This is a genomic window from Caulobacter sp. 1776 (assembly GCF_040545685.1).
Taxonomy (GTDB): domain Bacteria; phylum Pseudomonadota; class Alphaproteobacteria; order Caulobacterales; family Caulobacteraceae; genus Caulobacter.
The window spans coordinates 284383-339318 of record NZ_JBEPMI010000008.1; the positions used below are offsets into that span (position 1 = coordinate 284383).

The window sequence follows — 54936 nt, forward strand, 5'->3', positions numbered from 1 at the left end:
GCGCGGGTGTCGTCGTTGAAGCCGACGGTGTTGTAGAAGCCAGCGGTCTCGGTGACCTGCTCGCGGAAGCGCATCATGCCTTCCGGGCTGTCGTGGAACCACCAGGACGGACCCAGCTTCAGCACCGGATAGTGGCCGGCCAGCGGGGCCAGTTCGCGGCTGTAGGTAGTCTCGTCCAGGGTGAACAGGATCACCGACAGGCGCGGGTCATTGCCCAGGCGGCCCAACAGCGGCTTCAGCGCCGAGACGTACTCGGTGCGCATCGGGATGTCGGCGCCCTTGTCGCGACCGTGCGTGGCCAACAGGCCGGCGTTATGGTTGCGGTGCGAGCCTGGATGGATCTGCATGACCAGCCCGTCGTCCAGGCTCATCTTGGCCATTTCGGTCAGCATTTGGGCGCGGAACAGCTCGGCCTTCTCGGGCGTGACGTCACCCTTCACCAAGCTGTCGAACAGCGCCTCGGCCTCGACGTCCGAGAGGTCGGCGGTGGCCGCCGTCGGGTGACCGTGGTCAGACGACGTGGCGCCAGCGTCGATGAAGGCGGCCCGGCGCAGGCGGTGCGCTTCGAGGTAGCTCTTCCAGTTGTAGACGTCTTGACCCGAGGTCTCGGCGAAGCGTTCGAAAGCGCGCGGCGAGCGCTCATCCTCGAAGTCGATGACCGCGTCGGGACGATAGGCGGTGATCACATGGCCGCCCCACCCGCTTTCGCGGATGGCGTGGTGATGCTTCAGCGTCTCGTGCGGCCCCTCGGTGGTGGCCAGGGTCTCGATGTTGAAGCGGTCGAACAGAGCGCGCGGCCGGAAGGCGTCGGTGGCCAAGGCTTCGTTGATGCGGTCGAAATAGTCGTCGGCGTTCGAGGCGTCGAGGAACTCGGTGAAGCCGAACACCTTGGAGAACACGTGGTTCAGCCAGATCCACGACGGCGTGCCGCGGAAGAGGTGGAAGTTGCTGGCGAACAGCTTCCACGCCGCGCGTGGATCGGTCGCTGGAACGCCGGCCTTGGACCGCACCTTCAGCGCATCCAGGCTGATCCCCTGGCTGTACAGCATCCGGTACAGATAGTGGTCCGGCGCCAGCAGCAGGTCGGTGGCGTCCTGGAAGGGCTCATTGGTCGCGAACCAGCTGGGATCGGTATGCCCGTGCGGGCTGATGATCGGCAGGTCCTTGACCAACGCGTAGAGGCCACGTGCGTAGGATCGCGTGCTCGGATCGGCCGGGAACAGGCGATCGTCGTGGAAATTCAGAGGCCTGGCCATGGCGTTGCGTCTGCTCCCTGTTTAGCCGGCGGTCTTGCGGATGGCCGTTTCGGCTCGCTTGGTAACCGGTGTCAGAATCCGATGCAACCCGCAGAGGGCTACAAACAATCAGGCGGGAACCGGGCCGGAGGACTCGCGGACCACCAGGCTCGGCTCGGTCTTGGTCGTGTCGCGCGGCTCGCGGCGCTCGACACCTATCAGCTTCTCGGCGGCCATGCGGCCGATCTCGCGGGTCGGCGTATGGACCGTGGTCAGCGGCGGCCAGACGGCCTGGGCGATCTGGAAATCGTCGAAGCCGACCACCGTTAGGTCCTGCGGCACCGACAGGCCCGCCTTGCGCGCCGACTGCAGAACGCCGGCGGCCATCTCGTCGTTGCCGCAGAAGATCGCTGTCGGACGTGGGGTTCGCGCCAGCAGCGCGTCGCCGCAGGCCACGCCGGACTCGAAGGTGTAGGCGCCCTGGACGATGTCCTTCTCCGCCAACTTCAGCCCCGCCTCGGCCAAACCGTCCTCGAACCCGCCTTTCCGCTCGTGCGACGAACGGAAGGAGTCGGGACCGGATATGAAGGCGATGTTCTTGTGGCCCAGCGCGAGGATGTGGCGCGCCGCCTGCCCAGCGCCCATCCGGTCGTGGCCAACGATCATGTGTTCGGGCTTGTCCAGCTCGACCGAAGCGATGCGGATGTACGAGCAACCGATCTCGTTCAGCAGCTTGGCGACCCGCTCGTCCTCGGACACGGAAGGCGGCAAGACGACGCCGTACAGCTTCTGGCGCTCCACGAACGATCTAATATCGGCCAGGAAGGTGGGGCTGGCGCGGTCGCAGGGATGGACCACCAGTTCGAAGCCCGAGCCGCGCAGGCCATCCAACAAACCCAACTGCATATTCACGACATATTGCGGATTGGGATTGTCGTAGATCATGCCGATCAGGAACGAGCGGCGAAACGCCAGGCCTCGGGCCTGTGGATCGGGGGCATAGCCCCATTCGGCGATCACCGCCTCGATCCGCTCACGCGTCTCGTCGCGCACGAAAGGGGATTGGTTGATGACGCGAGAGACAGTCTTCTTGGAGACCCCCGCCAAGCGGGCGATATCGTTGATGGTGGCCCTGCGACGACCACCCTCGACGCCGCTTTCCCCTTCTTCCTGGGTCGAGGTTTCCGGGATCGAGGAAGGCGTCTTCGAAGAGCTCACGGCGTTTCCAGCAGCTTAAGGCGTTTTCTTTTGTCATACTCTAGCCGCGCGAGCATCTCCAACCTAGGACGAAACGTTGGCGTACGGTATGACTGACACCGGTTACCATGGCGCCTAGCGTCCAAATTAGCGACACCTCTTCCGGCGACGACGATAACGATGACTGAAACCACCCTGGCCCAACGCGAATCGATCCACCCCGTCGACTCTCGGGACCATGTGGCCACGGCCCTGCGCGATCTGGTCGCCGGTGAAGTTCTCGACCTGCATGGCCAGGCCATCACGGTCCGCGTCGATGTGCCCAAGGGCCACAAGATCGCCATCCGCGCCGCCCGGCTCGGCGACGATATCCTCAAGTACGGCTGGCCGATCGGCCGGGCGGTCGTCGATATCGCCGTCGGCGATCACGTCCACGTCCACAACGTCGCCACTCGTCTCGAAGGGGTCGAGAATTACGCCTTCACGCCGTCCGCCCCGGAACCGCGCGCAGAGGTCCCTGCCCGCACCTTCGACGGCTATCGCCGCAAGAACGGCCGGGCCGGCACCCGCAATGAGATCTGGGTGCTGTGCACGGTCGGCTGCGTCGCCAACACCGCGCGGCGCATCGCCGAGAAGGCGAACGCCCGCTTCGCCGGCCGCGTCGACGGGATCTACGCCTTCCCCCATCCGTTCGGCTGCTCGCAGCTGGGCGACGACCTCACCCATACCCGCAGCCTGATCGCCGGCCTGGCCGCCCATCCCAACGCCGGCGGCGTACTGATCCTGGGTCTCGGTTGCGAGAACAATCAGCTGAAAGCTCTGCTGGAGTCGGCTCCTGACATCGACCGCGACCGCTTGAGGAGCTTCACGACCCAGATGGTCGAGGACGAGTTCGAGGACGGCCTGGCCGCCATAGAGGCCCTGGTCGCGATCGCCGAGCAGGATCGCCGTGAGCCGATCCCGGTCTCGGAATTGGTCGTCGGTCTCAAGTGTGGCGGCTCGGACGGCTTCTCGGGCGTCACGGCCAATCCGCTGGTCGGTCGCATCGCTGACAAGGTCGCCGACGCCGGCGGCACACCCGTGCTGACCGAGATCCCCGAGGTGTTCGGGGCCGAGAACGTGCTGTTGCAGCGCGCCGCAAGCCGCGAGGTGTTCGACCAGGCCGTTGGCGTGATCGACGACTTCAAGCGCTACTTCATCGACAACAACCAACCGATCTACGAGAACCCCTCGCCCGGCAACATCGCCGGCGGGATCACCACTCTTGAGGAGAAGTCCCTGGGCGCGGTGCAGAAGGGCGGACGCGCCCAGCTGGTCGAGGTGATCCGCTACGGCGAACGGGTCGGTCTCCATGGCCTGACCTTGCTGGAAGCGCCTGGCAATGACGCGGTGTCGTCCACCGCGCTCACCGCCGCCGGGGCCACGGTGATCCTGTTCACCACCGGCCGCGGCACCCCGCTGGGTTTCCCCGCCCCGACCCTGAAGATCGCCTCGAACTCGGGCTTGGCCCAGCGCAAGCCTGGGTGGATCGACTTCGACGCCGGCCAGGTGCTGGCGGGCGTGTCCATGGACACCGCCGCCGACGCCCTGATGGATCTCGTGGTCGACACCGCCTCGGGCAAGGCCACCAAGGCCGAGCTGAACGGCGAGCGCGAGATCGCCATCTGGAAGTCCGGGGTTACGCTCTAGGCGTTTGGTCAGGCCAATTCGGATTGCCACTGGCGCCGGCCTAGCTCATGTAGGGTTCCGCAAGGAGAGTCTCCCGGTGGAAACTCTCCTTCCCGAACCGACACCGAACCCAGGCGAGCTCCCTTGACGGTTTCTTCCGCGTCCTCCCCCGCCCTGCGTCTGAGCGCGACCAGCTATCCGGGGGCCATCCCTGGCGTCGTCCTGCCGAGCTACGACCGTGACAAGATCCAGGTCGGCGTCGTCCACTTCGGGCCCGGCGCCTTCCATCGCGCCCACCAGGCCTTCTATTTCGACCAACTGCTGGCCAAGGACCCGCGCTGGGGGATCTGCGCCGTTTCGCTGAAGAGCCCTGGCGTTCGCGACGCCCTGGAACCACAGGACGGGCTCTACACCTTGGCCCAGCTGGACGCCGAGACCACCTTCCGCGTCGTGGGGTCGATCGTCGAGGTGCTGGTCGCGCCCGAGGATCCGCCGTCGGTGTTCGCGCGTCTCGCCGCCCCGACCACCCGCATCGTCACCCTGACCGTGACCGAGAAGGGCTACACCCTCTCCAGCGCCGGCGGCCTCGACGAGAGCCATCCGGACATCGTCCATGACCTGGCCCATCCGCGCGAACCGGTCAGCGCGGTCGGCTATATCGTCGAAGGCCTGCGCCGCCGCTTCGCGGCGGGTCTTTCGCCCTACGCCGTCGTGGCTTGCGACAACCTCGCCGACAATGGCTGGCGCCTGAAGGCGGCCGTCGTCGCCTTCGCCGCCAAGGTCGACGCCGATCTCGCCGCCTGGATCGAGCGCGAGGCCAGCTTCCCGCGCACCATGGTCGACAGCATCACCCCGGCCACCGACGACGCCCTGCGGGCCCGCGTCCTGACGGCGACGGGGCTGGAGGACGCCTGGCCGATCCAGCGCGAAGCCTTCACCCAATGGGTCGTCGAGGACGTGCTGCCGGATGACGCGCCGGACCTGGCCAGCGTCGGCGTCATCCTGACCGACGACGTGCGCGGCTTCGAGCGCGCCAAGCTGCGCCTGCTGAACGGCGTCCACTCCACGCTCGCCTATGCCGGCATCCTGCGCGGACACGAGACGGTGTTCGAGGCGGTCAGCGACCCAGCCCTGGAAGCCCTGGCTCGCGACCTGATGGTCAAGGATATCATCCCGACTCTGACCGCGCCGCGCGGCCTGGACCTGGCCGAATACGCCGAGGCGATCCTGGCCCGCTTCCGCAATCCCGAGATCCGTCACTTCTTGGCGCAGATCGCCTGGGACGGCACTCAGAAGCTGCCGTTCCGGATCCTTGGCACGCTGACCGAAACCCTGGAGGCCGGCCGTTCGATCGAGCGCCTGGCGATCCCGTTGGCGGCGTGGATGCGGTTCGTGGCCCTGCGCGCCAAGACGGGCGAGGCGATCACCGACCCGCTGGCCGACACGCTGTCGGAAATCGGCGTCGGCGCCACCGGCGACGCCAAGACCGACGTCTCGGCCTTCCTGGCTTTGAACAGCGTGTTCCCGGCCAACCTGACCGGCAATCCCACCTTCATCGACGCGGTCGAGAAGGCCTATGCCGACCTCGCCTAGCGCGCGCCAGGGTTAAGTGTGCACGGTTAACCCGCCCGGGCGCGCTCTAATGCTTGAAGATAGAGCCTGTTCATCCGGTTTAGATGGCTCCATCTAAACCGGACAGGCTCTAGCGGGTGACGCCCCTGGCGGTCAGCACTGGAACGACGGTGCTGACCATGATCCTCAGGTCGAACAGGAACGACCGGCGACGCAGATATTCGGCGTCCAGCGCCACCTTGTCCGGGATCGCCAGTTCGTCGCGACCATTGATCTGGGCCCAGCCGGTGACACCGGGGCGCAGGACGTCTACGCCGGCGGCCTGGCGCGCCGCGATCAAGTCGTCCTGATTGAACAGCGCCGGGCGCGGACCGACCAGGCTCATATGGCCGACCAGCACGCTCCACAGCTGCGGCAGTTCATCGAGACTGAGCTTGCGCATGAGCGGACCGACGGGCGTCAGCCAGCGGTCCGGGTCCTCCAGCAGATGGGTGGCGACCTCGGGCGTGTCGATCCGCATGGTGCGGAACTTGGGCATCGGAAACAGCGCCGAGCCCTTCCCGACACGCCGCGACCAGTAGAGCCCGGGTCCCGGCGAGGTCAGGCGCACCAGCAGCCACAGCGTCGCCAGCGGGACGGCCAAGACGATCAGGCCAACCGCCGCCGCCAGGAAGTCGAAGGCGCGCTTCACTTAAGGCCTCGAGATTCAGCGCAGGTCGCCGCTGGCCGCATCGAGCAGCAGATAGGCCCGGCCAGCGTCCGATGACAGCAAGGCCGCCAGCAGGAAGCCTTCGCGGTCCTGGCCGGCCGCTTCCTCGATCATGCCGGCGTAGCGTTTCAGGAAGCGCTCGGTGTTGCCCTTCAGCGTGGAGTCCGAGAACAGCCGGCGAACCAGGCGGCGGATGGCGGCTGGCGCCAGGCGCTTGACCACCTCGCGGGCGCCTTCGGCGTCACGGGTCTGCAAGGCCGCGGCGATCTCGTCGATGCGGCCGCGCGGCAGCAGGGCGTGCGGATCGATGCCCATGGCGGTGATCTCGGCGGCCAGCTTCTCGCCCAGGCCAGCATCGCCCGGCGAACTGTTCTCGATGCCCGACAGCAGGTTGCGCCAGCTCCAGCCCCCCTCGCCGTCCGGCTCCGGCGGCGGCGAAGCGGACTGCTTGCGCGACGAGGCTTGCTCGAACACCGAGCGGAACTCCTCGTCGGTCGCGGTCGGCGTCAGGCGCAGACGGCGGCGATCGGCCGGCGGTTCGTCCTCGTCGTCGAACTCGACCATCGGTAAGGGCTCGGGCGGCGGAGCCGGCGGCGGTGCGGCGGCGCGCGTTCTCGGTGGCGGCGCGGTCGGTATCGCGGCGCGGGCGGCCACGGTCGAGGCGCTGGAGGCGGTGACGGCGCCAGCCGCCTCGCTGAGCATCTCGTAGTTTCGGCGCACGCGCTCCTGGAAGGCCTGGTCGATCGCCGCTGTCTCCTCGGCGGTGCGGCGGACGGCGTTCATCAGTTGCTCGACGCCCTGCTCGATAGCGATGCGAACCTCGCCAGCCTTCTGCAGAGCCTCGGCCGGCAGGTCGGCGGTGCGCTTGCCGATCTCGGCCAGCATGCTTTCCAGCTCGTCCAGCGTGCCGCGCGCGGCCTGGACGGAGTCGGCCAGCTTCTGCGAGGTGCGCGCCCCGGCCTGTTCGACCATCTGGGCCGAGTGCTCGATGATGTCGCGCGCCTCTTCCATGCGGGATTCGAACACGGCGTCGGCCTTCTGGCCGGCGGCGAAGGCGATCTCGTTCAGCTGGTCGACACGGCTGCGGGCGGCCTCGACGCGGGCTTCGACGCCCTCGGCCGCCTTCAACGCGGCCTCGGCCATGGCTTCCATGGCCGCTTTCAGCTCCTCTTCCAGCAGGGTGCGCTGGTTCTCGGCGACGTCGCCGATGGTCTCGAGCGTCTTCTTGGCGTTGTCGGCCAGGGCTTCGCGCTGGGCGGTCGCGCCATCGGCCAGCTCGCGGAACTGATCGGCCGCCGCGCTGATCAGGCCGCGTAGGATCTCCGCCCCCATGGACGCGGTGTCCGACAGTTCGGTGGCGCCGACCCGCGTATAGGCGACGAACTCGGTGAGCTGGGCGGTGCGGGTCTCGGCCTCGGAGGCGAAGTCCTCCTGGTCCGACCGCAGGGCCTGGCTGATCTCGACCAGGGCGGCGCGCTGGGCGGCCAGGCTCTTCTCGACCGACGAGATCTGATCGCCGACCCCCATGCCGGCGGTTTCGAGACGCGCGATCTGACGCGACAGGTCCTCGGCCCCGACACGGGCGGCGTCCGACGCCTCGGCGGCGGCGGCGGCCAGGTCGGCGGCGCGGGCGGCCAGGGCGGCTTCGGCCTCGCGCAGTTGGGTCTCGGCCAGGTCGGAGGCCTCGGCGACCATGCGGGCCTGGCTGCCGATCGCGTCGACCACCGCCGTGGAGCGGGCGTCCAGCGACTGCGATAGGGTCTCCATCGCTGTCCGTTCGTGGCTCAGACCCTGGGCCAGCTGGTTGGCCATCTTGGCGGATTCGGCGGCGGCTTCCGCCAGGCGCGCGGTCTCCTCGGCCAGGGCTTGTCGCAGCGAGACGATGTGCTCGCGCGCCCGCTGAGCGGCGTTGGCGGCGTCCTCGACGCCTTGACGCATCGAGTCGACGGCGCTGGACGCCCCGGCGGCGGCCAACACGGCGGGCGTGACCAGGCGGTCGGTCAGGGTGCGGGTGCGGCGCAGCTCGTCCGAGATGCCGGTCGCCTGGCGCAGCAGGTAGGCGCCCAGCAGGGTCAGCAGCGCCGGACCCAGGGCCAGACCCGCGAAGACCATCAGGGCGAAGCCCTCGACCTTGAAGGCCGGCACGCCGCGGGCGTAGCCCAGCGCGAAGGCGATCGGGGCCAGGGCCCAAAGGGCGGCGATGGCGGTGGCCAGGGTCCAGAACAGGACACTCGACATGCGGCGGGGCACGTCCGCGGTGGTCAGGGCGACCGGCGAGTCGGACACCGGGCCGCGCAGGTCCAGCGAGGCCTCGCGCTTGTCGGCCTTGGTCGGCGCATTGCGCTCGGACTCGACGATCGGGGCCGGCGGTTGGGCGCTGGCGGCCAGCGAGGTCGCTGGCTTCAACTCCGGCTCGGCGAAGCTGGTGATCGGCTCGGGTTCGGGCTCGCGGCGGCGGCGCGAGCGCACGGCCGTCGGCGGCGGAACGGCGAGATCGTCGTTCAGCGTTTCTTGCAGGCTCAGGGGTTCGGCGGTCGGGATCTCCGCCTCGGGCTCGGAAAACGATGTCGTTTCTGGGAGCTCAGGCGTGGTTCTGGTGTCCTCGGGCCCCTCGGGAGGACGGTCCGTTGGCGTCGCGGAAAAATCGAGCGGTTGGCGCTTCTTAGGCTTCATACACAGCCAGGGTCCCAGGACGTCGGCAAATGGGGCGTCGGCGAGGGGCGCAGGAGACAACCTTCGCGCGCCGGACCCCTCCTTCGCGTGTCACATGAACCTAACGGCGAAAAGCCTTGGCGAAAAGCGGCTTTGCTTGTGTTTGCAAGGGCTACGACGTCACAAGGCGCGTTCAGGCGTCGCGCGGCGGGCTCGCGGGGGCGTTGGCGGCGATCGGGGCGGGCTTGGCGGCGGGCGATCGGGCGACGGTCTTGGCGCGGACGCTCTTGGCGTGCGGGCACGAATTGTGATCGACCGCGACGCCGAATTGGCAAAGCGCGAACGACGACAGCCAGACGACCGCCACGGCCAGCATTTCGGTCAGGAAGCCCATAGCCCACCTCGGAAACCGATAGCGCCGTTATGTGAGCGTTCCAGGTGAAGGGCGAGTGAACTTTTGGTCATGAACGCCGAAGTTTCGAGGTGTGGCGCCACGCCAACTGACAGCGCCCCCAGAATTCCGACGGTTGTTCCTAAGCCCGCCCGGGCATAGGTCCCAGCCTGCACGCGGCGCGTCCCCTTTCGACGGGACGGGCCCGGACATTTTTCCTTTGCGGACCCTCGCCTTGGCCCTTACCCAATTCGCACCCGCCGCGTACTCGCCGGACCCGATGACCCCAGATCCGACACTAAGTCCCACGGGGGCCGTGATCTCGCCGGCGCGCCTGACGCACCTCCAGCGCCTGGAGGCCGAGAGCATCCACATCCTGCGCGAGGTGGCGGGCGAGTGTGAGCGGCCGGTCATGCTGTATTCGATCGGCAAGGACAGCGCGGTGATGCTGCACCTGGCCGCCAAGGCCTTCTATCCCAGCAAGCCGCCCTTCCCGCTGCTGCACGTCGACACGACCTGGAAGTTCCGGGACATGTACGCCCTGCGCGACAAGGTGGCGTCCGAGTTGGGCTTCGACCTGATCGTCCACAAGAACCCCGACGCCGAGGCGCGCGGGATCAATCCGTTCGACCATGGCAGCGCCTTGCACACCGACCTCTGGAAGACCGAGGGCCTCAAGCAGGCGCTGACCCAGTACGGCTTCGACGCGGCGTTCGGCGGCGCGCGGCGCGACGAGGAGAAGAGCCGCGCCAAGGAACGGGTGTTCTCGTTCCGCTCGTCCGAGCATCGCTGGGATCCGAAGAACCAGCGTCCCGAGCTGTGGAACCTCTACAATACCCGCAAGCATCCCGGCGAAAGCCTGCGGGTCTTCCCGATCTCCAATTGGACTGAGCTGGACATCTGGCAGTACATCCAACTCGAGAACATTCCGATCGTGCCGCTGTACTTCGCGGCCGAGCGGCCGGTGGTCGAGCGCGATGGCGCGCTGATCATGGTCGACGACGACCGCTTCCGCCTGCGCGACGGCGAGGTCCCGCAGATGAAGAGCGTCCGCTTTCGAACCCTGGGCTGCTACCCGCTGACCGGCGCGGTCGAGAGCCAAGCCACCACCCTGTCCCAGGTCATCCAGGAGATGCTGCTGACCACGACGTCGGAACGTCAGGGCCGGGTCATCGACCATGACCAGTCCGCTTCGATGGAGAAGAAGAAGCAGGAAGGGTACTTCTGAGATGGCCCATCAATCCGCCCTGATCGCCCAGGACATCGACGCCTATCTGCGCCAGCATCAGCACAAGTCGCTGCTGCGCTTCATCACCTGCGGCAGCGTCGACGACGGCAAGTCCACCCTGATCGGCCGCCTGCTGTACGACAGCAAGATGATCTTCGAGGACCAGATGGCAGCCCTCGAAGCGGATTCGAAGAAGGTCGGCACCCAGGGCGGCGCGATCGACTTCGCCCTGCTGGTCGACGGCCTGGCCGCCGAGCGCGAGCAAAGCATTACGATCGACGTCGCCTACCGGTTCTTCTCGACCGAGAAGCGCAAGTTCATCGTCGCCGACACCCCCGGCCACGAGCAGTACACGCGCAACATGGTGACTGGCGCCTCGACCGCCGACGCGGCCGTGATCCTGATCGACGCCCGCAAGGGCGTGCTGACCCAGACCCGCCGCCACAGCTATCTCGTGTCCCTGCTCGGCATCCGCCACGTGGCGCTGGCCGTGAACAAGATGGACCTGGTTGGCTGGGATCAGGCGGTGTTCGACGAAATCGTCGCCGACTATCGCGCCTTCGCCGAGCAGATCGGCCTGGCGGTCTTCACGCCAATCCCAATCTCGGGCCTCGGCGGCGACAACATGGCCGCGCGCGGCGAGCACACGCCGTGGTTCGACGGCCCGATCCTGATGGACTGGCTGGAGAGCATCGAGGTCGAGGACGACCTGCGGGCCAACCCGTTCCGCATGCCGGTGCAGTGGGTCAATCGCCCCAATCTCGACTTCCGCGGCTTCTCGGGCCTGATCGCCTCGGGCTCGATCAAGCCGGGCGACCGCATCCGCGCCCTGCCCTCGGGTCGCGAGAGCCGGGTGGCGCGCATCGTCACCCTGCCGCGGGACCTCGACCAAGCCGTCGCCGGCCAGTCGGTGACCCTGACCCTGGAAGACGAAATCGACATCTCGCGCGGCGACGTCATCGCCGCCGCCGACGCCCCAGCCCCTGTCGCCAACCAGTTCGAGGCCACGCTCGTCTGGATGGACGACGAGCCCCTGCCCCCGGGTCGCACCTATCTGCTGAAGCTGGGGACGAGAACGGTCAGCGCCAGCGTCACCGAGATCAAGCACCGGGTGAACGTCAACACGCTTGAGAAGACGGCGGCCAAGCGGCTCGAGCTGAACGAGATCGGGGTCTGCAACCTGTCGCTCGACCAGGCCATCCCGTTCGAGGCCTATGCCGACAACCGCCAGATGGGCGGCTTTATCCTGGTCGATCGCCTCAGCAACCGCACCGTCGGCGCGGGCATGATCAACTTCGCCCTGCGCCGGGCCGACAATATTCACTGGCAGCACACCGACGTCACCAAGGCCTCGCGGTCGGCGCTGAAGGCCCAGCGCGGCCAGGTCGTCTGGCTGACCGGCCTGTCGGGCGCGGGCAAGTCGACCATCGCCAACCTGGTCGAGAAGCGCCTGCACGCCTTGGGACGCCACACCTATCTGCTGGACGGCGACAATGTCCGCCACGGCCTGAACAAGGACCTCGGCTTCACCGAGGAGGACCGCGTCGAGAACATCCGCCGAGTGGCCGAGGTCGCCAAGCTGATGGTCGACGCCGGCCTGATCGTGCTGACCGCGTTCATCTCGCCGTTCCGGGCCGAGCGCCAGCTGGCCCGCGACATCCTCGAGCCGGGCGAGTTCATCGAGGTCTTCGTCGACACGCCCCTGGCCGTGGCCGAGGCCCGCGACGTGAAGGGGCTCTATAAGAAGGCCCGTTCGGGTCAGTTGAAGAACTTCACCGGCGTCGACAGCCCCTATGAAGCGCCGGAAAAGCCGGAGCTGCGGATCGACACCACCGCGATCGACCCGGTGGAGGCCGCCGAGCGGATCGTGGCGTGGCTGGAAGGCCAGGAGATCGACTACACGATCTGACGTCTGGCTCTCCGGCTCAGCAGGATGGCGCCGCCCAGGCCCAGCAGGGCCATGAACGCCACGGCCAGGTAGCCTCGCGCGCCCAGGGCGTCGAACAGCGGCCCGGAGGCCAGGGTCGCCACGCCCAGGGTGAAGCCGGACGACAGGGCCGAGTTGATCGCCTGAGCCGCCGAGGCGTTGGAGGGCGGCGTCAGCTTCTCGATCAGCCGCAGCGAGGCCAGGAAACTGGCGGCGAAGGTCAGGGCGTGCAGGCCCTGCAGCGGGAACAGCGCCCACAGCGGCGGCTCGAACGCGTAAGCCGTCCAGCGCAGCACGGCGGCGGCCGCGCCCAGGATCAGGAACCGTTCGGGACCCCAGCGACGGCGCAGCGGTTCGAGAAACCACATGAACCCGACCTCGACCGCCACGCCGACGCCCCACAGGACGCCGATCATTGGCTCGGAGATCCCTTGCTTGCGCCAGAGGATGGCCGAAAAGCTGTAATAGAAGGCGTGCGCCCCCTGGATCAGGCCGGCCGTGACCACCGCCAGCACGAAGGTGCGGTCCCGAACGAGGTCGCCCAGCCCCTTCCAGCGTTCGGACCGGGCAGGCTTGGCGCCTTCGGCGTGGACCCGTTCGGGCGGCACGGCCAGGGCCGCGGCCACCGCGGCGACCAGGCAGGCCACGGCGATCCAGATCGCGATGATGGTCGGGGCCGCGAAGGTGAGGATCGCGCCCATGGCCAGGTTGGCGGCGATGAAGGCGGAAGAGCCGGTGCCGCGTGGGATCCCGTAGTTGAAGCGCTCGGTCCGCGCTCGGCGCAGGGTGATCACGTCGATCAGCGGGGAGACGGTCGACAGCAGGGTCTGGCCGATGAACCAGGCCAGGATCAGCCACCAAAGGTTCCTGGTCGCCAAGAGGCCCGCATAGCCCAGCCCCGCCCCGACCAGCAGCAGCACCATCGGCGTGCGCCGCAGGGTGAAGCCGTCGGCCCAGACCGCCAACACCGGGCCGGTGAACGGCTTGAGCAGCAGCGGCGCGGCCAGGATCAGGCCGATCTCGCCGCCGGTCATGCCCCGCGAGCGCAGATAGGTGCCGATATAGGGCAAGCTGACGCCGGAGCTCAGATAGATCGCGGCGTAGAACAGGCAGAGACGGGCGAGGGTCGGGAGGCCGCCCCGTTCAGCGCTGTCTCCCGCCCCCGTCACCTATTCCGCGCCGCCGAAGCGGGCCGTCCATTCGGCGATCTGGTCGTCCTCGATCTTCTTGAACAGGACATCCGGTACCGTGATCGCCTGGCCGACGGTCAGCCTGTCGAGCTCGGCCTTAGCGTCGTTCGAGGGCCATTGCGCCGGGAAGTCCAGGCCGAACGCCTCGCCGATCTTCTCGGCCGCGAACGGGATGAACGGGGCCGAGAGCTTGGCGTAAAGCGCCGCCAGGTTCAGGGCCGTGCGGACGATGACAGCGGCGCGATCGCGATCGGTCTTGATCGCGGTCCACGGCGCGGCTTCCTGTAGATATTCGTTGCCGACCACCCAGAGGGCTCGCAGCGCCTGGGCGCTCTTGCGGATTTCGATGGCCTCCATCTGTTCGGCCAAATCCGCCAGGCGCGCCGAGACGTCGGCGAACAGCTTCTCCTCCAGCGGACCCGGCTCGCCGCCCGCCGGCACGACGCCGTCGAACTTGCTCTCGTTGAACTTAAGGATGCGGTTGACGAAGTTGCCCAGCACGTCGGCCAGGTCGCGGTTCACGGCGCTGGCGAACTGCTCCCAGGTGAAGGCCGTGTCGCTGCTCTCCGGCGAATTGGCGGTCAGGTACCAGCGCCACAGGTCGGGCGGCAGGATCTCCAGGGCCGCGTCCATGAACACGCCGCGCCGGTTCGAGGTCGAGAACTTACCGCCGTACCAGTTCAGCCAGTTGAAGGCCTTGAGCATGTCGACGCTCTTCCACGGCTCTTCCGACCCCAGAATGGTGGCCGGGAAGCTGACGGTGTGGAACGCGACGTTGTCCTTGCCCATGAACTGGACGTAGCGGACATCCTCGGCGCCGCTGTCGGTGCGCCACCAGCGCTTCCAGTCGCGGTCGGGCCCGCCGTCGGCCCATTCCTGGGTCGCGGCGATATATTCGATCGGGGCGTCGAACCAGACGTAGAAGACCTTGTCCTCGAAGCCCGGGCGCGGAAGGCCGTCCTGGGCCACCGGAATGCCCCAGGCCAGGTCGCGGGTGATGCCGCGATCGATCAGGCCCTCGTCAAGGTGCTTGTAGGCGATCGAGCGGGCCAGCGGCGGCCAGTCGGCGTGGCTGTCGACCCAGGCCCGGATTCTGTCGGCCATCTTGGTCTGCAGCAGGTAGAGGTGGCGAGTGTCGCGCACCTCGATGTTCCGCGAGCCCGAGATCACTGAATACGGATCGATCAGGTCGGTCGGGTCCAAGAGGTTGCCGCAGTTGTCGCACTGGTCGCCGCGCGCCTTCTCGAAGCCGCAGTGTGGGCAGGTGCCTTCGACATAGCGGTCGGGCAGGAAGCGCTTGTCGTCGACCGAATAGACCATCTGGTCGACGCGTTCCTCGATCAGGCCGTGGTCTTCCAAGGCCTGGCAGAAGTGCTGGGTCAGGCGGTGGTTCTGCGGCGAGGACGAGCGGCCGAAATGATCCCAGGACAGGCCGAACGCGCGGCCGACATCGTGCTGCAGCACGTGCTGCTCGGCGCAGTACGTGGCGACGTCCTGGCCGGCGGCGGTGGCGGCCAGTTCGGCCGGGGTGCCGTGCTCGTCGGTGGCGCAGATGTACAGCGTCTCGTGGCCCCGGGCCCGCTGGAAGCGCGCATAGACGTCCGCCGGCAGCATCGACCCCGCCAGATTGCCCAGGTGCTTGATGCCGTTGATGTACGGCAGGGCCGAGGTGATCAGGATGCGAGCCATGCGGGCGCGGCCTTTCGGGGGAGTCGGGGAACGCTAGAAAGCGTCCGCATATAGAAGGGTCGGACGGGAAACGAAAGCCATGCGTCCTCGAGGCCCCATACCCAAGACGAGGGCGCGCGCTCTAAAACAACAACACTAGCGCCGCGACGCCGGTCAGGCCCGCCGCCGCCGTCAATAGTAGCGGGGCGGCGGCGCGAAAGCCGGCTCGACCGCGCGCGATGGCAAGGGCCAGGCCCGCCTTGACCAGGGTGTTGGCCAAGACCGGCGCGGCCAGGATCAGGCCCGCGACCTTTGGGCTAAGGCTGCCCGCCGGCAGGCGGCTCATGGCGATGATGGCCGCGTCGACATCGACCATGCCGGAAAGACCCAGCACCGTGGCCAGACCCGCGTCCCCGAACGCCTGCATCGCCCAGCGGGCGGCCAGGGTGATGACCATGACCAAGCCCGCCAGCAGCAAGGCAGGGCCGAGGTCGAAGGGATTGCGAACCGAGGGCGCGGGATTGTCGGCGCCCGGCGGCGGCGATCGGTGCAAGGCCCAGCCGACATAGGCCGCGCCAACCAGCGCCGCCGGCGCCGCCACGAGCGCCAGGGCAGTCAGGGCGAACGGCGCGAGGACAGCGACAAGGACGAAGACACGGACGAACATCACCGTCGAAGCCAAGGCGATGCCGGCCGCCAGGACCGTCGCATCGCCGTCTGCCTTGCGAATGCGGGCCGCCAGCGCCGCCGTCACGGCGGTCGAGGACACCACCGCGCCAACGCCCGCCGTGATGAGCACGCCCTGCTTGGCGCCCAGCTTGCGGCTCGCCGCGTAACCAATCAGGGACAGGCCCGACACCAGCACGACGACCATCCAGATTTCCCGCGGGTTCCAGGCGTCCATCGGGCCGAACGCGCGGTCGGGCAGCAGTGGCAGTATCGCCAGCGAAATCAGGGCGAAACGGACGATGGCTTGGAGTTCGAGTTCGCTCAGTCCCTCGAGCCAGGCGTGCAGTCTTCGGCGCTGAGCCAGAACCAGGGTCATTAGGGCGGCCAGCACACAAGCCAGCGACCACTGCCCGGCCGCGGCCAGCGCCCCCAGACCCAGGGTGATGATTCCGACAACGGTGGTGGTGGCGCTGAGGTCGTCCTTGGCCGCGGCGCGGGCGTAGCCGATCAGCAGGGCCGCGCTCGCCGCGATCAGTATAGCGGCGCCGATCAGAGGGGAGACGCGGACCGTCGCCTCGCCGGCCACGCCGCCGGCCAGGCCGAGCAAGGCGAAGGTGCGCATGCCCGCGACCCGCGCTCCATCCGGCTCGAGCCGATGCGACCACCCTCGCTCGACGCCGATCAGCAGGCCCAGCGCGAACGCCAGGCCGACGCCGGCGAAGGGCGCCAGGGCCTGGGTCCAGTCTTCCAAGCGCCGAGCCTCCGCTTCCTACAGCGGGATGTTATCGTGCTTCTTCCAAGGATTGGAGAGTTCCTTGCCCTTCAGGCTCTTCAAGCCCCGGACGATTCGCCGGCGCGTGCCATGCGGCATGATCACGTCGTCGATATAGCCGCGCGACGCCGCCACGAACGGGTTGGCGAAGGCGTTCTTGTACTCGGCCTCGCGGGCGGCCAAGGCCTGCGGGTCCTTGGCCTCCTGGCGGAAGATGATCTCGACCGCCCCCTTGGCCCCCATCACCGCGATTTCGGCGGTCGGCCAGGCGTAGTTCAGGTCGCCGCGCAGGTGCTTGGAGCTCATCACGTCATAGGCCCCGCCATAGGCCTTGCGGGTGATGACCGTGATCTTCGGCACCGTGGCCTCGGCATAGGCGAACAAGAGCTTGGCGCCGTGCTTGATCAGGCCGCCGTACTCCTGCTTGGTCCCCGGCATGAAGCCCGGGACGTCGACCAGGGTGATGATCGGGATGTTGAAGGCGTCGCAGAAGCGCACGAAGCGCGCCGCCTTGCGGCTGGAGTCGATGTCCAGCACCCCGGCCAGCACCTGCGGCTGGTTGGCGACGATGCCGACGCTCTCGCCGTCCATCCGGGCGAAGCCGCAGACGATGTTCTTGGCCCACTCGCTGGAGATCTCGAAGAAGTCGGCCTCGTCGACGATCTTCAGGATCAGCTCCTTCATGTCGTACGGCTTGGTGGCGTCCGACGGGATCAGCGTGTCGAGGCTGGCCTCGTCGCGATAAGGCTCGTCGAAGCTCTCGCGCTCGGGCGCGGGTTCGCGGTTGGACGAGGGCAGGAAGTCGACCAGACGGCGCACCTGGGTCAGGGCTTCGAGGTCGTTCTCGAACGCGCCCTCGGCGACCCCCGACTTGGCCGCGTGGACCCGGGCCCCGCCCAGCTCCTCGGCGGTGACCACCTCGTTGGTGACGGTCTTCACGACGTCGGGGCCGGTCACGAACATGTAGCTCGTGTCCTTCACCATGAAGATGAAGTCGGTCATGGCCGGCGAATAGACGTCACCGCCGGCGCAAGGGCCCATGATCACGCTGATCTGCGGCACGACGCCCGAGGCCATGACGTTTTCGAGGAAGATGTCGGCGTAGCCAGCCAGGCTGTCGACCCCCTCCTGGATGCGCGCCCCGCCCGCGTCGAACAGGCCGATGATCGGCGCGCCGACCTTCATGGCCTGGCGCTGGACCTTGACGATCTTGGCCGCGTGGGCGCCCGACAGGCTGCCGCCGAACACCGTGAAGTCCTTGGAGAACACGTAGACGACCTTGCCGTTGATCGTGCCCCAGCCGGTGACGACGCCGTCGCCGGGAATCTTCTGGTCCTGCATGCCGAAGTCGGCGCTGCGGTGCTCGACGAACATGTCGAACTCTTCGAACGAACCCTCGTCCAGCAGCAGGTCGATGCGCTCGCGGGCGGTCAGCTTGCCCTTGGCGTGCTGGGCCGCGACCCGCTTTTCGCCGCCGCCGGCCTTGGCTTGCTCGCGACGACGGTCGAGTTCCTCGAGAATGTGCTGCACGCGCGTACTCCCCTGCCCGGATCTTCTTCTGGCGGCTGTCCCACCTTATGAACCCAGCCCTAGCGAGGCCAGAGGCGTCAGGCAAGGCGGACCTTGCGGCAGCGCAGCATGAGCCTTCGGCGGAGCGTTCAGCGCAGCGCCGCGAACCAGCGGTCGATCATCATGGCCTCGACCGCCAGGGCCTCGGCGCGGGCGTCGGCCTCGGCGTCCTGACCCCACTGCTCGGCCTGGAACATCTCCTCCAGGCGCGATAGGTCCAGCGCCCGCTGGCCGGTCAGGCGGCCGGCCCGCACGGCCAGGGCCAGCACGGTCGAGCCGAACAGGCCCGCGGCGAAGGCCACCCCCGCCAGGGTGAAGTCGTCCAGGGTCAAGGCCAAGGCCTCGACCGCAGCCAGGGTCACGGGCGGCTGCGGCTGGTGGATGATCCCGCTCACCGGCGTGAAGACGAAGCCGTACTCGGCCTTGGCCCAGTCGAGGATCGCGCCCCACTCGCGATCCTGGCGCTCGACCAGCGGCGTCGGGTGCTCGGCGCGGTAGCAGAGGTGGTCGGACGCGGCGTAGGCGGTGACCTCCTGGGCTACCTCGGCGCGGGTCTCGGCGATGCGGTCGATGGCGGTGAAGGCCAGGCGCGAGGCCGGCATCAGGCTGTTGTCGATGTACTCGACCTGCGCGTCCCATTCGGCGGCGACGGCGTCCGCCAAGGCCTTGGTGGGCAAGATCAACGGCTTCTTGGCCGGCGACTTGGGCGTGCGGCCGTCCAGTTGCACGGCGAACCCGCCCTCCACCGGGGCCGCGGCGGCGACCTTGTAGAAGCGCTTGGGCTTCAGCAGCAGTTCGGACTTGTCGGACACGGGCGGGCTCGTTTTCGGGTCGCCCGCGACGGAATGACGGGCGGCAGGCGTTGAATGGGCAATGTCGCGAGTTCGCGCAAGGGAGAGCGCCACTTGAGCTTACCGTCCAAGGACATGATGGCCGCCATCGCCGTCACCCGCTTCGGTCTCGGGGCTCGCCCGGGCGAGATCGAGGCCGCCAAGGCCGATCCGCAAGGCTTCCTGACCGCCCAGATCCGCCGTGAGGGGGCCGACATCCCGCAGGATGGCGGCGAAACCTCCGCCGTCCGCTTCGAACAGATGCGCGCCTATCAGCAACAGCGAAAGATGGAGCGCCAGAAGAAGGACGGCGAGGTCGACGCCAACACCCCCTCCGAAAAGGCTAGGGCCTTCGTGGACGCTCAGCGCGAGCTTCGCGATAAGGTCGGCGCCGACTTCCTGGCCCGCGCCCGCTTGGCGACCAACACACCGGCGGCTTTCCGCGAGCGCTGGGCCTTGTTCTGGGCCAACCACTTCACGGTGTCGGCCACCAAGCAGCTCACCTCGGTGTTGATCGGCCCGTTCGAGCGCGAGGCGATCCGGCCCTATGTGTTCGGAAGCTTCGAGAACCTGCTGGTCGCCTCGTCCACCCACCCGGCCATGCTGACCTATCTGGACCAGGCCCAGTCTATCGGCCCCAACAGCCGCGCCGCGACCTATGTCGGACGCCGCCAGGGCGGCAAGGCCGGCCTCAACGAGAACCTGGCCCGCGAGATCCTGGAGCTGCACACGGTCGGCGTCGACGCCGGCTACACTCAGGCCGACGTCACCGAGTTCGCCCGCGCGCTGACCGGCTTTTCGCTGGGCCGCGACAACGAGGACCGCGCCGGCCAGTTCATCTTCCGCGAGCCGGCGCACGAGCCGGGCGCGCGCACGATCATGGGCCGTCACTATGGCGACCAGGGCATGAAGCAGGGCCTGTCGGTTCTGAAGGACCTGGCCGCCGATCCGCGCACCGCCCGCCACGTCTGCGGCAAGATCGCCCGCCACTTCGTCTCCGACACGCCGCCGCCCTCTCTGACCGAGCGGCTGGAGAAGCGTTGGATGGCCTCCGGCGGCGACCTGGCGGCCGTGGCCAAGACTCTGGTCGAGAGCCCCGAGGCCTGGGATCCGACCCCGGCCAAGTTCAAGACGCCCTACGAATACACCCTGTCGACCTGGCGGCTGATCGGCGCCGAGCCGTCGGCGATCGAGCGCCTGGCGCCGATCCTGACCGGCCTGGGTCAGAAGCCCTTCTCGGCCCCCTCCCCCAAGGGCTGGGCCGAGGACGCCCAGACCTGGGCCGCGCCCGACGCCCTGATCAAGCGGATGCAGTGGGCGCAGGGCTTCGCCGCCGCGGTCGCCGACCGCACCGATCCCAACGCGCTGGCCGTCTCGGCCTTGGGCGATCGCCTGACCCCACCCGTCGCCAAGGCCGTCTCGCGGGCCGAGACCCGCCGCGAAGCCTTCGCCCTCCTCGTGATGAGCCCGGAGTTTCAACGCCGATGACCATCCAGATGAACCGCCGCTCGCTGCTGGGCCTTGGCGCCAGCCTCGGCATCACCGTCAATTTCATGGGGTCGCAGGCCTTCGCCGCCACCGAGGGTGATCTGGCCAGGAAGAAGCTAGTCGTCGTCATCTGCCGGGGCGGCATGGACGGCCTGTCGGTGTCGCCGCCGGTCGGCGATCCCGACTATGCCGGCCTGCGCGGCTCGATCGCCTTGCAGCGCGACCAGGTCCGCATGCTGGACGACACCTTCGGTCTGCATCCTGAGCTCGGCGCCGTCCACAAGCTGGCCATGAAGGGCGAGGCCCGCATCGCCCCGGCCATCGCCAGCCCCGACCGCGCCCGCTCGCACTTCGAGGCCCAGGACGTGCTGGAGACGGGCGCGGCCCACGTCTATGGCACGGAGACTGGCTGGCTGAACCGCACGCTGGAAGCCCTGGCCCCCGTTCGCAAGGTCGAGGGCCTGTCGGTCGGGACCACCGCCCCGCTGATCCTGCGCGGCAAGGTCCAGGCGGCCAGCTGGTCGCCCGGCAAGGGCGTCGACGAGACCGCCCGCCTGCCGACCCTGCTGCAGGATCTCTACAAGACCGACCCGCTGCTGGGCCCGGCCTTCGCGCGCGGTCTGGAGACCGAGACCATGGCCCAGCAGGCCATGACCGCCATGGCCCCGACTCCAGCGATGAACGTCGCCGCCGCCTCGACGCCGGCGATGGCTCAGCCCGCGACTATGTCCCCAACAATGGCGAATGACCGCCAGAACCGCGCCGGCGCCGAGGCCGCCCGCAAGCTCGGCTCGACCCTGGGCGGCTTCATGATCCAGACCGGCGGCCCGCAGATCGCGGCGATCTCGCTGGACGGTTTCGACACCCACGCCGGCCAGACCGGCCAGATCGCCACCCGCCTGTCCTATCTGGACGCGGTGCTGGACGGCCTGCATACGGGCCTGGGGCCGGAGTGGAAGAACACCGTGGTCATCGCCGTCACCGAGTTCGGCCGCACCGCCCGCGTCAACGGCACCGGCGGCACCGACCACGGCACGGCGTCCACGGGCCTGATCCTGGGCGGCGCCCTGAAGCGCGGCGGCATCGTTGGCGACTGGCCGGGCCTGGCTCAAAACGCCCTGTTCGAGAACCGCGACACCGCCCCGACCCTCGACATGCGCGGCCTGTTCAAGGGCGTGCTGGCCGAGCACATGGGCGTTGACCGCGCGGCGCTGGAAAGCAAGGTCTTCCCGGACAGCGCGGGGGCCAAGCCAGTGGTGGGGTTGGTATAGCGCCGAAAAGCAGTGTCATCCCGGCCGCAGCGAAGCGGAGAGCCGGGACCGCAACAAGCGCCGCGCTTCCGGCGGTCCCGGATCGGCGCGCTGCGCGCTTGTCCGGGATGACAGCTTGTTACGAACCTACCGCCGCTTGGTCTGACGCCGCGCGAACGGCTCGGCGTCGGCCTCGTCTTCCGAGAAGCCGAACTTGCGGAAGCCTTCCTTCATCTCGGGGCTCAGCGGGGCCTCGATGTGCAGCATGCCGGCCGACGGGTGCGGCAGCAGGATCGAGCGAGCGTGCAGCTGCAGCTTCAGGCCTTCCGACAGCGGGGCCGACTTCTCGTCGCCGTACTTGGGATCGCCCAGGATCGGGTGGCCCATGGCCTTCATGTGGGCGCGTAGCTGGTGGGTGCGGCCGGTGTGCGGGCGCAGGGCCATCCAGGTGACGCGCGGGCCGGCGCGGCTGATGGTGACGAATTCGGTCTCGGCCGGCTGGGCGTCCGGGTCCTTGGGCTGAGCGGGCACCACGATCTCGCGATCTCCAACCCCGCGCTTGGCCAGGTGCAGCTCCATCACGCCCTCGGTCGGGTGCGGGTTGCCGGCCACGATCGCCCAATAGGTCTTCTGGGCCTTGCGCTTGGCGAAGGCGCCCGACAGCCGCGCGGCGGCGGCCGGGGTCTTGCCCAACAGCAGCACACCCGAGGTGTCGCGGTCCAGGCGGTGGACCAATCGTGGACGATCGACGCCCTCGCCCCAGGCGCTGAGCAGCTTGTCGACGTGCTTGGTGGTCTTGGTGCCGCCCTGCACGGCCAGGCCGGCGGGCTTGTTCAGGGCCAGGACTTCCTCGTCCTCATACAGCACCAGCGACTTGGCGTAGGCGATGTCGCGCGGCGACAGCTTGTTCTTGTCGGTCGGATCGGGCGCGTCGGGCAGCGGCGGCACCCGGATCTGGCTGCCGGCCGCCAGCTTGGTGTCGGCTTTGGCGCGCGAGCCATCGACCCGCACCTGGCCCGAGCGGAACAGCTTGTTCAGCTGGATGTGGTTCAGGTGCGGCCAACGACGCTTGAACCAGCGGTCGAGGCGAACCCCGTCCTCGCCAGCGTCGACGTACAGCGTGCGGACTTCCTTGGTGCTCATGCGAAAACCTTGCGGGCGACCAGAAGGCCCGCGAACAGGGCCGCCACGGACAGAAGCACGCTGGCGGCGGAATAGGAGAATGCTGGCAGGTAGTCGCGCTTCTGGATCATCAGCGCGGTCTCCAGCGAGAACGACGAAAAGGTGGTGAAACCACCCAGGGCGCCGACGCCCAGCAGCACGCGCCACTGTTCGCTGGACGCGCTGCCGCGATGGGCCAGCCACGAAGCCAGGCAGCCCATCAGGAAGCCGCCGACGATATTGACGGTGAAAGTGCCGTAGGGCCAGCCGGGCCCCATGACCCGCATGGCCGCCACGCCGACTAGGTAGCGGGCGGTCGAGCCGACGGCTCCGCCCGCGGCTACCAGAAGCAGCTTGTTCATGAACGCCTTATGCGCCGACCGCGCGCCAACGCCAAGCGGCCACCGGAGTTCCCTTATTTTTCCCCGGTTTCTTTCACGGTAAACGCGGTTGTAAACCTTGTTTCCCAACCAGCGGTTAAGCGCGTGCGCCGCACTCTGCGAGCACATCAACAGCGCCAGACCCATGCCCTTCGACACCCAAACATCAGACGCGACCGAACGCGTGGCCCTTCCGGCCCCGGTGCTTCAGCGCCTGACGGGTAACGACCTGGTGGCGCGCGGCTCGGTCAACGTCATCAGCATCAAGGCCATCCGCGCGTGGGCCGGCGAATGGTGGAGCCAGAAGCGCGGCGACATCTGGACCTATGTCGAGCTGAAGCTGAACGAGCACCTGGACCGTCAGGACATGCGCGCGCGCATCTCGGACAGCGAATTCCTGATCGCCATGAACAACGATCAAGGCCTGGCCGCTCAAGCGACCAGCGTCCGGATCCTCGAGGACGTGCTGACCCACCTGTTGGGCGCGGCCTCGCCGATGGACCTCGGGATCCGCGCGGTGATCGGCGTCGAAAGCGGTCAGGCGGTCTGCAAGAAGATCGACCCGGCCGTGGTCCTGGCTGCTCGCGCCCGCCGCGACTCCGCCCGCTCGCCGGTGCGGATCGAGGTAGACCCCAGCGACGAGGCCCGCCGCACCCCGGTGGCCTTCACCACCGCCGGCGGCGCGGCCCTGCGCGTCGACTTCACGCTCGAGCACGTCGTCAGCCTGCGCCGCAACGTGACCACCGCCGTCCGCATCGAGCCGATGGTCACCCACCTAGCCAGTGGTCGCCAGGCCTCGGCCCGCGCCCTGACCAAGCTGTCGGACCGCGACGTCGCCTTCATCGACGAGTCGACCCTGAAATACGCGGCGGTGTTCGCTCGCTCGGCCCAAGGCCCGAACACGCCCGAACTGATCCTGCCGGCCTCGTTCCGCACCCTGGGCACCCAGCGCGGCCGCGACCTGCTAACTGGTACGGCCGGATTGTCGCTGGGCCTGCTACGCGGCGGCGTCATGATCGAGCTGGTCGACGTCACCCGCGGCACGCCCGCCGGTCGCCTACTGGAGGTCGTGGGCCTGTTGCGCGCCCTCACCCGCGGCGTCATCGCCCGCGTGCCGCCGGACAAGGAAGCTCTGCGCGTGCTGCGCGACGCGCGTCTGGCTGGTCTGGCGCTGGACGCCTCGGACCTGTCCGGCGAAGCCGCCAAGATCGCCATGGAAATGATGGCCTTCGGTCGCGACGCGCGCGGCTTGGCGCCGATGACCATCCTGCAGGGCCTGCCGCAGGAAGGCTATTTCGCCGCCGCGGAAACCGCTGGCCTGAGCCACGCCTCGCTGCGGGCGAACTACCCGCTGGCCAAGCAGGCGGCGGCTTAGATCCTGCGCGAGTTGGAGACTTTGTCTCCGAGCCACCCAACACTGCCTTCCTAGGCATAGGACCCAGCGTTCAACCTTCGCTGAGCAAGCAAGTGCGCGCGGCGATCGCCACACCCACCTTCCAAATCATAGCCAGCGGACGGATGAGTCCTAGGCACAGCGCCTAGGAAGCCAAAGGATAGTGGTTGGCGTAGCGAACCTACGTCCGCTGCCGCCCATATCCCACGTTCTTCACGACATCCTTGGCGTCGTAGGCGTCGCGGTCGCGCGGCGTCGGCCCCTTGCCGAACACGACCTCGATCGAGCGCGCATAGGCGGGTCCCGGTCCAAGATTGAAGCTGGTCCCCAGACCCAGGCCGACGCTGGAATGACGGCCAAAGCTGGCCGAACCGCCGCCGACGGACATGCGGGGCCCGCGATCGTAGCCGCTGGCCGTGGTCGAGCGGTCGGCGATCCGGAACCAATCATAACCGTCGCGCAGCGCCAGTTCGGCGGCCCGCAGCAGGGCGTAGTCGGCCACCTGGGCCTCGGGCGCGCCTGGCCCGCCCTGGAAGGTGACGCGATAGCGGCCAGCCTCCAGACGATATTCGGAATAGCCCACGTCGTTGGGCGCGCCGGCCTGGGCGCGATAGATGGTCGGGGTGGTGGCGCAGGCGGCCAGAAGCAGGCCCGACAGGGCGGCGGCGACAAGCGGTTTGGCGATCTTCATGGCGTGCCTCTTCAGACCTGATCAACGGCCTCGGCGCCGGGCTGTTCCGGAACCGGCCCTTCTGGAACCGGCAGATCCAAGGCCTTGAGCATCGTCCTAAAATCGGACGGAAGCGGGGCCATGATCTTGCGCTCGCCGCCCAGCGGATGCGGGAAGGTCAGCCTGGCGGCGTGCAGCATCAGGCGCGGCACGGCCACGCCGCCCAGCATCAGCGCGCCGCCATAGCGGCTGTCGCCGGCCAAGGGTCTTCCGATAGACGCCATGTGGACCCGCAGCTGGTGCATGCGGCCGGTGTCCGGCGACAGCTCGACCAGAGCGGCCACGCCGTTGCTGGCCAAGGTGCGATACCGGCTGCGGGCGGTCTCGGCGTCCGGATGATCGGGCTCGCAGACCCGCATATAGGCCTCGCGGCCGATCGATTCGCGCCGCAGCGGACTGTCGATCATGCCGCCCTTCGGCTCCGGCGCGCCGGGCGCGACGATGGCCAGGTAACTCTTGCGGAACCGCTTGGCCATCAGGGCCTCGCCCAGGAAGGCCGCTCCGGGCTTGGTCTTGGCGGTCAGGATGACGCCCGAGGTGTCGCGGTCCAGCCGGTGGATCAGCCGAGGCCTGGCCTTGCCCGGCTTGGCGAACGCCCACAGCAAGTCATCCAGCGTATGGGCCTTGATCCGGCCGCCCTGGCTGGACAGGCCCGCCGGCTTGTCCAGCACGATGATGGTCTCGTCCTCGTACAGCACCCACGACCGCGCCGCCGCGATCTCCTCGGGCGTCAGGGTAATCGGACATTCGACGGCCTTGGGCTTGGCGACGCCAGGGGGACGACGGAATTTCGGACTGCTCATTTGCCGTCCTTACGCACCTTGCCCCAAGCTTCCAAGCGCTCGCGCACCTTGGCCTCGGCGCCGACGGGCTTGGGCTCGTAGAATCGCCGCCGCTCCATGCCGTCTGGGAAGTAGTTCTGACCCGAGACGCCGCCCTCGACATCGTGGTCGTAGGCGTAGCCGTCGCCATAGCCCAACGACTTCATCAGCTTGGTCGGGGCGTTGAGGATGTGGGCCGGCGGCATCAGACTGCCGGTCTCCTTGGCCGCCCGCCGGGCGGCCTTATAGGCGTTGTAGACGGCGTTGGACTTGGGCGCGCTGGCCATGTGGACCACGGCCTGGGCCAAGGCCAGTTCGCCCTCGGGCGAGCCGAGAAAGTCGTAGGCGTCCTTGGCCGCCGTGGTCAGCAGCAGCGAGAGCGGATCGGCGGCGCCGATGTCCTCGGACGCCATGCGCACCAGGCGGCGGGCGATGAACAGCGGGTCCTCGCCGCCCTCCAGCATCCGCGCCAGCCAGTACAGCGCCGCGTCCGGATCGCTGCCGCGCACCGATTTGTGCAGGGCCGAGATCAGGTTGTAGTGCTCCTCGCGGTCCTTGTCGTAGGCCGGGCGGCGCTTCTGCAGGAACTGGCCCAACTGGGTCGGGTTCAGCGGGCTGTCGGTCCCGATCGAGAACAGCGTCTCGGCCAGGGTCAGCAGATAGCGGCCGTCGCCGTCGGCCATGGCCACCAGGGTCGAGCGCGCCTCGGCGTCGATCGGCAGCGGCCGGTTCTCGGCGGCCTCGGCGCGTTGCAGCAGTTGCTCCAGCGACTCCTCGGTCAGGCGCTTGAGCACGAAGACCTGGCAGCGCGACAGCAGAGCGCCGTTCAGCTCGAACGACGGGTTCTCGGTGGTCGCTCCGACCAGGGTGACGATCCCCTCCTCCACGAACGGCAGGAAGCCGTCCTGCTGGGCGCGGTTGAAGCGGTGGATCTCGTCGACGAACAGCAGGGTCGACTGGCCGGCCTGACGGCGCATGCGGGCCTGTTCGAACGCCTTCTTCAGGTCGGCGACACCCGAGAACACGGCCGAAATCTGGTGGAACTCGTAGCCGCCGGCCTTGGCTAGCAGGCGGGCGATGGTGGTCTTGCCCGTGCCGGGCGGCCCCCACAGGATCATCGAGGCCAGGCGATGGGCGGCCGCCATCCGGCCGATAGGGCCTTCGGGGCCTAGTAGATGCTGCTGGCCCACCACCTCGTCGAGGCTCTGGGGCCGTAGGCGGTCGGCCAGCGGCGACGGCGCGTGGGGCGTCAGGCCGGCGGCCTGGAAGAGATCGGACATGGTCCTCTATCTAGCAGGCCGCCGGCCCCAAGTCCTCGGAATCGATCCTAGAACTGCGCCTGGATCAGCTGGCCGCCGCGCTCGATGGTGACGATCCAGCGGGCCGGCTTGGTCGCCGCGGCGGCCGCCAGGTCGGCGACCGTGCCGATCTGTTTGCCGTTGACCGCGCGGACGAAGTCGCCCGGGCGCATCCAGTTCTGGGCGTAGCCGGGGGCGATCTTGGTCACCAGCGCGCCGCGCCCGGCGAACGGGTCGACGCCCAGGTCCTGGGCCACCGCCGGCGACAGGTTGACCACCGTCGCGCCATTGAACGGGTTGTTGCCGGCGATCGTGCGCTCGTCACGGGCCGGGGTCTGGGGCGCGGCCTCGGCGCGGACGGTGATCGTCTGCTCGCGGTCGCCGCGCTGGATCTGCATCGGCACGCGGTCGCCGACCTTGTGCGTGCCGATCGCGAAGGCGCCGCCGCCCTCGTCGTTCACCGCCCGGCCGTCGATCGACAGGATGACGTCACCTTCCTTCAGCCCGGCGCGGGCCGCCGAGGAGTCGGGATAGACCTGGGCGACCAGCACACCGCGCGGCGCGGTCATGCCCAGGCTCTTAGCGATGTCGCCGGTGACCGGCTGGCCTTTGACGCCCAGCCAGGGTCGCACGACGCTGTGACCGCCGCCGAGGGCCGCGGCGACGACCTGGCGGACCACCGCGGCGGGAATGGCGAAACCCACCCCGCTCGAGGATCCCGAGCGCGAGATGATGAAGGTGTTGATGCCGACCAGGTCGCCGTCCATGTCGACCAGCGGCCCGCCGGAATTGCCCGGATTGATCGCCGCGTCGGTCTGGATGTAGCTGCCGAAGTCGGCCGCGCCGACATCGGTGCGGGCCAGGGCCGAGACGATGCCGTTGGTCACGGTCTGGCCGACGCCGAACGGGTTGCCCATCGCCAGGACGAGGTCGCCGACCTCCATCTGATCCTGGTCGTCGATGGCCATGACGGGCAGCTTCTCGCCCTTGGTGTCGATCTTCAGCACCGCCAGGTCGGCGCGCGGGTCGTCCAGCAGCACCACGGCCGGAAACTCGCGGCGGTCGGCCAGCTGAACGGTGATGTCGCTCATCCCGTCGATATTGTGGTGGTTGGTGATGATCACCCCATCGGCGCGGACTATCGCGCCCGAGCCCAGCGATCCCTGCACCTGCGCGCCGCCGCCGCCGCCGCCCATGAAGAAGTCCCAGAACGGATCGACCCGGCGCGGCACGACCCGGCGGCTGGCGACGTTGACGACGGCCGGGGCGGCCCTCTTTACCACCGGAGCGAACGACAGCTTCATCGAGGCCGCGTCGGCGGGAACGTGGCGGCTCGGCTGCGGCATGTCGGGGATCGACTGAGCCTGGGATTGGCCGGTCGGGTTCGAGCACGCGGCCAACAGGACGACGACGGGCAGCAGGGCGCGAAGGTGGCGCATGGCGGTCAAGGAAGCTCCTAACGGTTGCCCGTGAACTCAGCCGAGCTTTCGGGCGAGTCTATGGCGGCGAAAGGTCGAGGTTTCGGCGATGGCTTAAGGCGTCAGGCGGCCTGCGGTTCCGGAACGGCGGGCCGGGCTTTGGCGTAGCCCAGGATGGCCGCGCCAAGCATCAGCGCCGCGGCGATCAGCACCGGCAGGCCGGGCATGTGCAGCGTCGCGTCGTGGCGCACGGCGAAGGCGAACGGCATCAGGAACAGCGTCGGGCCCAGGATCGAGGCGATGCCCATCATGGCCGAGTTGGCGCCCTGCAGCTGCCCTTGCTCGTTGGGCAGGACGCGGCGGGTCATCAGGCCTTGCAGGCCCGGCTGGATCAGGCCGGTCAGGGCGAAGATCGGCAGGCCGCACAGATAGAGAAAGCCGGTCGGGGCCAGGGCGTAGATCATGAAGCCCGCGAAGCCCGAGACGAGGCCGATCAGCAGCGCCCCGCGCTCGCCGACCGCCTTGACCACCCGCCCGACGACCAGGGCCTGGACGATGATGCCCGAGACGCCGCTGGCCATCAGGGTCAGGCCGATGGTCGCCGGCGACCAGCCGTAACGGAAGCCCATGTACAGCACGAAGACGCTGGGCAGCACGTTGTGGGCCAATTGAAACAGAAAGCCGACGCCGGCCAGGCCCAGCAGGCCCGGATGCTTGCGCAGCAGCTGCAGCGAGCCGACCGGATTGGCCTTCTTCCAGTCGAAGCGCGGCTGGCGGCGCTCGGGCGGAAGGGATTCTGGCAGGATGAAGAAGCCGTACAGCCAGTTACACAGGGCCAGAGCCGCGCAGACCAGGAACGGCGCGCGGTGGTCGAACGTCCACAGCCAGCCGCCTAGCGCCGGACCGAAGGTGAAGCCGACGCCGAACGCCGCGCCCATCAGGCCAAAGCCCTTGGCGCGATTCTCGGGCGAGGTGACGTCGGCGATATAAGCGCTGGCGGTCGAGAAGCTGGCCGCTGTCATGCCGTTGAACACCCGGCCGACGAACAGCCACCACAGGTTCGGCGCGAAGGCCATGAACAGGAAGTCGACGCCCAGGCCGAAGATCGAGGTCAGGATCACCGGCCGGCGGCCGAAGCGATCGGACATCAGGCCCAGAACCGGCGAGCAGAAGAATTGCATCACGCCCCAGGTCGTCGCGAATAGCACGACCCAGTCGGCCGCCGCCGCCGTGTCGCCGCCGCCGAACGATTTCACCAGATTGGGCAGGACCGGGATCATCACGCCCAGGGACAGCACGTCCATGATCGCGGTGACGAAGATGAAGCCCAAGGCCGCCTGCCGGCGTCCTCCCGTGATCTGTTTGGTCATGCGTCTGTCTCCCCGTCCGCCCCTAGTTGTATGCTGTTCGCTCGCCCCGCAAGCCCCGCCAGCAGTGCTCGCCACCATTCGCCGTGGCGCTGCAGGAAGAGCTGATCCGGGAAACCGTGCCGAGCCACGTGCGGAGCCGGGACGCTGTCCCAGCCGCGATGCTCGACGGTGACGCGGGTCCCCTCCTCCACCGGCTCAAAGCGGACCTCGACCTCGGTGTCCATCTCGGGCGTGAAGGAGGCCTGGCGCCAGCCGAACACCAGCCGCGCGCCGCGTTCCCAGGCCCGCACCCGCCCGATCTCGAATACCTTGCCCGTCGGCAGGCGCTCGACCAGCCGGCCGTCCTCGAAGGCCATGACGCCCGGCGAGCGTGGGGTGAACGAGAACAGCGCATTGGGCCGCCACCACAGGGCTATGTCGTCAGTGAAGGCGTCGAACACCGTCTCGGGCGGCGCGGCGATCCGCAGGGCGACCAGGATCTTGGAACTCACGCGCCATCCCCTCGGACCTTGTTCTCCACGTGCGCCTTCAGGGCCGACAACTGGTCGACCCAGTGGTCCTCGGCCGCCTCCAGCCAGGCCCTCAGCTCGGCCATCGGCCCAGGACACAGGCGATAGACCCGCACCCGGGCGTCGAACTCGGGATGGCTTTCCTCGACCAGGCCAGACTGGCGCAGCGCCCGCAGGTGGCGGCTCATCGCCGGCGGCGTCAGACCCAGGCTTTCGGCCAGCTCTCCCGCCCGACGCGGTCGTTCGCGCAGCAGGTCGACGGTCCGCCGCCGATGCGGATCGGCCAGAGCCGCCAGGGTTCGATCGAGCGCCTCGTTCAAGGCTGGAGGTCCAGCAACTTCTTCGGCGCGACGTTGCGCCAGGCGTCGGTCAGGGCGCCGCGCGCCGTGGCCTCGTCGCAGGCCGAAAGGCGCAGACGCGTCGCCCCGCCCCTGCCCCAGCCGCCCGGCACGGGAACGAAGACGTCTGGCTCGGCGGCCACGCGCATCTCTTGCTGGTCCGGCGTCAGCTTGACCATCGCCCAGGCGGCGTCGGGATTGTCCAGGGTCGCGAAGATCTTGCCGCACCGGAAATCGACCGTGCCCATGTGCGAGCTCTCGATCGCCTGGGGCATGGCCAGGGCCAGCCGACGGAAGTCGTCTTGAGTTATCATGGGGGCGTGATCACTCGGCGCCCACGGCGATCTTCAGGCCGCTGCGCTTTTCCATCTCTTCGGTCGACACCACCTCGACATCGGCCGACACGGTCCAGATGTGCTGTTCGGGATCGCGGCAGCGATAGGTGCGCGCGCCGTAGAACTGGTTGGCCGGCTCCATCAGGATCTCGGCCCCGGCCGCTTTGGCCCGCGCGCAGTGAGCGTCAACGTCGCCGGTGATGTAGATGTGCACCGTCTGGGTGGTCTTGCCGCCCAGCGAGGCGGGGCTGGCGTGGTTCTCGCTCCACTCGTTGCCGATCATGATCGTCGAGCCGGCATAGCCCATCTGCGAGTGGGCCAGATTGCCCTCGGCGTCCTCGATCAGGAAGGTCAACTCGAAGCCGAACGCCTTTTCCAGGAAGGCGATGGCGGCCTTGGGATCGCGGTAGGTGACGGCCGAGACCAGGCCGGTGCGTTGCTCGGGCATGACGGACCTCGTTGCGATATCTGATAATATTTAACGCATATCGAAACGATCTTGGCAACCGCCGTTGGTGCGCCAGGCTCCCTCTCGCCAAGGCGAAGCCTTTTGTCGTACAAATCCGATTCTGGGCGATTAGAACCCGTTGGGAGAAGCGTATGAACCGGACCGTGGGATTGATGCTGGGCGCGGCCCTCTCCGCATTGGCTCTATCGTCGGCGGTCGCCGAGGCGCGGCCGGTCGCGCCAGCCCACAGCTTCACGGTCAGCGGCGCCGGGTTCCTCAAGGACGGCAAGCCCTACCAGGTCATTTCGGCCGAGATGCACTATGTCCGCATCCCGCGCGCCTATTGGCGCGATCGCCTGCACAAGGCCAAGGCGATGGGCCTGAACACGATCACCACCTACGCCTTCTGGAACGCGCACGAGCCGCGCCCCGGAGTGTACGACTTCACCGGCCAGAACGATCTGGCCGCCTTCATCCGCGCCGCGCAGGCCGAGGGACTGGACGTGATCCTGCGCCCCGGCCCCTATGTCTGCGCTGAATGGGAACTCGGCGGCTATCCGTCGTGGCTGCTGAAGGACCGGTCCCTCGTCCTGCGCTCGACCGACCCGAAATACACCGCCGCGGTCGAACGGTGGATGGTGCGGCTGGGCCAGGAAGTGAAGCCGCTGTTGCTGCGCAATGGCGGCCCGATCGTCGCGGTGCAGCTGGAGAACGAATACGGCGCGTTCGGCGACGACAAGGCCTATCTCGAAGGGCTGGAGGCGACCTACCGCCGCGCCGGCCTGGCCGGTGGCGTGCTGTTTACGTCCAACCAGGCGTCCGATCTAGCCAAGGGATCTCTGCCCAATCTGCCCTCAGTGGTGAACTTCGGGTCGGGCGGCGCCCAGAACGCGGTCGCCAAGCTGGAGGCTTTCCGGCCCGACGGCGTACGGATGGTCGGCGAATACTGGGCGGGCTGGTTCGACAAGTGGGGCGAAGACCACCACGAAACCGACGGCCGCAAGGAGGCCGAAGAGCTGGGTTTCATGTTGCGGCGCGGCTATTCGGTGTCGCTGTACATGTTCCACGGCGGGACCACGTTCGGCTGGATGAACGGCGCGGACTCGCACACCGGGACTGACTACCACCCCGACACCACCAGCTATGACTATAACGCGCCGCTCGATGAAGCCGGCAATCCCCGCTACAAATACGGGCTGCTGGCCTCGGTCATCGCCGAGGTCACCGGCAAGCCGGCCGCGCCGACTCCCGCACCAACCGTCGCCGCCACCTTCCCGGTCTCCGCGATCCGGCGCAGCGCATCCCTATGGCGCAATCTTCCCAAGCCGGTTCTCGCCAAGCGGCCGCTGACGTTCGAGGAACTGGGCCAAAACTACGGCTACGTGCTCTACCGGGTCCCGCTCGCCAAGGGAAAGGCGGGCCCGCTGGTTCTCAAGGGCATGCACAGCTACGCGCAGGTCTATGTCGACCAGAAGCTGGTCGGAACGCTGGATCGCCGTCTCGCCCAGGAAACGGTGGACCTGCCCGAGCGGACCGGGCCGGCCACGCTCGATATCCTGGTCGAGAACACCGGGCGGGTAAACTATTCGCACGCGATCCGCACCGAGCAGACGGGGCTGACCGGCGCCGTGACCCTGGACGGCAAGCCGCTGAACGACTGGAGCATGTTCCGCCTGCCGATGGACGATCTGTCCAAGCTGCGCATGTCGTCCCAGCCTTGCGTCGGTCCGTGCTTCTACGAGGCCGAGATGACCGTGGACCGGCCCGCGGACACCTATCTGGACACGCGCGGCCTCCACAAAGGACAGCTCTGGCTCGGCGCGCGCAATCTTGGCCGGTTCTGGTCGATCGGGCCCGTTCACACGCTGTATGCGCCGGCGCCCTGGATGCAGCGCGGCGCCAATCGCATCGTTTTCTTCGATCTGACGGGGGACGCCACCGACCGCCTGACGACGGTGGCGGCGCCGGTCTTCGGAAAGGTCACCACCAAGCGCGAGGCGCAGTAGCCGTCGGGGCGAGCTCGAGCTGTAAAGGCCCTAGAACCTACCGCAGCGCCCGGCCCAGCACCGTCAACGATCCGTCGCCCTTCTCGGGCTTCACGCCGGTGATCCTGGCCAGCAGCGGATAGACGTCGACATTGTCGAACACCGGCAGGACGACGCCGCTCTTGAACGACGGGCCATGGGCCACGAACACCGCCCGCATCCGCGGGTCATAGGGGTCGAAGCCGTGCGCGCCGCCGTCCTTGGCGTCCCATTTGCCAGGCTTCTTCCGGGCCTCGAGCGTCGTGGTGTACCAGCCGGTCTCCGACAGGCAGACGATGGCCGGGACACGGATGTTGCGACCATAGTGGAAGCGAGCCGGGATCTGGCTCTTCCTCCAGCAGGCCATGTGCGGCGGGGGTTTGGTTAGGAACGCGTTCTCGACCGTCTTGGCCTGGCCCGGCTGGGGCGAGAAACTGGTTATCGCGCCCTTGGCGACCAGATGGATCTTCGACAGGTCGATCAGGTCGTCCAGCACCACGCGATTGTCCGCCGGCAGCGGCGCCATGCCGTGGTCGGCCACCACGACAATGTCGGTGGCCTCGAACCGTCCCCGCGCCTTCAAGCCCTCGACCAGGCGGGCCAGCGACCGGTCGACCACCGCCGCGGCGGCCCGCACCTCGGACGAGTCCGGGCCGAAGTGATGTCCCTCGGTGTCGACCGCGTCGAAATAGAGGGTAGTGAAGGCCAGCGGCGGACCGTCGGCGCTATCCATCCACGCGAGGATCTGGTCGACGCGGGCGTCGTACGGAAACTTGGCGTCGTACTTCATCCAATGCGTGGGCCGTACGCCGTCGATCGCGACCTCCGAGCCCGGCCAGAACATGGCGGCGGCGCTCTTGCTCCGGCGCTCGACCGACCACCAGAACGGCTTGGCCTGGCTCCACCAGCGCGGATCGTTGGCGGTCGGGCCGTTCATCGTGAACTTGGGGCCGCCGATCACGGCGTCCTCCATCTCGTTGCCGACCACGCCGTTGCGGTCGGGCCGCTTGCCCGTCACCAGGGTGTAGTGGTTCGGATAGGTCTGGCTGGGAAACGACGGCCGCATCGCCCCGCGCGCGCCGTCATCGGCCAGGGCCTTCAAGGTCGGGGTATCGCCGCGGTCCAGATAGTCGGCGCGGAAGCCGTCGATCGAGACCAGGATCGTCAGGTGCGGGGCCTTTTCGCGCGCCAAGGCGCCGCCCCCTGCCAAGGCCACGCTGGCGACGAGGATCAGGAAGATCAGGCGGCGGGCGATCATCGGCGAGCTCACGACCATGGGTGAAACCAGGATTTCAGCCCGTGATCATCGCCACTGATTGCAGGCGTATGACAACCGAGGTTCGAGCGGGCATGACCGGCTCTTAACTTGGCGCAAGCCGCACGCCTCGCCATAGTCGCCGCGTCGAGCCGAGTCGTTCGGCGCCGGAAACGCCCGCATGTCGATCGCCCTCGAGGCCGACCGCCTCACCAAGACCTACGGGGCGGTGCGCGCCCTCGACGACTTCTCCATCGCCATACCCGCCGGCGGCGTGTTCGGGGTCCTGGGCCCCAACGGCGCGGGCAAGAGCACCCTGTTCCGCATCGCCCTGGGCCTAGTGCGGCCGACCAGCGGCTCGGCCCGCCTGTTCGGCGCGCCGGCTGGCGACATCAGCGCCCTGCGCAAGGTCGGGGCGATGATCGAGACGCCGCGCTATCCGGCCTATCTGACCGCCCGTGACACCCTGAAGATGCTGGCCCTCGAGAGCGGAGCCAAGAATGCCGACATCGGCGGCTGGCTGGAGCGCGTCGGCATCGCCCACGCCGCCGACCGCGCCACCAGCGGCTTCTCGGTCGGCATGAAGCAGCGCCTGGGCCTGGCGGCGGCCTTCTTCACCAAGCCCGAGCTGGTCATCCTTGACGAGCCGACCAGCGGCATGGATCCGGCCGGCATCCAGGAAATCCGCGCCCTGATCGTCGACCTGGCCCAGCGCGAGGGCGTCACGGTCATCCTGGCCAGCCACCAGCTGGACGAGGTCAAACGGGTCTGCGACCGGGTCGCCATCCTGTCCAAGGGCAAGATCGCCGCCGAGGGCTCCGTGGACGCCCTGACCGCCGGCGACGCGCGCCTGCGCATCACCGCCGCCTCGCCCATCGCCCAGGTGCTGAGCGTTCTGGGCGCCAAGGGCGCGGCCGACGGGCCCGACGCGGTGCTGGCCGACATCCGTCGCGAAGAGGCGCCCGCCCTGATCCGAAGCCTGGTCGAGGCCGGCGTCGAGATCACCGAGGCCCGCTGGCGCGAGGCCGACCTGGAAGGCGTCTATCTCCGGACCCTCGAGAGCGCCCAGCCTCCAGTGGAAGGAGCCGCCTGATGCTCGCCGACGCCATCGCCGCCGAACGCTTCCGCCTGCTGCGCGACCGTTCGGCCCTGTTCTGGGGCTTCTGCTTCGCCCCCATCGTCGGCTTCATGCTCAGCGTGGGCGGCGATCTTTTCCTGCGCAACGTGATCAAGAAGCCAATGCCGGGCGTCACGGTCGGCGTGGTCGATCAGGTCATCAAGGCTCTGTCGGGCGGGTCCTCGACCTTCGGGGCCCTGTTCCTGATGATCGGCGCGGCGGCCATTCTCGCCAGCGACTACCGCTGGGAGACTTGGCGGCTGCTGACCCCGCGCAACACTCGGCCGAACCTGTTGCTGGCCAAGCTGGCGGTGGTTGGCGAGGCGGTGTTCTGGAGCCTTGTGCTGACCGCGCTCCTGTCGGCCCTGGCCGCGCTGATCGGCTCGGTGATCAGTGGTCGGGCCGTGGCCTTCTCGATGTTCGATCGCAACCTGTTCGACGTGATCGGCGTGCTGGCCATCACCTGGCTGGAGGCCATGACCCTGGCCGCCCTGGCCGCCTGCGTCGGGGTGCTGTCGCGTTCGACCATGGGCGTGGTCATCGCCTGTCTGGGCGTGCGCTTCGTCCAGACCGTGCTGGCCAGCTCCCTGCGCCTGATGGAGCAGGGCCAGCCGAGCTGGAAACTCCTGGCCCTGCCCGTCTTCGACGCCGACCTGCTGCGCGCGGCGCTGCTGGACCCCGGCCAGCTGGGCTCCGCCAGCGGCTCGGCCGGCGCGGCCCTGGCGGTGCTGGCGGTCTGGGTGGCGGCCCTGGCCACGGCGGCCGTCTTCCTGTTCCGCCGCCAGGACCTGACCAAGGAGTAGGCGTGAAGACCCAGAAGCAGAGGATGCTGGCCGGCGAACTCTACACCGCCGACGATCCCGAACTGCAAGCCGACCAAGCCGCCAACCAGGCCTGGATGGACCGCTACAACGCTCCGGGCCAGGACCAGCGCCCCGCCCTGCTGGCCGAGCATCTGGGCGCGGTGGGCGAGCGCGTAACCATCCGCGCGCCGTTCCATTGTGACTACGGCTACAACATCAAGATCGGCGACGGCGTGTTCCTGAACTTCGGCTGCGTGATCCTGGACGTGGCCGAGGTGACGATCGGCGAAGCCACGGCCATCGGACCGGGCGTGCAGATCCTGACCGCCGACCATCCTCGCGACCCCGTCTTGCGCCGCACCGGTCAGGAGACCGGCCGACCGATCCATATCGGGGCCAATGTCTGGATCGGCGGCGGAGCGTTGATCCTGCCCGGCGTGACGATCGGCGACGACGCGGTGATCGGCGCCGGCGCCGTGGTCACCCGCGACGTGGCGCCAGGCGTGACCGTGGTCGGCAATCCGGCGCGGCCGGTGCGAGCGAGGGGGTTAGGTTCTTGACGAACGAAAGCCGCGTCCTGGACAGGGCGTGGCCTCTGCCCTGTCCAATCGGGAGCGGGATCGACCACCCCACGAAAAAGGCCCCGGATTTCTCCGGGGCCTTCACGTTCAGCGCAGGCTGAAAGATCTTAGTCTTCGGCGTCGTTGACGTAGACCGGACCCGAGTCCTTGCCCTTTTCCGAGACGTCGCGATCGACGAACTCGATCACCGCCATCGGGGCGTTGTCGCCATAGCGATAGCCGGCCTTCAGGACGCGGATGTAGCCGCCCTGACGGTCCTTGTAGCGCGGGCCGAGGGTCGCGAAGAGCTTGCCGACCTGTTCGACGTCGCGAACCGAGCTGATGGCCTGACGACGAGCGTGCAGGTCGCCGCGCTTGGCCAGGGTGACCAGCTTTTCGACGATCGGACGCAGTTCCTTGGCCTTGGGCAGGGTGGTGACGATCTGCTCGTGCTTGATCAGCGAGGCCGACATGTTGGCGAACATGGCGGTGCGGTGAGCCGAGGTGCGGCCGAGTTTACGGTGAGCCTTACCGTGACGCATTTTGTATCTCCTGGGCGATCAGCCCGAGCGGCGCGAAAAGTAGGCGCCTTGTTGTCACCAATCCTGGTCCGTCCCGACCGGGTCAGAGCGAAGCGCCGGGGCCCTCGACCGCGTGAGCGGCTTCAAAAGGCCCAGGCCGCCCTCGCTAGAGAGCGGCCCGGATTTAGCGCGTTAGGCTTCGAGGTTCTTAGATTTGGTCTTCGAACTTCTTGGCCAGGTCTTCGATGTTCTCCGGCGGCCAGTTCGGCACGTCCATGCCGAGGTGCAGGCCCATACCGGCGAGAACTTCCTTGATCTCGTTCAGCGACTTGCGGCCGAAGTTCGGGGTGCGGAGCATCTCGGCTTCGGTCTTCTGGATCAGGTCGCCGATGTAGACGATGTTGTCGTTCTTCAGGCAGTTGGCCGAACGGACCGACAGCTCCAGCTCGTCGACCTTCTTCAGCAGGGCCGGGTTGAACGGCAGTTCCGGCTTGGACTCGTCGGCCGACTTGGCCTTCGGTTCCTCGAAGGTGATGAAGATCTGCAGTTGGTCCTGCAGGATCCGGGCGGCGTAGGCCACGGCGTCCACCGGAGTGACGGCGCCATTGGTTTCCACTTCCAGGACCAGCTTGTCATAGTCCAGCGACTGGCCTTGACGGGTCGGCTCGACGCGATAGGCGACGCGCTTGACCGGCGAGTACAGGGCGTCGACGGCGATCAGGCCGATCGGCGCGTCTTCCGGACGGTTACGGTCGGCCGGGACATAGCCCTTGCCGTTGTTGACCGTGAACTCCATGCGCACCGAAGCGCCGTCGTCCAGCGTGCAGAGCACGTGGTCGGGGTTCAGGATTTCGATGTCGGCCGGGGTTTCGATCTGACCGGCGGTCACCGGGCCGGGGCCCGTGGCGCGCAGGGTCATGCGCTTCGGGCCTTCGGCGTGCATCCGGACGGCCAGTTGCTTGATGTTCAGAACGATGTCGACGACGTCTTCACGGACGCCTTCGAGCGAGGAGAACTCGTGCACCACGCCATCGATTTGGATGGCGGTGACGGCGGCGCCTTGCAGCGACGAGAGCAGAACGCGACGCAGGGCGTTGCCGAGCGTCACACCGAAACCGCGCTCGAGGGGCTCGGCGACGATACGGGCCTTGCGGGTCGCATCGGCGCCGGTTTCGATCTGCGGCTTCTCAGGACGGATCAGCTCGTTCCAGTTTCTTTCGATCACGTGGTCGGGTCCCTTGAACGCGGCTCGCCGGCCGCGTTTTTGCGCAGCCGGCGAAGGAGATTGGTGGTCTAAAAAGTACTAGACGCGACGACGCTTGGGCGGACGGCAGCCGTTGTGCGGGATCGGCGTGACGTCGCGGATGGTCGTGATGGTCATGCCCGCGGCTTGCAGCGCGCGCAGAGCCGACTCACGGCCAGAACCCGGACCCGAGACGTTGACTTCCAGGGTCTTCACGCCGTGCTCGGCGGCCTTCTTGCCCGCGTCTTCCGCAGCCATCTGAGCGGCGTACGGGGTCGACTTGCGCGAGCCCTTGAAGCCCATCATGCCGGCGCTCGACCAGGAGATGGTGTTCCCCTGCGCGTCGGTGATGGTGATCATGGTGTTGTTGAACGAGGCGTTCACGTGCGCCACGCCCGAGGTGATGTTCTTACGTTCGCGCTTCTTTACGCGAGCCGGTTCCTTGGCCATCGGTCAGGCTACCTTATTTCTTCTTGCCGGCGATCGGCTTGGCCGGACCCTTGCGGGTACGAGCGTTCGTGTGGGTGCGCTGACCGCGGACCGGCAGGCCCTTGCGGTGACGCAGGCCGCGGTAGCAGGCCAGGTCCATCAGACGCTTGATGTTCATCGAGTTCTCGCGGCGCAGATCGCCCTCGACGGTATAGTCGCGGTCGATCGTTTCGCGGATCGCCAGGACTTCGGCGTCGGTCAGTTGATTGACCCGACGCGCATCCTCGATGCCCACCTTCGTGATGATTTCACGAGCGGACCGTTGGCCGATGCCGTGAATGTACTGAAGCGCGATCAAAACGCGCTTGTTCGTCGGGATGTTGACGCCTGCGATACGGGCCACGTCTAATGTTCTCCTAGTCACGCACTAAAGACGCGAACGGCGCGCCCGGCCGGATCCAGAGAATCCAAACCGGCGCGCACGGATCGCGCCCTTTCGCGGAAGCGCCCCGTTATAGGGATCGTTTCGCTTCCGTCAACAATTGAATCCACCGGGTTCCAGTGAATTCGGGCTTTTCTGGAGCGTGACAGCCGAAAGGGGTTGCCGGTTTCGGCGCCCGTCACGCTTTACTCTAAAATTGAGCCCGCTGATCCGTTTCGACGAGTCGAAACGGGCAGGCTCAAGCGACGACACTCAAGGCTTCGTCGATGGAATTGGCGACGGTTTCGACCGAACCCATTCCGTCCAGCTCCGTCAGCTTCCCCTGCCCTTCGTAGTAGGGCAGCAGAGGCGCGGTCTGGGCGTTGTACTGGGCCAGGCGAGTCACGAAAACTTCGGGGTTGTCGTCGGGCCGTCCCTGTTCGTCGAACCGCTTCTTGATCCGTTCGATCAGGGCTGGTTCGTCTACCTTGAGTCGGAGAACCACGTCGATCTGCTGTCCGCGCGCGGACAGCATTTTATCCAGGGCCTCGGCCTGGGCCACCGTACGCGGGAAGCCATCGAAGATCGCGCCACCGGCCGCCTCGGCTTCGGGCAAACGATCCTCGATCAGGGCGATGACGATCTCGTCGGTGACCAGCTCGCCGCGGTCCAGCACGCCCTTGACGCGTTGGCCCAGCTCGGAGCCCGAGGCGATGGCGGCGCGCAGCATGTCGCCGGTCGAGAGCTGCACCATGCCGCGCTCGGTGACCAGGCGCTTGGCCTGGGTCCCCTTCCCCGCCGCCGGCGGACCGAACAGGATCAAGTTCATTTAAGCCCCTTCGCGCGTCGGCCGGGTCTACGCCCGGCTCATCTCCCGAAGCAGACCTAGAGCCCCGGGAAAGAAAACGGAAGCCGGTTTTGTGACAAACCGGCTTCCGACGCTTCTATAAAAATTAAGGCCGAGCTTAGCGGTTGCGACCGCCGCGCAGCTTCGACTTCTTGATCAGGCCTTCGTACTGGTGGGCCAGAAGGTGCGACTGGATCTGCGCCACGGTGTCCATGGTCACCGTCACGACGATCAGGATCGAGGTGCCGCCCAGGGCGAACTGGTTCGACTTGATCGCCATCATCGCCAGCTCCGGCGCCACGCAGACGGCCGTGATGTAGGCCGCGCCGATCACCGTCAGGCGAGTCAGCACATAGTCCAGATACTCGGCGGTGCGCTTGCCCGGGCGGATGCCCGGCAGGAAGCCGCCGTACTTGCGCAGGTTCTCGGCCGTCTCCTCGGGGTTGAACACGACCGAGGTGTAGAAGAACGAGAAGAAGATGATCAGCAGCGCGTAGAACACCAGGAACGCCGGGTGGCCGTGCTGCAGCGCGCCGACCACGCCCGGCAGCCACGACAGCCACGCCGGGAGGTTGGTGGTCGAGATGAATTGCATGGCGGTCGTCGGCAGCAGCAGCAGCGACGAGGCGAAGATCGGCGGAATGACGCCCGCGGTGTTGATCTTCAGCGGCATGAACGAGCTTTCGCCGCCGATCATGCGGTTGCCTTGCTGGCGCTTGGGATAATGGACCAGCAGGCGGCGCTGCGAGCGCTCCATGAACACGATCGACAGGATGGCGGCCACGCAGCCGAACACGATCAGGAACAGCGGGGTGTAGTTGCCCGAGGTCTGGGCCTGGACCAGCATCTGGCCCAGCACGATCGGCAGGCGAGCCACGATACCCGCGAAGATGATCAAGCTGACGCCGTTGCCGACGCCGCGGCTGGTGATCTGCTCACCCAGCCACATCAGGAACAGGGTGCCGCCGGTCAGGGCCACGACGGTCGAGGCCACGAAGAAGGCCGGACCGATGCCGCCGACGACCACGCCCTGCTGGGCCTGCAGGCCGAAGGCGATCGAGGCCGACTGGACGACGGCCAGCACCACGGCGAAATAGCGCGTGTACTGGTTGAGGGTCTTGCGGCCCGCCTCGCCGCCTTCCTTCTTCAGCTTTTCCCACGGCGGATACACCGAGCCCATCAGCTGCACGATGATCGAGGCGCTGATGTAGGGCGTCACGTTCAGCGAGAAGATCGCCATGTGCTGGACGGCGCCGCCCGAGAACAGGTTGAACATGCCGAGAAGGCCGCCCGAATTGCCGTTGAACAGCCGCTCGAAGGCCACGGCGTCGATGCCGGGGATCGGGATGTAGGTGCCAAGGCGATAGACGATCAGGGCGATGATCGTGAACCAGATACGCTTGTGAAGTTCGGTCGCCTTTTGGAACGACGCGAAATTCATGTTGGCTGCGAGTTGTTCGGCGGCCGAGGCCATTCAGATCCCCACGACTCAAGAGCGCGAATGCCGAAAGTGGATATCGCTTTCGGCGGCGACCACGCTCTGAAATTTGGTTTCTCGGACCAGGCTGGCCCGAGGAGAGCGCCACAAATAGGTGAGGCCCGCCGCGATGTCACGGCGAGCCTCGTATTTCTGTCATCCCGGTCGAAAACGAAGTCCCGTCAAGCGCCCCAAAGGCGCTCACCGGGATGACATTATGGTCTTAGGCTTCGGCTTGCGCCTTGGCCTTCTTGGTCACGGTGACCGAACCACCAGCGGCCTCGACGGCCTTGATGGCGGCTTCGGTGGCCGAGTAGACGGTCAGCTTCAGGGCGGTCTTGATCTCGCCCTTGCCCAGCAGCTTCACGCCGTCCAGTTCGCGACGGATCACGCCGGCGGCGACCAGTTCAGCAGCGCCCAGCTCGGCGCCCTTCTTGAACTTGCCAGCGGCGACGGCCTGTTCCAGGCGCCACAGGTTCACTTCGGCGAACTCGAGGCGGAAGGGGTTGTTGAAGCCGCGCTTCGGCATGCGCATGTGCAGCGGCATCTGGCCGCCTTCGAAGCCGGCGATGGCGACGCCCGAGCGCGCCTTCTGGCCCTTCACACCGCGACCGGCGGTCTTGCCCTTGCCCGAACCCGGGCCGCGGCCGACGCGCATGCGGCCCTTGGTCGAGCCTTCGCGGGGAGCCAGTTCGTTCAGCTTGGTCATATGTGCCTCTCCTTGGAGATCTGCGCCCGGCGAAAGCCGGACTCGGCTGTTGAATTCGAAGATGCGCTTGAAACCCTAAAACAGGCGGGATTTCAAACGAAAACCACCCCGGCTTTCACCGGGGTGGCGCTTTCGGCGTCTCGTAGCAGACCTACTCGACGATTTCCAGCAGGTGCGCGACCTTGCGGATCATGCCGCGGACCGACGGCGTGTCTTCCAGCGTGGACACGCGGCCCAGCTTGTTCAGACCCAGACCGGCGAGCGTGGCGCGCTGGTCCTTTTCACGACGGATCGGGCTGCCGGTTTGGCGCACCGTGACTTGCTTAGCGTCAGCCATGACTTAACCCTCGATGGCTTCCGGCGACGAAGCGCCGTCGGCGCGACGGCCGAGGATGTCGCCAACCTTCTTGCCGCGCTTGGCGGCGATCTGGCGGGGCGACGACTGGACCTTCAGGGCCTCGAACGTGGCGCGAACCATGTTGTAAGGGTTCGAGGAACCCGTCGACTTGGCCACGACGTCCTGGACGCCCAGGGTTTCGAGAACCGCGCGCATCGGACCGCCGGCGATGACGCCGGTGCCGGGAGGCGCCGCGCGCATCATCACCTTGCCAGCGCCCCAACGGCCAGCGCCGTCGTGGTGCAGGGTGCGGGATTCGCGCAGCGGAACGCGGATCATCGTCTTCTTGGCTTCTTCGGTCGCCTTGCGGATGGCTTCCGGCACTTCACGCGCCTTGCCATGACCGAAGCCGACGCGGCCCTTTTGGTCGCCAACGACCATCAGAGCGGCGAAGCTGAAGCGACGACCACCCTTCACGGTGGCGGCGACGCGGTTGATGTGGACGAGCTTTTCGACGATGTCGCTGTCGACCCGCTCTTCGGGGGCGTTGCGGTCGCGACGGTCCCGGCGTTGACCGCCTTCACCGCGCTGTTGTTCACCACGAGCCATTTCGTTTCCCTTAGAAGTTCAGGCCGGCTTCGCGCGCGGCGTCGGCCAGGGCTTTCACCCGGCCGTGGAAGATGTAACCACCACGATCGAAAACGACGTCCTTGACGCCCTTTTCGATGGCGCGCTCGGCGACGAGCTTGCCCACGGCGGCGGCGGCATCCTTGTCCGCGCCCTTGCCTTCGGCTTCCAGAGTGGAGGCCGACGCCAGGGTCACGCCGCGTTCATCATCGATGATCTGGGCGTAGATGTTCTTGGACGAGCGGAAGACCGACAGGCGCGGACGACCGTTGGCCAAGCTCTTGAGGCGGGTGCGAACGCGCTGAGCGCGCTTGGCCGCCGATTCACGAGGAGAGAGCGCCATGGCTTACTTCTTCTTGCCTTCCTTGCGGCGAACCTTCTCGCCAGCATAGCGCACGCCCTTGCCCTTGTACGGCTCAGGCGGACGGATGCGGCGGATCTTCGCGGCAATCTCACCGACCGCCTGCTTATCAATGCCGGCGATCTTGATTTCGGTCTGCTTCGGCACGGCGAAGGTGACGCCGGCCGGAGCCTCGACGTCCACATCGTGGCTGAAGCCGAGCTGGAGGCTCAGGGCGGTGCCCTTCATGGCCGCGCGGTAACCGACGCCGACCAGTTCGAGGCTTTCCTCGAAGCCGGTGGTCACACCGTGCACCATGTTGGCCACCAGCGTGCGGGACAGACCCCACATGCCCTTGGCGCGCTTCGTGTCGACGCGCGGAGTCAGAAGGAGCTCGGCGCCCTCTTGCTTGACTTCGACTTCGTCGGCGATCGTCCACGACATCTGACCCTTGGGGCCCTTCACCGTGACCGTCTGACCATCGAGCGTCAGGGTGACGTTCGAGGGGATTGCGACGGCTTTCTTACCGATACGTGACATGCTCTTTCCCTCCCGCGCCTAGTAGACGCGGCAGAGGACTTCGCCGCCGACGTTAGCGTCGCGTGCAGCGGTGTCCGACATGACGCCCTTCGGCGTCGAAAGGATCGAGATGCCCAGGCCGTTCTTGATCGGCTTCAGGTCCTTGATCGACGAATAGACGCGACGGCCAGGCTTGGACACGCGGCTGATCTCGGCGATCACGGGCTCACCGTCGAAGTACTTGAGCTCGATCTCGAATTCGGGGAACGCACCGGGCTTCTCGATCAGCGAGTAGCCGCGGATGTAGCCTTCGTCGGCCAGCACGTCGAGGACGCGAGCGCGCAGCTTGGAAGCCGGCGTCGAGACCTTGTTGCGCTTGCGCGTGGCGGCGTTCTTGATACGAGCGATCAGGTCGCTCAGGGGATCGTTCATCGACATCTGATCGTCCTCACCAGCTCGACTTGACGAGGCCGGGGATCTGGCCCTGCGAACCCAGTTCGCGGAGCGCGATACGGCTCATCTTAAGCTTGCGGTAGTAGGCGCGCGGACGGCCCGTGACTTCGCAGCGGTTGCGGATACGGATCGCCGAGCTGCTGCGGGGCAGCTTGGCGAGCTTGAGGCGAGCCTCGAAGCGTTCCTCGAGCGGCAGGCTTTCGTCGTTGGCGATCGCCTTCAGCGCGGCGCGCTTCTCGGCGAACTTCTTGACGAGGGCCTTGACGGCTTCGTTGCGGTTGACGGCGCTTTTCTTGGCCATGGTTTGTTTTCCCTTCCCGCTCTCTTAGTTGACGAACGGGAACTGGAATTCCTTCAGGAGAGCCTTGGCTTCCTGATCGGTCTTCGCAGTGGTGCAGACGATGATGTCCATGCCCCAGATCTGTTCGATCTGGTCATAGTTGATTTCCGGGAACACCAGGTGCTCCTTCAGGCCCATGGCGTAGTTGCCACGGCCGTCGAAGCTCTTGCCGTTCAGGCCGCGGAAGTCCTTCACGCGCGGAAGCGCGATCGTGACCAGGCGGTCCAGGAACTCGTACATACGGTCCTTGCGCAGGGTGACCTTACCACCGACCACCATGCCTTCGCGCAGCTTGAAGCCGGCGATCGACTTGCGGGCCTTGGTGGCGACGGGCTTTTGGCCGGCGATCGCCTGCAGGTCCTTCAGAGCGGTCTGGGCCTTCTTGGAGTCGGCCACGGCCTCGCCGATGCCCATGTTCAGGACGATCTTGTCCAGCTTGGGGATCTGCATCTCGTTGGTGTAACCGAACTGCTCCTTCATCGCGGCGCGGATGCGCTCGCGATATTCGGACTTCAGCCGGGGCTCGTAAGCTTGATCAGCCATTGATCACCTCGCCGGTCGTCTTGGCGACGCGCACCTTCTTGTCGCCTTCGATCTTGAAGCCGACGCGGGTGGCCTTGCCGTTGGAGTCCACGACGGCGACGTTCGAGACGTGCAGCGCGGCTTCCTTGTGCTTGATGCCGCCTTGCGGGTCGGCTTGGGTCGGCTTGGTGTGACGCGAAACCATGTTCACGCCTTCCACGACGACCCGGTTGTCCTTCGGCAGGACCTGCAGGACAGCGCCTTGCTTGCCCTTGTCCTTGCCGGCCAGAACGACGACGCGGTCGCCCTTCTTGATCTTAGCGGCCATTACAGCACCTCCGGAGCGAGGGAGATGATCTTCATGTGGTTCTTGGCGCGCAGTTCACGAGGAACCGGGCCGAAGATCCGCGTGCCGACCGGCTCGCTCGCCTTGTTCACGATGACCGCGGCGTTCTTGTCGAAGCGGATGACCGAGCCATCCTTGCGCTTCAGATTTTGATTCACGCGAACGACGACGGCGCGAAGCACGTCACCCTTCTTCACACGGCCACGCGGGATGGCTTCCTTGACGGAGACGACGATGACGTCGCCCACGCTGGCGTAGCGACGGCCTGCGCCGCCCAACACCTTGATGCACATGACCCGGCGAGCGCCAGAGTTATCAGCGACTTCCAGGTTAGTTTGCATCTGGATCATGGTCTAAACCTTCCAGATTAAGCCGAAGCCTTGGGAAGTGCTTCCCAGGTCTTCAGCTTGGACTTCGGAGCGCACTCGACGATGCGAATAGCTTCGCCGGCCTTGTACGCGTTGGATTCGTCGTGCGCGTGGTACTTCTTCGACTGACGCACGATCTTCTTCAGGATCGGGTGAACGATAGTCCGTTCGACCTTCACCACGACGGTCTTATCGCCTTTGTCGGAGACGACGACCCCTTCGAGGATACGCTTGGGCATATCGTTCTCCTTAAGCCGCGGCCTTGGCGCGCAGCACGGTCTTGATCCGCGCGATATCCTTGCGGATCTCGTTGACGCGGTGGGTCTTCTCGACCTGGCCCGTGGCGGCCTGGAAGCGCAGGTTGAACTGCTCTTTCTTCAGGCTGATCAGGGTGTCGGCCAGCTGGTCGGGGGTCAGGCCCCGGATGTCAGCAATCTTCATGATCCTCAAGCCTCCACGGCCACGCCCGCGTCGAGGCGGGTGACAACACGGGTGCGGATCGGCAGCTTGGCGGCGCCCAGGCGGAGAGCTTCACGCGCGATATCGTCCGGCACGCCGTCGATTTCGAACATGATGCGGCCCGGAGCCACGCGAGCGGCCCAGTAATCCACGGCGCCCTTACCCTTACCCATCCGGACTTCCGCCGGCTTGCCGGTGACCGGCACGTCCGGGAAGATACGGATCCAGACGCGGCCTTGACGCTTCATCTGGCGGGTGATGGCGCGACGAGCGGCTTCGATCTGGCGAGCCGTGATGCGCTCCGGCTCGACGGCCTTCAGGCCGTACGAACCGAAGTTCAGCAGGGTGCCGCCCTTCGAAGCGCCGTGGATGCGGCCCTTGAACTGCTTGCGGAATTTGGTCTTTTTCGGAGACAGCATGGCGATCTAATCCTTAGGCGCGATCGCGACGGTCACGACGGTCGCCCCGGTCGGGACGATCGCCGCGCTCACGGCCGCCACCTTCGCCGGCGGGGCCGGACTCGGTGGCCAGGCGCTTGTCGAGCGCCATCGGATCATGCTCCAGCACCTCGCCCTTGAAGATCCAGGTCTTCACGCCGATGATGCCGTAGGTGGTCTTGGCTTCGGCGAAACCGAAGTCGATGTCGGCGCGCAGGGTGTGCAGCGGCACGCGACCTTCGCGATACCACTCCATCCGCGCGATTTCCGCACCGCCGAGGCGACCCGAGACGTTGATCCGGATGCCCTTGGCGCCGAGACGCACGGCCGACTGGATCGAACGCTTCATGGCGCGACGGAAAGCGATACGGCGCTCGAGCTGCTGAGCGATCGACTCGGCCACCAGCTGAGCGTCGGTTTCCGGCTTGCGGATCTCGACGATGTTCAGGTGGACTTCGCCTTCGGTCATCACCGACAGGTCCTTGCGGAGCTTGTCGATGTCAGCGCCCTTCTTGCCGATGATGACGCCCGGACGGGCGGCATAGATCGTGACGCGGCACTTCTTGTGCGGACGCTCGATGATGATGCGCGAAACACCGGCTTGGTACAGGCGCTTCTTCAGGGCGGCGCGGACCGCGAGGTCCTGGTGCAGCAGCTTGCCGTACTGGGCGCCGTCGGCGAACCAACGGCTGTCCCAGGTGCGGTTGACGCCGAGCCGCAGCCCGACCGGATTGACTTTCTGACCCATTAGGCGGCCTCACCCAGTTCGCGGACCACGATCGTGATCTCGGAGAACGGCTTCTCAACGCGCGTCGCGCGACCGCGAGCGCGGGGCGAGAAACGCTTCATGATCAGGTTCTTGCCCACATAGGCCTCGGCGACGACCAGGGAGTCGATGTCGAGGTTGTGGTTGTTCTCGGCGTTCGAGATCGCCGAGTACAGCGCCTTGCGGACGTCCTGAGCGATGCGCTTGTGGCTGAACTCGAGCTCGTTGAGAGCGCGTTGGACGTTCAGGCCACGGATGGACTGAGCGACCAGGTTCAGCTTGCGCGGGCTGGTGCGCAGGGTGCGCACCTTGCACATCGCTTCGGCGGCCGGCAGGCGGCGAGCTTGCTTTTGCTTGGCCATGATTACTTCCTCTTGGCCTTCTTGTCGGCGGCGTGGCCCGGGAAGTTGCGCGTGGGCGCGAACTCGCCGAACTTCATGCCGACCATGTCTTCCGACACGGAGACCGGGACGTGCTTCTGGCCGTTGTGCACGCCGAACACCAGGCCGACGAATTGCGGCATGATGGTCGAACGACGCGACCAGGTCTTGATGACGTCCTTGCGGCCCGACGACAAAGCGGCGTCGGCCTTCTTCAGGAGGTACCCGTCGACAAACGGGCCTTTCCAGACGGAGCGGGTCATGGCTTAGCGGCCCTTCTTCGCTTTGTGGCGCGAACGGATGATGAACTTGTCCGTGGCCTTGTTGACGCGGGTCTTGGCGCCCTTGGTCGGCTTACCAGCCGGGGTCACCGGGTGGCGGCCGCCCGAGGTGCGACCTTCACCACCACCGTGGGGGTGGTCGACCGGGTTCATGGCGACACCGCGGACGTGCGGGCGACGGCCCATGTGACGAGAACGACCGGCCTTGCCGAGGTTCTGGTTCATATGGTCGGGGTTAGAAACGGCGCCGACGGTGGCCATGCACGTATCGAGCACCATGCGCAGCTCGCCCGAGTTCAGGCGGATCTGGGCGTAGCCGGCGTCACGACCGACCAGCTGGGCGTAGGCGCCAGCCGAACGGGCGATCTGACCACCCTTGGCGGGCTTCAGCTCGATATTGTGGATGATCGTACCGATCGGCAGCGTGCGCAGCGGCGAGGCGTTGCCCGGCTTCACGTCGACCTTTTCAGCCGTGACGACTTCGTCGCCGGCCTTGAGGCGTTGCGGGGCCAGGATGTAGGCCAGCTCGCCGTCGCTCTGATACTTGATCAGGGCGATGAAGGCGGTGCGGTTCGGATCGTACTCGAGGCGAACGACCGTGGCCACGCCTTGCTTACGACGCTTGAAGTCGACCAGACGGTACAGGCGCTTGGCGCCGCCGCCGCGGAAACGGACCGCGATGCGGCCATTGCCGCCGCGACCGCCCGACTTGGTCAAACCTTCGACGAGCTTCTTCTCGGGCTTACCCTTGTGAAGTTCGCTGCGGTCGATCAGCACCAGGCCGCGTTGGCCCGGGCTGGTCGGGTTAAAGTGCTTCAAGGCCATGTCTTAGAGCCCCGTCGTGATGTCGATCGACTGGCCTTCGGCCAGCGTCACGATCGCTTTCTTGACGTCGGAGCGGCGCCCGACGATGCCACGGAAGCGCTTGGTCTTGCCCTTGGTCACGATGGTGTTGACCTTGGTCACCTTGACCTTGAACAGCTCTTCGACGGCGGCGGCGATTTCGTCCTTGGTCGCGTCGTTGGCCACCTTGAAGACAACCTTGTTCTGCTCCGAGAGCAGGGTCGTCTTTTCGGTGATCACCGGCGACAGGATCGTATCGTAGTGGCGAGCGGTGGCGGCCATTAGGCGGCTTCCTTCTCAGCGAAACGGGCCGAGATCGCTTCGACCGCGTCCTTGGTCAGGACGAGGGTCTGGCGACGCAGCACGTCGTAGACGTTCAGGCCGGCGTTCGGCAGGACATCCACGTTCGGAATGTTGCGGGCGGCGAGCTTGAAGTTCGCGTCCACTTCCGGACCAGCGATGACCAGGGCGTTCTTCAGGCCGATCTTGTCGAAGGTGGCGCGCAGGGCGGCCGTCTTCGCTTCGGTCAGAACCACGCTGTCCAGCACGACCAGCGAGCCGGCCTTGGCCTTCGACGACAGGGCGTGACGCAGAGCCAGGGCCCGGATCTTCTTGGGAAGATCGAAGGCGTGGCTGCGGACGACCGGGCCGTGGGCCTTGGCGCCGCCGACGAACTGAGCCGCACGGCGCGAACCGTGACGAGCGCCGCCGGTGCCCTTCTGCTTGTACATCTTCTTGCTCGTACGAGAGACCTCGTTACGAACCTGAATCTTGTGGTTGCCCGAGCGGCGCTTGGCCAGCTGCCAGGTCACGACGCGCTGCAGGATGTCGCCACGGATTTCGTCGATGCCGAAGATGGCGTCGTCGAGATCCACGGAACCGGCCTTCGCGCCGTCAAGCTTGATGACGTCGAGTTTCATTAGCCTTCGCCCTCTTCGGTCGTAGCCGCGGGGGCCTCTTCAGCGGGGGTCTCAGCAGCGGCGGCGGCCGGAGCCTCGCCAGCCTTGCGGAAAGCGCCCGGACGCGGGAGGTCGGCCGGAGCGGCCTTCTTCACGGCGTCGCGGATCTTCACGTAGCTGCCTTCGTGGCCCGGGACGGCGCCCTTGACCAGGATCAGGCCACGCTCGACGTCGACCTTCCAAACGGTGACGTTCAGAGTGGTGACGGTTTCCTGACCCAGGTGACCGGCCATCTTCTTGCCCGGGAACGTACGACCCGGGTCCTGGCGGTTACCGGTCGAGCCGTGCGAACGGTGCGAGACCGAAACACCGTGAGTGGCGCGCAGACCACCGAAGTTCCAGCGCTTCATGGCGCCGGCGAAGCCCTTACCGACGGTCACGCCTTGGATGTCGACCTTCTGGCCGGCGACGAAGTGGTCGGCCGTGAACTCGGCGCCGACTTCGATCAGGGCGTTCTCTTCGACGCGGAACTCGGCGACGACGCGCTTCGGCTCGACGGCCGCCTTCGCGAAGTGGCCGCGCAGGGCCTTCGAGGTGTTCTTGGCCTTCTTCGGACCGGCGCCCAGTTGCAGGGCGGTGTAGCCGTCCTTCTCAACGGTGCGCTGAGCCGTGACCTGGCAACCGTCGAGCGACAGGACGGTGACCGGCACGTGCTGGCCGACTTCGTCGAAGAAGCGGGTCATGCCCAGCTTCTTGGCGATCAGGCCGGTGCGTTGGGTGGGGAGAGTCATGGATCGGCCCTCCTTACAGCTTGATTTCGACGTCAACGCCGGCCGACAGGTCGAGCTTCATCAGCGCGTCCACGGTCTGCGGAGTCGGGTCAACGATGTCGAGAACGCGCTTGTGCGTACGGATCTCGAACTGCTCGCGCGACTTCTTGTCGACGTGCGGCGAACGGTTGACGGTGAATTTCTCGATAAGCGTGGGCAGGGGGATCGGGCCCCGTACCGTCGCACCAGTGCGCTTGGCCGTATTGACGATCTCGCGCGTGGAATGATCCAACACGCGGTGATCGAAGGCCTTGAGCCGGATGCGGATGTTCTGACGATCCATATCGCTCGGTTTCCTAGTGGGCTGCGCCCGCGTCTCGAACCATTTCAAAGACCAACTCGAACTCCCGAGAGAGTTCGTACGCAGCGTCCGCAAAACAAAATACCCCTGCGGTCGCCCGCCGAGGTGGTTGTCCAGATATTGCGCCCCTTCCCGAGAGAAGGTTGGCGGCGCTATGTCCGGGCGTCTCGCGAACCGCGTTTGAGCCCTAGAGCTCACAGCCGGTCCAACAGAGGCGCGCTTGTACGTTCCGGAATCGGTTTCGTCAAGCGCTGTATCCGGTTCGTCTCATCCTTGAGGGACTCGAGTCGTCGGGCGGGTTCTGGATAGGCGCGGCGCCCCATCCGCGCAAGGCCCGCGGAAACATAACATCGGTCTGCTTTTAACGCTTTCGGGCCGAAGGATAGCAAGAACGTGCGCCCACCTACGCGTAGGCGAAAACCTCGCCCGCGCAAGTGTCACAAAATTGCATTATTCGTCCTGCAAGCGCCGCCGTCGGCCTTGAGCCCCCCGCCGAACCTCCATAGATGCCGCCCCTCCCCGGCGGACTTGGCGGCCCCTCCCCCAACAACGACCGCCCTGCCAGCCGGAGGAGCCACTGTTGTGTAAGGGGATTGACCCAATGAATACCAAGCTCTTCGCCACCGCCGCCCTGATCGCCGCTGCCGTCTCGGCCCCGGCCTTCGCGCAAAACGTCGGCTCGGTCGGCGCCGCCGTGAACTACACGGACCTGAACACCCGCTTCGGCGGCAATGACGGCACCTCGGTCGTCGTCGACGGCTCGGTCGCCATTCCGCTGCAAGGCGCATGGACCGTGACCGCCAACGGCGACGTCTCGATCTCGGACAACGACCTGTCGGACGAAACCGTCGCCTCGGGCGCCGTCCACCTGACGACCAAGCTTGGCGACACCGTGCGCGTCGGCGGCTTCACCGCCCTGTCGCGTCCGTCGAACGACACCCTGTGGGCCGTCGGCGCCGAAGCCCAGAAGTACCTGAGCAACGTCACCCTGACGGGCCTGGCGGCCTACGGTCAGTCGAACGACCTGGACGCCGATCTCTACACGGTTCGCGGTGAAGCCCGTTACTTCGTGTCGGATAACTTCCGCCTGAACGCCGGCGCCGGCTGGTCGCGCATCGACACCAACGTCAACGCCGACCTGTGGGACGTGAATGCCGGCGGCGAATATAAGTTCGCCAACACCGGCTGGTCGACCTTCGCCAAGTACACTCACGCGGAATCGAAGGACCTGGCCAAGCTGAACTCGGACGCCGTCAAGGTCGGCTTCCGCTACACCTTCGGCGGCAGCCTGAAGGATCGTGACCGCGCCGGCGCCGACCTGGCCACGGCCGGCGATCTGTTCGGCTTCGGCGTCCGCTAAGGACCCGACCGGTTCGACATGAAGAAGGCCCCGGGAGCGATCCCGGGGCCTTCTCTCTCTATATATAGAGTGTGGTCGGTCGGCTTACTGGCCGATGATCACGTCGCCCGAGCCCGCCACGTGCTTCTTCACCGGGCCGTTGACCTTGGCGACGCGCACATCGCCCGAGCCGGCCACGGAGACATCGACCTCGTCGGCCTCGCCGTTGAAGGTCACGTCACCCGACCCCATGACGCTGACGTCGACCATGCGGCTGCGGCCGCCCGCGACAGTGATGTTGCCCGAGCCGGCGATGTTGCCGTCCAGCTTGCCGGCGATGCTGGCGACCGAGACATCCCCCGAGCCGGCGATATTGACCTCGAGGTCGCCGCCGACGGCCTGGGTCGTGACGTCGCCCGAACCGGCGACGCTGATCTCGGCCGAGCCGGCCGAACCGGCCTTGGTGTCGCCCGAGCCGGCCTGGGCGATCTCCAGCTTGCCCTTGGTGTTGGCCACCGTCCAATCGCCGCAGCCAGCGTTGCTCAGGTTGAGGCTGTTCGAGCGACCGACGTCGCCGAACACCGCGCCGCCGGCATGGACCCTGGCGTCCAGTGGTACGCGCACGGCGATCTGCGGGAAGTTGTCGTAGGACACCTCGCCCACGCCGCGCACCCGCACCCAGACCTTGCCGTTGCGGCCATTGCAGCCGTTGATCTTGTTCATGCGCAGATTGCCGTCGACGATCACCTCGTCGCCGTTCTGGCGCACCTCCAGCGGCAGGCTGGCGTTGGTGGTCAGGACCTCGATCTTCACGTCGGTACGATTCTCGGGGATGACCACGACACGCGCGACGGCGTCCTTGATCTTGATCGAAGGAGCGGCCGAGGCGGCGCCGGCGGCGGACACGGCGGCGGCCACGAGGGCCAG

The 54936-nt window shown here is 67.1% G+C and carries 62 protein-coding genes and 1 pseudogene (2 of these 63 cut by a window edge); 12 read left to right on the forward strand and 51 right to left on the reverse strand.

The features are described from left to right. Positions 1–1256 carry the 5' portion of a glucuronate isomerase gene (gene uxaC, locus ABIC66_RS21950; protein WP_354073126.1) on the reverse strand. The gene continues 208 nt to the left of window position 1, outside the view, so only the first 1256 of its 1464 coding nucleotides appear in the window; it begins with the start codon at positions 1254–1256; its stop codon lies beyond the left edge, outside the window. A gap of 108 nt (positions 1257–1364) precedes the next feature. Beyond that, positions 1365–2453 carry a LacI family DNA-binding transcriptional regulator gene (locus ABIC66_RS21955; protein WP_354073128.1) on the reverse strand — a complete coding sequence of 363 codons (1089 nt, stop codon included), beginning with the start codon at positions 2451–2453 and terminating at the stop codon, positions 1365–1367. 159 nt (positions 2454–2612) lie between these two features. Between ABIC66_RS21955 and ABIC66_RS21960 the strand changes: the two genes are divergently transcribed. Beyond that, positions 2613–4121, forward strand: coding sequence for a UxaA family hydrolase (locus tag ABIC66_RS21960; RefSeq protein WP_354073130.1), 1509 nt, complete (start codon positions 2613–2615; stop codon positions 4119–4121). 123 nt (positions 4122–4244) lie between these two features. Then, positions 4245–5693, forward strand: coding sequence for a mannitol dehydrogenase family protein (locus tag ABIC66_RS21965; RefSeq protein ID WP_354073132.1), 1449 nt, complete (start codon positions 4245–4247; stop codon positions 5691–5693). A 109-nt stretch (positions 5694–5802) separates the two neighbouring features. Here the strand turns inward: ABIC66_RS21965 and ABIC66_RS21970 are convergent, their stop codons facing one another. The 3 genes from ABIC66_RS21970 to ABIC66_RS21980 form a co-directional block, all read right to left on the reverse strand. Further along, entirely contained in the window at positions 5803–6363 is a 561-nt protein-coding gene (locus tag ABIC66_RS21970; RefSeq protein ID WP_354073133.1) for a sugar transferase, read from the reverse strand. 15 nt (positions 6364–6378) lie between these two features. Then, positions 6379–9054, reverse strand: a complete 2676-nt coding sequence (locus ABIC66_RS21975; RefSeq protein ID WP_354073135.1) for a coiled-coil domain-containing protein — start codon at positions 9052–9054, stop codon at positions 6379–6381. Positions 9055–9226: 172 nt separating this feature from the next. Next, on the reverse strand, positions 9227–9427 hold the full coding sequence (locus ABIC66_RS21980; protein WP_354073136.1) for a hypothetical protein: 201 nt from the start codon (positions 9425–9427) through the stop codon (positions 9227–9229). Positions 9428–9659: 232 nt separating this feature from the next. On the opposite strand from ABIC66_RS21980, the gene cysD reads away from it, so the two are divergent. Together cysD and cysN are read left to right on the forward strand one after the other, a co-directional pair. Then, a complete protein-coding gene (cysD, locus tag ABIC66_RS21985) occupies positions 9660–10652 on the forward strand; it encodes a sulfate adenylyltransferase subunit CysD (protein ID WP_354073138.1) in 993 nt (330 codons plus the stop codon). 1 nt (position 10653) lies between these two features. Next, a complete protein-coding gene (gene cysN, locus ABIC66_RS21990) occupies positions 10654–12561 on the forward strand; it encodes a sulfate adenylyltransferase subunit CysN (RefSeq protein ID WP_354073140.1) in 1908 nt (635 codons plus the stop codon). On the opposite strand, the gene ABIC66_RS21995 is transcribed toward cysN, so the two are convergent. The 5 genes from ABIC66_RS21995 to ABIC66_RS22015 all read right to left on the reverse strand — a co-directional run bounded on the left by ABIC66_RS21995 (position 12549) and on the right by ABIC66_RS22015 (position 19259). Then, complete coding sequence (locus tag ABIC66_RS21995; protein WP_354073142.1) at positions 12549–13748, reverse strand: MFS transporter; 1200 nt, start codon at positions 13746–13748, stop codon at positions 12549–12551. The two genes, cysN and ABIC66_RS21995, sit on opposite strands and share 13 nt — an antisense overlap. After that, a complete protein-coding gene (gene metG / locus ABIC66_RS22000; protein WP_354073144.1) occupies positions 13749–15458 on the reverse strand; it encodes a methionine--tRNA ligase in 1710 nt (569 codons plus the stop codon). Between the two features lie 121 nt (positions 15459–15579). Continuing rightward, positions 15580–16857: an MgtC/SapB family protein gene (locus tag ABIC66_RS22005; protein ID WP_354073146.1), complete on the reverse strand. Its 1278-nt coding sequence runs from the start codon at positions 16855–16857 to the stop codon at positions 15580–15582. An 18-nt stretch (positions 16858–16875) separates the two neighbouring features. After that, positions 16876–18408: an acyl-CoA carboxylase subunit beta gene (locus ABIC66_RS22010; protein ID WP_354073147.1), complete on the reverse strand. Its 1533-nt coding sequence runs from the start codon at positions 18406–18408 to the stop codon at positions 16876–16878. Positions 18409–18536: 128 nt separating this feature from the next. Continuing rightward, positions 18537–19259: an ATP12 family chaperone protein gene (locus ABIC66_RS22015; protein WP_354073149.1), complete on the reverse strand. Its 723-nt coding sequence runs from the start codon at positions 19257–19259 to the stop codon at positions 18537–18539. Positions 19260–19313: 54 nt separating this feature from the next. Here ABIC66_RS22015 and ABIC66_RS22020 point away from each other — a divergent pair, with 54 nt between their 5' ends. Both ABIC66_RS22020 and ABIC66_RS22025 read left to right on the forward strand, forming a co-directional pair. After that, complete coding sequence (locus ABIC66_RS22020) at positions 19314–20765, forward strand: DUF1800 domain-containing protein (RefSeq protein WP_354073151.1); 1452 nt, start codon at positions 19314–19316, stop codon at positions 20763–20765. Further along, positions 20762–22036, forward strand: coding sequence for a DUF1501 domain-containing protein (locus tag ABIC66_RS22025; RefSeq protein WP_354073153.1), 1275 nt, complete (start codon positions 20762–20764; stop codon positions 22034–22036). Before ABIC66_RS22020 ends, ABIC66_RS22025 begins: the two co-directional genes overlap by 4 nt. Before the next feature lie 126 nt (positions 22037–22162). Here ABIC66_RS22025 and ABIC66_RS22030 read toward each other — a convergent pair whose 3' ends face one another. Both ABIC66_RS22030 and crcB read right to left on the reverse strand, forming a co-directional pair. Beyond that, positions 22163–23158: an RluA family pseudouridine synthase gene (locus ABIC66_RS22030; protein ID WP_354073154.1), complete on the reverse strand. Its 996-nt coding sequence runs from the start codon at positions 23156–23158 to the stop codon at positions 22163–22165. Continuing rightward, entirely contained in the window at positions 23155–23538 is a 384-nt protein-coding gene (crcB, locus tag ABIC66_RS22035) for a fluoride efflux transporter CrcB (protein WP_354073156.1), read from the reverse strand. The genes ABIC66_RS22030 and crcB overlap by 4 nt, the downstream gene beginning before the upstream one ends. Positions 23539–23701: 163 nt before the next feature. On the opposite strand from crcB, the gene ABIC66_RS22040 reads away from it, so the two are divergent. Next, on the forward strand, positions 23702–24931 hold the full coding sequence (locus tag ABIC66_RS22040) for a hypothetical protein (RefSeq protein WP_354073158.1): 1230 nt from the start codon (positions 23702–23704) through the stop codon (positions 24929–24931). Between the two features lie 199 nt (positions 24932–25130). Here ABIC66_RS22040 and ABIC66_RS22045 read toward each other — a convergent pair whose 3' ends face one another. The 9 genes from ABIC66_RS22045 to ABIC66_RS22085 all read right to left on the reverse strand — a co-directional run bounded on the left by ABIC66_RS22045 (position 25131) and on the right by ABIC66_RS22085 (position 32216). Beyond that, entirely contained in the window at positions 25131–25640 is a 510-nt protein-coding gene (locus tag ABIC66_RS22045) for a CC0125/CC1285 family lipoprotein (protein WP_354073159.1), read from the reverse strand. Between the two features lie 11 nt (positions 25641–25651). Further along, complete coding sequence (locus ABIC66_RS22050) at positions 25652–26482, reverse strand: RluA family pseudouridine synthase (RefSeq protein WP_354073161.1); 831 nt, start codon at positions 26480–26482, stop codon at positions 25652–25654. Further along, positions 26479–27780, reverse strand: coding sequence for a replication-associated recombination protein A (locus tag ABIC66_RS22055; RefSeq protein ID WP_354073163.1), 1302 nt, complete (start codon positions 27778–27780; stop codon positions 26479–26481). The genes ABIC66_RS22050 and ABIC66_RS22055 overlap by 4 nt, the downstream gene beginning before the upstream one ends. A gap of 47 nt (positions 27781–27827) precedes the next feature. Then, positions 27828–29246 carry a Do family serine endopeptidase gene (locus ABIC66_RS22060; protein WP_354073165.1) on the reverse strand — a complete coding sequence of 473 codons (1419 nt, stop codon included), beginning with the start codon at positions 29244–29246 and terminating at the stop codon, positions 27828–27830. Positions 29247–29338: 92 nt separating this feature from the next. Further along, positions 29339–30586, reverse strand: coding sequence for a TCR/Tet family MFS transporter (locus ABIC66_RS22065; RefSeq protein ID WP_354073167.1), 1248 nt, complete (start codon positions 30584–30586; stop codon positions 29339–29341). Then, on the reverse strand, positions 30583–31077 hold the full coding sequence (locus ABIC66_RS22070; RefSeq protein ID WP_354073169.1) for an SRPBCC domain-containing protein: 495 nt from the start codon (positions 31075–31077) through the stop codon (positions 30583–30585). Before ABIC66_RS22070 ends, ABIC66_RS22065 begins: the two co-directional genes overlap by 4 nt. Then, positions 31074–31415, reverse strand: coding sequence for an ArsR/SmtB family transcription factor (locus ABIC66_RS22075; protein ID WP_354073171.1), 342 nt, complete (start codon positions 31413–31415; stop codon positions 31074–31076). Before ABIC66_RS22075 ends, ABIC66_RS22070 begins: the two co-directional genes overlap by 4 nt. Beyond that, positions 31412–31747, reverse strand: coding sequence for an MmcQ/YjbR family DNA-binding protein (locus ABIC66_RS22080; RefSeq protein ID WP_354073173.1), 336 nt, complete (start codon positions 31745–31747; stop codon positions 31412–31414). Before ABIC66_RS22080 ends, ABIC66_RS22075 begins: the two co-directional genes overlap by 4 nt. A gap of 10 nt (positions 31748–31757) precedes the next feature. Then, the gene (locus ABIC66_RS22085; protein WP_354073175.1) at positions 31758–32216 is read right to left on the reverse strand and encodes a VOC family protein; all 459 of its coding nucleotides are present in this window, start codon (positions 32214–32216) and stop codon (positions 31758–31760) included. Positions 32217–32368: 152 nt separating this feature from the next. Here ABIC66_RS22085 and ABIC66_RS22090 point away from each other — a divergent pair, with 152 nt between their 5' ends. Further along, positions 32369–34222, forward strand: a complete 1854-nt coding sequence (locus tag ABIC66_RS22090; protein WP_354073176.1) for a glycoside hydrolase family 35 protein — start codon at positions 32369–32371, stop codon at positions 34220–34222. Between the two features lie 37 nt (positions 34223–34259). On the opposite strand, the gene ABIC66_RS22095 is transcribed toward ABIC66_RS22090, so the two are convergent. Beyond that, a complete protein-coding gene (locus ABIC66_RS22095) occupies positions 34260–35498 on the reverse strand; it encodes an alkaline phosphatase family protein (RefSeq protein WP_354073178.1) in 1239 nt (412 codons plus the stop codon). Positions 35499–35676: 178 nt separating this feature from the next. Between ABIC66_RS22095 and ABIC66_RS22100 the strand changes: the two genes are divergently transcribed. Genes ABIC66_RS22100 through ABIC66_RS22110 form a run of 3 tightly spaced genes read left to right on the forward strand, consistent with a single transcriptional unit; the run spans position 35677 to position 37975 of the window. Then, the gene (locus tag ABIC66_RS22100; RefSeq protein WP_354073180.1) at positions 35677–36588 is read left to right on the forward strand and encodes an ABC transporter ATP-binding protein; all 912 of its coding nucleotides are present in this window, start codon (positions 35677–35679) and stop codon (positions 36586–36588) included. Continuing rightward, on the forward strand, positions 36588–37415 hold the full coding sequence (locus ABIC66_RS22105) for an ABC transporter permease (RefSeq protein WP_354073182.1): 828 nt from the start codon (positions 36588–36590) through the stop codon (positions 37413–37415). Before ABIC66_RS22100 ends, ABIC66_RS22105 begins: the two co-directional genes overlap by 1 nt. A gap of 2 nt (positions 37416–37417) precedes the next feature. Further along, on the forward strand, positions 37418–37975 hold the full coding sequence (locus ABIC66_RS22110; protein WP_354073184.1) for a sugar O-acetyltransferase: 558 nt from the start codon (positions 37418–37420) through the stop codon (positions 37973–37975). A gap of 128 nt (positions 37976–38103) precedes the next feature. Here ABIC66_RS22110 and rplQ read toward each other — a convergent pair whose 3' ends face one another. From rplQ to ABIC66_RS22250, 28 genes and pseudogenes are all read right to left on the reverse strand, one after another. Further along, a complete protein-coding gene (gene rplQ / locus ABIC66_RS22115; protein ID WP_354073186.1) occupies positions 38104–38517 on the reverse strand; it encodes a 50S ribosomal protein L17 in 414 nt (137 codons plus the stop codon). A 187-nt stretch (positions 38518–38704) separates the two neighbouring features. Further along, the gene (locus ABIC66_RS22120; RefSeq protein ID WP_047413138.1) at positions 38705–39721 is read right to left on the reverse strand and encodes a DNA-directed RNA polymerase subunit alpha; all 1017 of its coding nucleotides are present in this window, start codon (positions 39719–39721) and stop codon (positions 38705–38707) included. 78 nt (positions 39722–39799) lie between these two features. Continuing rightward, complete coding sequence (rpsK, locus tag ABIC66_RS22125; RefSeq protein WP_018112960.1) at positions 39800–40189, reverse strand: 30S ribosomal protein S11; 390 nt, start codon at positions 40187–40189, stop codon at positions 39800–39802. Between the two features lie 13 nt (positions 40190–40202). After that, positions 40203–40571 carry a 30S ribosomal protein S13 gene (gene rpsM / locus ABIC66_RS22130; protein ID WP_047413133.1) on the reverse strand — a complete coding sequence of 123 codons (369 nt, stop codon included), beginning with the start codon at positions 40569–40571 and terminating at the stop codon, positions 40203–40205. A 277-nt stretch (positions 40572–40848) separates the two neighbouring features. After that, positions 40849–41418 carry an adenylate kinase gene (locus tag ABIC66_RS22135; RefSeq protein WP_354073188.1) on the reverse strand — a complete coding sequence of 190 codons (570 nt, stop codon included), beginning with the start codon at positions 41416–41418 and terminating at the stop codon, positions 40849–40851. Between the two features lie 136 nt (positions 41419–41554). Next, on the reverse strand, positions 41555–42910 hold the full coding sequence (gene secY, locus ABIC66_RS22140) for a preprotein translocase subunit SecY (RefSeq protein WP_354073190.1): 1356 nt from the start codon (positions 42908–42910) through the stop codon (positions 41555–41557). A gap of 226 nt (positions 42911–43136) precedes the next feature. After that, the gene (gene rplO / locus ABIC66_RS22145; RefSeq protein ID WP_354073192.1) at positions 43137–43622 is read right to left on the reverse strand and encodes a 50S ribosomal protein L15; all 486 of its coding nucleotides are present in this window, start codon (positions 43620–43622) and stop codon (positions 43137–43139) included. A gap of 151 nt (positions 43623–43773) precedes the next feature. Then, positions 43774–43959, reverse strand: coding sequence for a 50S ribosomal protein L30 (rpmD, locus tag ABIC66_RS22150; protein ID WP_354073194.1), 186 nt, complete (start codon positions 43957–43959; stop codon positions 43774–43776). A gap of 3 nt (positions 43960–43962) precedes the next feature. Further along, positions 43963–44568, reverse strand: a complete 606-nt coding sequence (gene rpsE, locus ABIC66_RS22155) for a 30S ribosomal protein S5 (RefSeq protein WP_096051657.1) — start codon at positions 44566–44568, stop codon at positions 43963–43965. A gap of 10 nt (positions 44569–44578) precedes the next feature. Then, positions 44579–44929, reverse strand: coding sequence for a 50S ribosomal protein L18 (gene rplR / locus ABIC66_RS22160; protein ID WP_252634392.1), 351 nt, complete (start codon positions 44927–44929; stop codon positions 44579–44581). A gap of 3 nt (positions 44930–44932) precedes the next feature. Next, positions 44933–45466, reverse strand: a complete 534-nt coding sequence (rplF, locus tag ABIC66_RS22165; RefSeq protein ID WP_354073197.1) for a 50S ribosomal protein L6 — start codon at positions 45464–45466, stop codon at positions 44933–44935. 18 nt (positions 45467–45484) lie between these two features. After that, entirely contained in the window at positions 45485–45883 is a 399-nt protein-coding gene (gene rpsH / locus ABIC66_RS22170) for a 30S ribosomal protein S8 (protein WP_099579526.1), read from the reverse strand. A gap of 10 nt (positions 45884–45893) precedes the next feature. Next, on the reverse strand, positions 45894–46199 hold the full coding sequence (rpsN, locus tag ABIC66_RS22175; RefSeq protein WP_354073199.1) for a 30S ribosomal protein S14: 306 nt from the start codon (positions 46197–46199) through the stop codon (positions 45894–45896). A 24-nt stretch (positions 46200–46223) separates the two neighbouring features. After that, entirely contained in the window at positions 46224–46781 is a 558-nt protein-coding gene (gene rplE / locus ABIC66_RS22180; protein WP_354073201.1) for a 50S ribosomal protein L5, read from the reverse strand. Then, positions 46774–47088: a 50S ribosomal protein L24 gene (gene rplX / locus ABIC66_RS22185; protein ID WP_354073203.1), complete on the reverse strand. Its 315-nt coding sequence runs from the start codon at positions 47086–47088 to the stop codon at positions 46774–46776. Before rplX ends, rplE begins: the two co-directional genes overlap by 8 nt. After that, a complete protein-coding gene (gene rplN / locus ABIC66_RS22190; protein WP_125159663.1) occupies positions 47088–47456 on the reverse strand; it encodes a 50S ribosomal protein L14 in 369 nt (122 codons plus the stop codon). The genes rplX and rplN overlap by 1 nt, the downstream gene beginning before the upstream one ends. A gap of 17 nt (positions 47457–47473) precedes the next feature. Next, positions 47474–47713 (reverse strand): 30S ribosomal protein S17, encoded by a 240-nt coding sequence (rpsQ, locus tag ABIC66_RS22195; RefSeq protein WP_354073205.1) that lies wholly within the window; start codon positions 47711–47713, stop codon positions 47474–47476. A gap of 10 nt (positions 47714–47723) precedes the next feature. Further along, the gene (gene rpmC, locus ABIC66_RS22200) at positions 47724–47915 is read right to left on the reverse strand and encodes a 50S ribosomal protein L29 (protein ID WP_047413099.1); all 192 of its coding nucleotides are present in this window, start codon (positions 47913–47915) and stop codon (positions 47724–47726) included. A gap of 5 nt (positions 47916–47920) precedes the next feature. Beyond that, complete coding sequence (rplP, locus tag ABIC66_RS22205; protein WP_058348437.1) at positions 47921–48352, reverse strand: 50S ribosomal protein L16; 432 nt, start codon at positions 48350–48352, stop codon at positions 47921–47923. A 13-nt stretch (positions 48353–48365) separates the two neighbouring features. After that, positions 48366–49118 (reverse strand): 30S ribosomal protein S3, encoded by a 753-nt coding sequence (rpsC, locus tag ABIC66_RS22210; protein WP_354073208.1) that lies wholly within the window; start codon positions 49116–49118, stop codon positions 48366–48368. After that, complete coding sequence (rplV, locus tag ABIC66_RS22215; RefSeq protein ID WP_354073210.1) at positions 49118–49498, reverse strand: 50S ribosomal protein L22; 381 nt, start codon at positions 49496–49498, stop codon at positions 49118–49120. Before rplV ends, rpsC begins: the two co-directional genes overlap by 1 nt. A gap of 2 nt (positions 49499–49500) precedes the next feature. After that, a complete protein-coding gene (rpsS, locus tag ABIC66_RS22220; protein ID WP_035049354.1) occupies positions 49501–49779 on the reverse strand; it encodes a 30S ribosomal protein S19 in 279 nt (92 codons plus the stop codon). Between the two features lie 3 nt (positions 49780–49782). After that, positions 49783–50622, reverse strand: a complete 840-nt coding sequence (gene rplB, locus ABIC66_RS22225; protein ID WP_354073212.1) for a 50S ribosomal protein L2 — start codon at positions 50620–50622, stop codon at positions 49783–49785. A 3-nt stretch (positions 50623–50625) separates the two neighbouring features. Beyond that, entirely contained in the window at positions 50626–50922 is a 297-nt protein-coding gene (locus tag ABIC66_RS22230) for a 50S ribosomal protein L23 (RefSeq protein WP_354073214.1), read from the reverse strand. After that, positions 50922–51560: a 50S ribosomal protein L4 gene (gene rplD, locus ABIC66_RS22235; protein WP_354073215.1), complete on the reverse strand. Its 639-nt coding sequence runs from the start codon at positions 51558–51560 to the stop codon at positions 50922–50924. The genes ABIC66_RS22230 and rplD overlap by 1 nt, the downstream gene beginning before the upstream one ends. After that, a complete protein-coding gene (gene rplC, locus ABIC66_RS22240) occupies positions 51560–52330 on the reverse strand; it encodes a 50S ribosomal protein L3 (protein WP_354073217.1) in 771 nt (256 codons plus the stop codon). Before rplC ends, rplD begins: the two co-directional genes overlap by 1 nt. A gap of 13 nt (positions 52331–52343) precedes the next feature. Continuing rightward, positions 52344–52652, reverse strand: coding sequence for a 30S ribosomal protein S10 (gene rpsJ, locus ABIC66_RS22245; RefSeq protein ID WP_004616952.1), 309 nt, complete (start codon positions 52650–52652; stop codon positions 52344–52346). A 13-nt stretch (positions 52653–52665) separates the two neighbouring features. Continuing rightward, positions 52666–52868, reverse strand: a pseudogene (locus ABIC66_RS22250) (hypothetical protein). Positions 52869–53271: 403 nt separating this feature from the next. Here ABIC66_RS22250 and ABIC66_RS22255 point away from each other — a divergent pair. Then, complete coding sequence (locus tag ABIC66_RS22255) at positions 53272–54030, forward strand: outer membrane protein (protein ID WP_354073220.1); 759 nt, start codon at positions 53272–53274, stop codon at positions 54028–54030. Positions 54031–54114: 84 nt separating this feature from the next. On the opposite strand, the gene ABIC66_RS22260 is transcribed toward ABIC66_RS22255, so the two are convergent. Next, on the reverse strand, positions 54115–54936 hold the 3' portion of the coding sequence (locus tag ABIC66_RS22260; RefSeq protein WP_354073222.1) for a GIN domain-containing protein. It continues 18 nt past the right edge of the window; 822 of the gene's 840 nt are visible here — the last part of the coding sequence; its start codon lies off the right edge, out of view — the gene reads right to left on this strand; its stop codon occupies positions 54115–54117.

Bases quoted from the DNA above. Each gene is read 5' to 3' on its own strand.
- ABIC66_RS22050 (WP_354073161.1), bottom strand. From the start codon at position 26,482: ATGAGCAGTCCGAAATTCCGTCGTCCCCCTGGCGTCGCCAAGCCCAAG.
- ABIC66_RS22080 (WP_354073173.1), bottom strand. From the start codon at position 31,747: ATGATAACTCAAGACGACTTCCGTCGGCTGGCCCTGGCCATGCCCCAG.
- ABIC66_RS22100 (WP_354073180.1), top strand. From the start codon at position 35,677: ATGTCGATCGCCCTCGAGGCCGACCGCCTCACCAAGACCTACGGGGCG.
- ABIC66_RS22025 (WP_354073153.1), top strand. From the start codon at position 20,762: ATGACCATCCAGATGAACCGCCGCTCGCTGCTGGGCCTTGGCGCCAGC.
- ABIC66_RS22040 (WP_354073158.1), top strand. From the start codon at position 23,702: ATGCCCTTCGACACCCAAACATCAGACGCGACCGAACGCGTGGCCCTT.
- rpsJ (WP_004616952.1), bottom strand. From the start codon at position 52,652: ATGGATCGTCAGAACATCCGCATCCGGCTCAAGGCCTTCGATCACCGC.
- rplN (WP_125159663.1), bottom strand. From the start codon at position 47,456: ATGATCCAGATGCAAACTAACCTGGAAGTCGCTGATAACTCTGGCGCT.
- rplC (WP_354073217.1), bottom strand. From the start codon at position 52,330: ATGACTCTCCCCACCCAACGCACCGGCCTGATCGCCAAGAAGCTGGGC.
- ABIC66_RS22090 (WP_354073176.1), top strand. From the start codon at position 32,369: ATGAACCGGACCGTGGGATTGATGCTGGGCGCGGCCCTCTCCGCATTG.
- rpsS (WP_035049354.1), bottom strand. From the start codon at position 49,779: ATGACCCGCTCCGTCTGGAAAGGCCCGTTTGTCGACGGGTACCTCCTG.
- rplD (WP_354073215.1), bottom strand. From the start codon at position 51,560: ATGAAACTCGACGTCATCAAGCTTGACGGCGCGAAGGCCGGTTCCGTG.
- ABIC66_RS21980 (WP_354073136.1), bottom strand. From the start codon at position 9,427: ATGGGCTTCCTGACCGAAATGCTGGCCGTGGCGGTCGTCTGGCTGTCG.
- rplF (WP_354073197.1), bottom strand. From the start codon at position 45,466: ATGTCACGTATCGGTAAGAAAGCCGTCGCAATCCCCTCGAACGTCACC.
- rpmD (WP_354073194.1), bottom strand. From the start codon at position 43,959: ATGGCTGACGCTAAGCAAGTCACGGTGCGCCAAACCGGCAGCCCGATC.
- secY (WP_354073190.1), bottom strand. From the start codon at position 42,910: ATGGCCTCGGCCGCCGAACAACTCGCAGCCAACATGAATTTCGCGTCG.
- rplV (WP_354073210.1), bottom strand. From the start codon at position 49,498: ATGGCCAAGCAAAAGCAAGCTCGCCGCCTGCCGGCCGCCGAAGCGATG.
- rpsE (WP_096051657.1), bottom strand. From the start codon at position 44,568: ATGGCTCGTGGTGAACAACAGCGCGGTGAAGGCGGTCAACGCCGGGAC.
- rplX (WP_354073203.1), bottom strand. From the start codon at position 47,088: ATGGCCGCTAAGATCAAGAAGGGCGACCGCGTCGTCGTTCTGGCCGGC.
- cysN (WP_354073140.1), top strand. From the start codon at position 10,654: ATGGCCCATCAATCCGCCCTGATCGCCCAGGACATCGACGCCTATCTG.
- rpsC (WP_354073208.1), bottom strand. From the start codon at position 49,118: ATGGGTCAGAAAGTCAATCCGGTCGGGCTGCGGCTCGGCGTCAACCGC.
- rpsH (WP_099579526.1), bottom strand. From the start codon at position 45,883: ATGTCGATGAACGATCCCCTGAGCGACCTGATCGCTCGTATCAAGAAC.
- ABIC66_RS22255 (WP_354073220.1), top strand. From the start codon at position 53,272: ATGAATACCAAGCTCTTCGCCACCGCCGCCCTGATCGCCGCTGCCGTC.
- crcB (WP_354073156.1), bottom strand. From the start codon at position 23,538: ATGAACAAGCTGCTTCTGGTAGCCGCGGGCGGAGCCGTCGGCTCGACC.
- ABIC66_RS22030 (WP_354073154.1), bottom strand. From the start codon at position 23,158: ATGAGCACCAAGGAAGTCCGCACGCTGTACGTCGACGCTGGCGAGGAC.
- metG (WP_354073144.1), bottom strand. From the start codon at position 15,458: ATGGCTCGCATCCTGATCACCTCGGCCCTGCCGTACATCAACGGCATC.
- rplP (WP_058348437.1), bottom strand. From the start codon at position 48,352: ATGCTGTCTCCGAAAAAGACCAAATTCCGCAAGCAGTTCAAGGGCCGC.
- ABIC66_RS22135 (WP_354073188.1), bottom strand. From the start codon at position 41,418: ATGAACTTGATCCTGTTCGGTCCGCCGGCGGCGGGGAAGGGGACCCAG.
- ABIC66_RS21975 (WP_354073135.1), bottom strand. From the start codon at position 9,054: ATGAAGCCTAAGAAGCGCCAACCGCTCGATTTTTCCGCGACGCCAACG.
- rplO (WP_354073192.1), bottom strand. From the start codon at position 43,622: ATGACCAAGCTGAACGAACTGGCTCCCCGCGAAGGCTCGACCAAGGGC.
- rplQ (WP_354073186.1), bottom strand. From the start codon at position 38,517: ATGCGTCACGGTAAGGCTCACCGTAAACTCGGCCGCACCTCGGCTCAC.
- ABIC66_RS22065 (WP_354073167.1), bottom strand. From the start codon at position 30,586: ATGACCAAACAGATCACGGGAGGACGCCGGCAGGCGGCCTTGGGCTTC.
- rplR (WP_252634392.1), bottom strand. From the start codon at position 44,929: ATGGCGCTCTCTCCTCGTGAATCGGCGGCCAAGCGCGCTCAGCGCGTT.
- ABIC66_RS22095 (WP_354073178.1), bottom strand. From the start codon at position 35,498: ATGATCGCCCGCCGCCTGATCTTCCTGATCCTCGTCGCCAGCGTGGCC.
- rpsK (WP_018112960.1), bottom strand. From the start codon at position 40,189: ATGGCCAAGGAACCGGCTCGCGTAAAGAAGCGCGAACGTAAGAACATC.
- rplB (WP_354073212.1), bottom strand. From the start codon at position 50,622: ATGGCCTTGAAGCACTTTAACCCGACCAGCCCGGGCCAACGCGGCCTG.
- ABIC66_RS21960 (WP_354073130.1), top strand. From the start codon at position 2,613: ATGACTGAAACCACCCTGGCCCAACGCGAATCGATCCACCCCGTCGAC.
- rpsN (WP_354073199.1), bottom strand. From the start codon at position 46,199: ATGGCCAAGAAAAGCGCCGTCAACCGCAACGAAGCCGTCAAGGCCCTC.
- ABIC66_RS22085 (WP_354073175.1), bottom strand. From the start codon at position 32,216: ATGCCCGAGCAACGCACCGGCCTGGTCTCGGCCGTCACCTACCGCGAT.
- ABIC66_RS22020 (WP_354073151.1), top strand. From the start codon at position 19,314: ATGGGCAATGTCGCGAGTTCGCGCAAGGGAGAGCGCCACTTGAGCTTA.
- rplE (WP_354073201.1), bottom strand. From the start codon at position 46,781: ATGGCTGATCAAGCTTACGAGCCCCGGCTGAAGTCCGAATATCGCGAG.
- rpmC (WP_047413099.1), bottom strand. From the start codon at position 47,915: ATGAAGATTGCTGACATCCGGGGCCTGACCCCCGACCAGCTGGCCGAC.
- ABIC66_RS22055 (WP_354073163.1), bottom strand. From the start codon at position 27,780: ATGTCCGATCTCTTCCAGGCCGCCGGCCTGACGCCCCACGCGCCGTCG.
- ABIC66_RS22105 (WP_354073182.1), top strand. From the start codon at position 36,588: ATGCTCGCCGACGCCATCGCCGCCGAACGCTTCCGCCTGCTGCGCGAC.
- ABIC66_RS22230 (WP_354073214.1), bottom strand. From the start codon at position 50,922: ATGGCCGCCACCGCTCGCCACTACGATACGATCCTGTCGCCGGTGATC.
- rpsQ (WP_354073205.1), bottom strand. From the start codon at position 47,713: ATGCCCAAGCGTATCCTCGAAGGGGTCGTCGTCTCCGACAAAGGCGAT.
- ABIC66_RS22045 (WP_354073159.1), bottom strand. From the start codon at position 25,640: ATGAAGATCGCCAAACCGCTTGTCGCCGCCGCCCTGTCGGGCCTGCTT.